The organism is Pseudomonas sp. NY15437 (assembly GCF_048068435.1).
Classification (GTDB): domain Bacteria; phylum Pseudomonadota; class Gammaproteobacteria; order Pseudomonadales; family Pseudomonadaceae; genus Pseudomonas; species Pseudomonas nitroreducens_B.
In genome coordinates this window covers 1-57,671 of record NZ_JBLUQC010000020.1, presented here as the reverse complement: position 1 = coordinate 57,671, position 57,671 = coordinate 1, and the positions used below count along the sequence as shown (strand labels likewise).

Below are 57,671 nucleotides of genomic sequence, written 5' to 3'. Positions count from 1 at the left end.
GCGCCTCGGCGCGCGCAACGTCCCCCGCTCCCGAGCCGAGGTAGCCGCCTACCTGCAGCGCATGCGCCCGCACCTGCGCTACGACGAGCGCACCCGCGAAGTCGTCAGCGTGCTGTTCAACGCGCCGGCTCCCAGCTTCCTCGCCAAGCCCTTCGGGCTGCTGATGATGCGCGCCGGCGTCGACCTGCTGCCGGACTGGGCCACGGACCTGCTCGGCCTGAACCTGGGCAGCCTGCAGCGGCAGCTGATCCGCTCCAGCGTCAAGCGCAGCGTGCCGCTGCTGCGCTGGGCAGTGCGCAATGGCTCACTGCATCGCGCCCGGCGGCGCATGGGGTTGCCACCGCTGCGCTAGAGCGTGACCACCCGGTTCGGGGTGTGGTGGGACCGCAGCGGCCTGTGCAACCATGGCCTTTCGCTGCGGCCGTCGCCGCTCCAGCCAGAGGATTCGCGTCATGCAAGAAGTCGTCATCGTCGCCGCCACCCGTACCGCCATCGGCAGCTTCCAGGGTTCGCTGTCCGCGCTGCCGGCCCATGAACTGGGCGCCGCGGTGATTCGCAGCCTGCTGCAACAGACCGGACTCGACCCGGCCCAGGTCAACGAAGTCATCCTGGGCCAGACCCTCACCGCCGGCGCCGGCCAGAACCCGGCGCGCCAGGCCTCCATCGCCGCCGGCCTGCCCAACACCGTGCCCGCCATGACGGTGAACAAGGTCTGCGGTTCCGGCCTCAAGGCGCTGCACCTGGCCACCCAGGCGATCCGCTGCGGCGATGCCGACATCGTCATCGCCGGCGGCCAGGAGAGCATGAGCCTGGCGCCCTACGTCATGCCCGGCGCCCGCACCGGCCTGCGCATGGGCCACGCCAAGCTGATCGACAGCATGATCCAGGACGGCCTGTGGGACGCCTTCAACGACTACCACATGGGCATCACCGCCGAGAACCTGGTGGACAAGTACGGCATCAGCCGCGAGGAACAGGACGCCTTCGCCGCCGAGTCCCAGCGCAAGGCGGCCGACGCCATCGCAGCGGGCCGTTTCAAGGCCGAAATCACCGCTATCGAGATTCCCCAGCGCAAGGGCGAGCCGCTGCGCTTCGACACCGACGAGCAGCCCCGCGCCGGCACCACCGCCGAGTCCCTGGCCAAACTCAAGCCGGCGTTCAAGAAAGACGGCAGTGTTACCGCCGGCAACGCCTCCACCCTCAACGACGGCGCCGCCGCCGTGCTGCTGATGAGCGCCGCCAAGGCTGCCGAACTGGGCCTGTCGGTGCTGGCACGGATTGCCGCCTACGCCAACGCCGGCGTCGACCCGGCGATCATGGGCATCGGCCCGGTATCGGCCACGCGGCGCTGCCTGGAGAAGGCCGGCTGGCAGCTCGCCGACCTGGACCTGATCGAAGCCAACGAAGCATTTGCCGCCCAGGCGCTGTCGGTGGGCAAGGAGCTGGGATGGGATGCGTCCAAGGTCAATGTGAACGGCGGCGCCATCGCCCTCGGTCATCCGATCGGCGCGTCGGGCTGCCGGGTGCTCGTTACCCTGCTGCACGAAATGATTCGCCGTGATGCCCGCAAAGGCCTCGCGACGCTCTGCATCGGGGGTGGGCAAGGCGTTGCCCTCGCCTTGCAGCGCTGACGAGCAGGGGGCTTGCTGCACAGAATGGGCCGTGCAGCAAGTCTCCGCGCGCGCTGGGAGGAGCTTTTCGCACTTAATTGACCTCACGCATGCTTTGCCTTCTCGTCCTAGGAATATTCCTAAGAGGCTTGAAACGCTGGTCTATCTTCAACATCAATGCGCGCTGTAATTCAGACTCTAGGGAGCTAACTATGAAAAAGCGTGTCGTGTTGATCGAGGACCACCCCGCGATGCGTTTGGCCATCCGCTCGCTGCTCGAGCAGGATCCGCAGTTCGAAGTGGCCCGCGAAGCAGCCGACGGCCATGGTGGCCTTGACGCTGTCCGCAAGGAACGTCCGGACCTCGTGATCCTGGACCTCAACCTGCCTGGCATGGATGGGCTCGATTTGCTCGCGCGCATCCATATCTTCGATGAGAACATTCGCCTGCTGGTGCTCAGCTCGCAGGATGAGCGTCTCTACTCGAGCAAGGTCGAGGCGGCGGGAGCGCATGGCTTCGTCAGCAAGAACAAGGACACCAGCGCCATTCTCAACGCAGCGCGCATGCTGGTTTCCGGCTATCGCTGCTTCCCGGAAAAGGCCCTGAGCGTCGACAAGAACGCCGACCCGGTGGCCAGCCTGACACCACGCGAACTGGTGGTGCTGCGCAGCCTGGTGAGGGGCATGAGCAACAAGGATATCGCCGAGGAGCTGTTCCTCAGCCAGAAGACCGTCAGCACCTACAAGACGCGGATTCTCGAGAAGCTCAACCTGGAAAGCCTGGTGGATCTCGTGGAATTTGCCCGCACTCATCGCCTGAATGACTGACAGACATCACTGAAAACCGCGTCCGAAGGCGACTTTCGATTCGAAGAATCCAAGCCGTGCCATACTGATCCAGCATGTCACGACGGAAACGAATCTCACCATGCCCAAAGGATTGAAGCGCGCCATCGGCGCGGTAGTGCTGCTGGTCTCCCTTTACTGCCTGTTGGGCTTCCTGATCCTTCCAGGCATTGGCTTGCGTGTCGCCAACCAACAACTGGCTCATTACTCGACCGTTCCGGCACGCCTGGAGCGCATCGAGTTCAACCCCTTCAGCCTGGAGCTCACCCTCTGGGGCCTGCACCTGGGTGACGACGGGCAGGAGCAGGTGCGCTTCCGCCGCCTCTACGCCAACCTGGAGCTCGACAGCCTGTGGAAACGCAGGCTGCACCTCGCCGACGTCGAGTTGGACGCGCCACACACCGAGCTGCTGTTCGCCGAGAACGGCACGCTGAACCTGTCCAGGCTGTTCAAGCTGCCCCCCAGCGAACCGACTCCCGCCGCGCAAGAGCCGAGCGATCCCTTCCCGCTGCGTATCGACCGCATCCGCCTGGCCGAGGGCAGCCTGCACTTCCTCGACCGTCGCCCCAGCGAGCCGGTGGAGTTCGTCTTCGACCCGATGGGCTTCGAGCTGCACAACCTCAGCACCCTGCCCGAAGACGGCGGCAACATGACCCTGGTCGCTACCGGCCCCCACGGCGGCAAGCTCGACTGGAAGGGCGACCTGAGCATCGTCCCGTTCACCTCCAAGGGCAGCTTCACGCTCGAGGGCGTGCCGCTCAAGGCGTGGTGGCCCTACGTGCGCGACAACGCACCGCTGAACCTGAACAACGGCGTCCTGAGCCTCGCGTCGGACTACCACCTCGACCTGTCGAAAGGCACCCAACTGCTGCTGGACAAGGCCGCCGTCACACTGCGCGACCTCGACCTCAGCTCCCCGGAAGGCAAGCCGCTGGCCAAGCTCGCCAGCCTGGACGTCGCCGACACCACCCTGGACCTGGTCAAGCAGGAAGTGGTGGTCGGCCAGATCCGCAGCCAGGGCCTGGAAGCCTGGGCAGCGCGCGAGAAAGACGGCCAGCTGGACTGGCAGAAACTCTTCGCCACCTTCAAACCCTACAAACGCCCGGAGGAGCCCACGCCACAGGCGCAGGCTGCGCCCGGGCAGACAGCCGGCGAGCCCCCGGCAGGGGTCGCGTCGGAGCCGGCCACGGCAGCGCAACCCGCCGGCAAACCAGACGCCACGCCCGCAGCCCCGACTGAAACGGCACAGGCCAAACCGGCAGCCCCGGCCCAGCCCGGGGCCAAGCCCGCCGACGCCGGCAAGGCCGCGCAGACCGCCGAGGCGGCACAACCCGCCGAGCCAGCGAAGCCGTGGCACGTCGTGCTGCGCGATACCCAGCTGCGCGGCTACAAGGCGCACCTGGCGGATCGCGCACCGGGCAAGCCGGTCAACCTCGAAGTCGGCCCGCTGGACCTGGACCTGCAGAACCTCGACAGCGGCCTGACCTCGCCCCTGCAGCTCAAGCTCAAGACCGGCCTCGGCCCCCGCGGGCAGATCGAAGCCAGCGGCCAGGTCATCCCCAACCCGGTCAGCGCGAAGTTGAAAGTCTCGACGCGGGATATCGACCTGCGTGTCGCCCAGGCCTACATCGACCCGTTCATTCGCCTGGAGCTGCGCAGCGGCCTGCTCGCCAGCGATCTCGACGTCGACCTCAAGGGCACCGACCCGCTGGCCTTCAGCGTCAAGGGCAGCGCCCAGGTGACCCAGTTGCATACCCTGGACACCCTCAAGAGCCGCGACTTCGTCAAGTGGACCAAGCTGACCCTCGACGGCCTGGCCTACCAGCACGGCGACAGCCTGGTGATCCAGACCGTGTCGCTGGAAGAGCCCTACGCGCGCTTCATCATCAACGAGGACCGCAGCACCAACGTCAGCGAGCTGATCATCAAGCAGCCGGAATCTTCGTCCGCCCCCGCCAGCAAGAACAGCGGCTCCGGCGGGGGCAAGGAACTGGGCATCCGCATCGGCGGGGTGAAGATCAACAATGGCTCGGCCAACTTCGCCGACCTCACCCTGCGCCCGGACTTCGCCACCGCCATCCAGCAACTGGGCGGCGAGATCGGCACCATCGACAACCGCAATCCGGCGCCCGCCTCGGTGGACGTCAAGGGCAAGGTCGACAAGTACGCCCCCGTGACCATCAAGGGCAGCCTCAACCCCTTCTCGCCGCTGGAGAAGCTGGATATCGCCACCAGCTTCAAACGCGTCGAGCTGACCACCCTGACACCCTACTCCGGCAAGTTCGCCGGTTACCGCATCCGCAAGGGCCGGCTGAACCTGGACCTGCATTACCAGATCACCCAGGGCAAGCTCAAAGCCGAGAACAAGGTGCTGGTGGAACACCTGCAACTGGGTGAGAAGGTCGACAGCCCGGATGCGGTGGACCTGCCGGTGAAGCTGGCGATCGCCCTGCTCAAGGACGCCAACGGCAACATCGACATCCAGCTGCCCGTCGAGGGCGATCTGAACAACCCGCAATTCAGCGTCATGCCCATCGTCTGGCAGACCTTGCGCAACCTGGTGGTGCGCGCCGTGCAGGCGCCGTTCAACTTCATCGCCGGCCTTGCCAGCGGTGGCGGCGGGCCGGACCTGAGCAACGTGACCTTCGCCGCTGGGGCCAGCGAACTGGACGCCAGCGCCCAGGCCAACCTGGACAAGCTCGCCGACGCGCTCAAGCAGCGCCCGGCGCTGAAGCTGGAAGTCGAAGGCGTCGCCGCGGCTGCCAGCGACGGCCCGTTGCTGGCCGACCGGCGCCTGAAGCAGGAATACCAGAAGAACTACTACAGCATGTTGCAGCGCCGCGGCGACAAGGTGCCCAGCGACGCCAGTCAACTGGAGGTCCCGGAGGACCTGCAGCCGATTCTGCTCGAAGGCGTCTACCGCGCCCGCCTGAAGAAACAGCCGCCGGCGGAGTGGCAGCAGCTCAGCAAGGACGAGCGTTCGGCGAAGATGCGCCAGGCCGTGCTCGACTCCTGGAGCGACAGCCAGTTGCTGCTGCGCAAGCTCGGCCAGGAGCGCGCCACCCAGATCAAGGATTACCTGGTCACCAAGGGCGGCCTGGGTGACGACCGTATCTACCTCATCGACGTCAGCTTCGGCGAAGCGGAGAATGGAGGCCGTGTGGCCACCCAGCTTCACCTTGATAGCGAATGAGGAGTCGTTCGATGAAAGCCCTGACCTGGACGTCCTGCGCCCTGCTGCTTTGCGCGGCGGGCGCCCAGGCGGAAAGCATGCGCTGCGGCAGTTCCCTGATCAACGCCGGCGACCGCGCCTGGGAAGTCGAGCAGAAGTGCGGCGCGCCGGATCACCGCGATGAGGTCGGTTATACCCTCAGCGGCTACGACCACCGCGAGTACCGGGTGGAGGAGTGGGTCTACGGCCCGCGCAATGGCACCAGCTACATCCTCACCTTCGAAGCCAACAAGCTCAAAAGCATCGAGTTCAAACGCAATTGAAGACGACGTCTCTCCTGCGCCTGGCCGCGCTCCTGTTGCCGCTCACCCTGTCCAGTCTCGATGCGCACGCCGCCAGCCTGCGCTGCAACAGCAAGCTGATCAGCACCGGCGATGTCACCAGCGACGTGCTCAGCCGCTGCGGCGAGCCGGTCAGCCGCTCCTTCCTGGGCTACAAGCAGGTGCCCGGCCCGCGCTATGGCGAATCCATGGAGGTGGCCGTGGAGGAATGGATCTACGGCCCCTGGAGCGGCATGCTGTATTTCGTCCGCTTCGAGGGCAACCGCCTGAGCGACATCCAGAGCAAGCGCAGCGGCAACTGACAGCCATGGTGGCGAGGTGCTAGTCTCGCCGCCATTCCCGCACTCACGCCATTAGGGCCAAGGATCGGTCGCCATGGTCATCGTCCCCGCCGAGCATCCGCTGGACTGGAAGAAGCCTCCGGTCATCACGCTGCTGCTGATCGTCCTCAACGTCCTCATCTACTTCGGCTACCAGGGCGGCGACAGTACCCGCCGCGAAGAGGCGGTGCGCGTCTACCTCGACCAGGACCTGCTCGGCCATGAGCGCCCGCTCTTCAGCGCCTCGCTGGAGCGCCGCGATCGGCTGGAGGCGAACCAGCAACGCGCGCTGGAAGCCCTGCCGCGTCAGCAACTGGCCTGGCTGGTGCTGTCGGACCTCGAGTTCGGCCATGAACTGCGCGCCCTGCCGGCCTTCCAGCAGGACGCTGCCTGGCAGGCCGCGCGCCTGAGGGCCGAGGCGGCCCGCGACATGACCAGCAGCCTGCGCTTCGGTTTCGTCCCCCAGCGCTTCACCGTGCAGGGCCTGTTCGGCTCGATGTTCCTCCACGGCAGCTTCTGGCACCTGGCCGGCAACATGGTGTTCCTGTTCATCTTCGGTTTCGCCCTGGAAGCGGCGCTGGGCCGCGCGATGTACCTGGGGCTGTACCTGTTCAGCGGCCTGTGCTCCGGGCTGCTGTGGTGGGCACTGGATCCCTCCTGGGTGCCGGGCATCGGCGCCTCGGGCGCCATCTCCGGCCTGATGGGCATGTACATCGGCGTCTACGGCCTGCGGCGCATCCGCTTCTTCTACTGGCTCGGGCCGCTGATGGGCTACCTCAAGGCGCCGGCGCTGTGGATCCTGCCGCTGTGGCTGGGCAAGGAACTCTTCGGTCTGATCCGCGCCGCCGACCATGTGAACTACTACGCGCACATCGGCGGACTGGTCTCCGGCTTCCTGGCCGTCTGGCTGCCGCGCAAGCTGGGGCGCATGCCGGTGGACGAGGCGTACCTCGCCAAGGAAGACCCGCAGGCCCCGTTCAAACGGGCCCTGGCGTCGCTGGACGAGCAGATCGGCCGCTTTGCCCTGGACCAGGCCGCCGCGCGCGGCGCGGAGTTGCTGCGGCAGTTCCCGGGGCAGCCGGTGCTGGTCGAGCGCCTCTACGGCGTTGCCAAGGGCCGCCAGGACCGCGCCCTGATGAGTGAAACCCTCAAGCAGTTGTTTGCCCTGCCGCCCTCCCCCGGCGCCGATGCCCTGTTGCGCCGCCTCGCCGAAGAGAGTGCCGCGAGCGATGCGGGACTGCTGAGCCACCCCGCCATTCAGCTGCACCTGGTGCGCGCCCTGCTGCAACGCAACGAAGCGCCCCTGGCGCTGAATTGCTGGCGGCGCCTGGCCCGCTCCAGCCAGCGCCCCGAGCCCCTACCCGGGCTGACCCTGCAACTGGCCAAGCAGATGGGCCAGAAAGGCGACCTGCAGGCGGTGCGCGAGCTGTCGCGCTTCCTCCGCCAGCATTACCCGGAAGCCGATCCCACCCGCCAGTTGACGATCTATCAGCAGCACCTCGCCCCCTGACGCCCATGAAAAAGCCCCGCCGGCTTACCGGCGGGGCTTCGCGCATCCCTGGACAGGACGTTACAGGCGGCTGCTGAAATCGCGGACTTCCTCTTCCGCTTTCTCCTTGGTCCAGCCGTAACGCTCCTGCAGTTTCCCGACCAGGTACTCGGCGTGTCCATCGGCCGCTTGTACATCGTCGTCGGTGAGCTTGCCCCACTTCTCTTTCATGGTGCCGGACAGCTGCTTCCACTTGCCTTTGATGACATCAGTGTTCATGGCGATCCTCCTCTACAGGATGGTGGGATAAGGCGTTGACCTTACTCGACCGACTTCAGGCCATCGGCGGACACGGCGGTCACGCCCTTGATGCCTTTGGCGGTCTTGATCGCGAGCTCTTTCTCGGCATCGGATTTGACGTTGCCGGACAGGGAGACCACGCCTTTGTTGGTCTCGACCTTGATGTTGGTGCCGCTGATGTCCTTGTCGGCGATCAGGCTGGATTTCACCTTGCTGGTGATCCAGGTGTCGGAAACCGCCTCTTCGGTCTTCTGGACTGTGTCGTTGGCGGCCAGAGTCGTCGGCTGGGCGAACACCGAATTGGCGAACGAGAAGCTCAGGGCGGTTGCAGTGGCAGCGGCGAGAGCCAGTTTGTTGAAACGTTTCATGGCGGTTACTCCTGAATGATTTGAAAAACTGCGGCCCGTGCCTGGCAGCAGTTGCACAAGGACTATCGCAAGCGCTGTGCCAGTTTTTCTCATCCAGAAATAATCAATAAAATCAGCAAGTTATAAAAACAAGCAGACCGGCCGCCACGTGCAGTTTGCAAAACTCGCCGCTGCGCTTCATGCAGGTTGCACGAATCAGCTGCCGGAGTTTTTACCCAGCTTGGCCAGCACCGCTTCGAGCTGCACCACCTCGCCCATCTGCTCGAAGGCCGGGTAGCGCTGGCGAATGAACGCGAGCAGTTGCTGGGCCGGCTCGACCTGGCCCAGCCCCTCGGAAAAGCCCCGTGCCGCCATCAGGTAGGCGCGGGGAATGCCGGGGTACTGCGGGAAACGCTTGTGCAGGTTGCGCAGCAGGCTCAAGCCCTCGCGGGCCTTGTGCCGCTCGATCAGCACTTCGGCGATGCGCTCGCAGACGGTCGGGTCTTCCGGCAGGTAATCCGCCTGCAGCTGACGGGCATTGAGGAAGGCGTTGGCGGCCAGCTGCGGGTTGAGCCGACTGGCCAGGCCAAGGTAGTGCGGCAAGTGATTGAGGCACTCCGCACGGTCATTCAGGGCGAACAGCAGCTGGTGATAGCGCTCGTTCAGCTTCAGGTCCTGGCGACCTTCGCGCAGGGCAGCCACCAGGATCTCCAGGGCGGCGCCAGTCTGCCCCTCCTTGACCCGCACCTCGGCTTCCGCCAGCGCCTTGCGGCGGTGCCACTCCGGCGCGGCGAAACCGGCCGGGGCATCCTCGCCCGCGGTGGCGTAGCCCAACTCGCCCTGATACTGGAAGACGGCATAGCCCATCATGGCGCACATGACCACGGCAAAATACCCGGTCAGCCCCGCCACCACCGGCACCATCACCACCCGCGGCAGGCCGTTGGAGAGCAACCAGGCGACATAATTGGGCGACTGCCAGAGGATGAACAGGAACACACACAGAATCAGGTAACGCCAGCCCATGGCCGCAATCACCTGCCCGACTTCGCCAGGGCTGAGCGCAGCGCCCAGGCTCTTGTCCAGGGACAGACGGATGATGCTCGCCGGCAGTACCAGCATGATGCCGATGTTGGCGGCCCAGTAGATCGCCTCACTGTGGAAGTCGGCCGCCAGCCAGAGCAGTACCAGGGCGATGAGGAACACCACCAGTTGCTGGAAGAAGGTGCGCAGGCTGTCGGCGCTGAACGCTTCCAGCAGGCCCGGGGCATCCTGGCCACCGAAGCTGGCCGCTTCGATCACGCTGTGCAGGTATTTGGTCGCCACGCTGAGCAATGCGATCCACAGCACGAAGGAGGCGGGCATGAACACACAGGCCAGGGCGAGCAGGGCACAGAACGCCAGCGGGCCGGCCTGGAAACCATAGGCGAAGAATCTTGGCAGGCGCTCCCAGAAGGGCTGCGCGGTATTGGCCGCGCCGAGGTAGCGCAGATGGCCGCGGCACAGCGGGCACGCCGGGGCGTACTCGGGGGCGTCGGCATTGAGCGGAATGCAGCAGTCGCCGTAATGACGCTCGCAGGGCTGGCAATGCCAGGTCGCGGGCTGAGCACTGTGGTAGTGACAGTAACGCTTATCCATCTCGGGGCATCCTTGGTGCGAGATCGGCGAATGGCGCATTCTCAAGGCAAAAAAAGAGGGCCCGCAAGGGCCCTCTTTCATTTCACCGTCAGCTTACACGCCAGAGGCTTCGGCAGCGGCGACGTCCTTGATGGACAGCTTGATGCGGCCGCGGTTGTCCACGTCGAGAACCAGGACTTTGACTTCCTGGCCTTCTTGCAGAACGTCGGTGACCTTGTCGATGCGCTTGTCGCTGATCTGCGAGATGTGCACCAGACCGTCCTTGCCCGGCAGGATGTTGACGAAGGCACCGAAGTCGACGATGCGCTCGACCTTGCCGACGTAGATCTTGCCGATCTCGGCTTCCGCAGTGATACCCAGGACGCGCTGCTTGGCGGCCTCGGCAGCTTCCTTGGTTTCGCCGTAGATCTTCACGCTGCCATCGTCCTCGATGTCGATCGAGGCCTTGGTCTCTTCGCAGATGCTGCGAATGGTGGCGCCGCCCTTGCCGATGACGTCGCGGATCTTGTCGGTGTCGATCTTCATCTGGATCATGGTCGGCGCGTTTTCCGACAGCTCGGCACGCGGAGCAGCAATGACCTGGTTCATCTGGCCGAGGATGTTCAGGCGAGCTTCCAGGGCCTGGCCCAGGGCGATCTCCATGATCTCTTCGGTGATGCCGTTGATCTTGATGTCCATCTGCAGGGCGGTAACGCCCTTGTCGGTACCGGCGACCTTGAAGTCCATGTCGCCCAGGTGGTCTTCGTCACCCAGGATGTCGGTCAGGATGGCGAACTTGTCACCTTCCTTCACCAGGCCCATGGCGATACCGGCAACCGGCGCCTTGACCGGAACACCGGCGTCCATCAGAGCCAGGGAAGCGCCGCAGACCGAAGCCATGGAGCTGGAACCGTTGGACTCGGTGATCTCGGAAACGACACGGATGGTGTAGGGGAACTCGTCCTGGGTTGGCAGCATCGCGGCGACGCTGCGACGGGCCAGACGGCCGTGGCCGATTTCACGACGACCAGCGCTGCCCATGCGACCACACTCGCCGACGGAGAACGGCGGGAAGTTGTAGTGCAGCATGAAGGGGTCTTTGCGCTCGCCTTCGAGGGTGTCCAGCAGCTGGGCATCGCGGGCGGTGCCGAGGGTGGCGACGACCAGGGCCTGGGTTTCGCCACGGGTGAACAGTGCCGAGCCGTGGGTCTTGCCCAGTACGCCGACTTCGATCTTCAGCGGGCGAACGGTGCGGGTGTCACGGCCGTCGATACGCGGTTTGCCGTTGACGATGTTTTCGCGAACGGTGCGGTATTCCAGCAGACCGAAGACTTCTTTGACTTCAGCGGCGGAGAACTGACCTTCGCCTTCACCGGCGAACTTGGCGACGATCTGCTCGCGCAGGGCGTCCAGGGCCGCGTAACGGTCCTGCTTGACGGTGATGGTGTAGGCCTCGGAGATGGCAGCACCGAACTCGGCCTTGATGGTGTTGACCAGGGCAGTGTTCTCGACCGGCGCGGTCCAGTTCCAGCTCGGCTTGCCCGCTTCGGTGGCCAGCTCGGCAACGGCGCGGATAACGGCCTGGAATTCTTCGTGGGCATACAGCACGGCGCCCAGCATCTGGTCTTCGGTCAGCTCGTCGGCTTCGGATTCAACCATGAGTACGGCGTCGGAAGTACCGGCCACGACCATGTCGAGGCTGGAGCTCTGCTGCTGCTCGTAGGTCGGGTTGAGGATGTAGCCGATTTCCGGGTGGAAACCAACGCGGGCAGCGCCGATCGGACCGGCGAACGGAATGCCGGAGATCGCCAGGGCGGCGGAGGTGCCGATCATGGCGGCGATGTCCGGATCGGACTTCTTGTTGGTGGAAACGACGGTGCAGACAACCTGCACTTCGTTCATGAAGCCTTCCGGGAACAGCGGACGGATCGGACGGTCGATCAGGCGCGAGGTCAGGGTTTCCTTCTCGGAAGGACGGCCTTCACGCTTGAAGAAGCCACCGGGGATGCGGCCGGCTGCGTAGGTCTTTTCCTGGTAGTGCACGGAAAGCGGGAAGAAGCCCTTGCCCGGGTCGGCCTGCTTGGCGCCGACGACGGTGCAGAGTACGGTGACATCGTCCATGGTGACCAGGACGGCGCCAGTGGCCTGGCGGGCAATGCGGCCAGTCTCGAGGGTGACGGTCGACTGACCGAATTGGAATTTCTTGATTACCGGGTTCACGGTTTCTCTACCTTTCTTTAGTTGCCTTGGGGGAAATCGTGGAAATGCCGGGAGTCGGACCCGAATTCATTCCCTATAAAAGCGAGAAAGCCGGGAGCCCAAGGCCGATGAACGGTTTGCACCGTTCATCAACCCCGGACTCCCAGCTTCCCACTTCAGGCTTGCCGTCTTAGCGACGCAGGCCCAGGCGACCGATCAGGGCGCTGTAACGAGAGGTGTCCTTGCTCTTCAGGTAGTCCAGCAGCTTACGACGCTGGTTAACCATACGGATCAGGCCACGACGGGAGTGGTGGTCTTTGCCGTTGGCCTTGAAGTGGTCCTGCAGCTTGTTGATGTTGGCGGACAGCAGTGCAACCTGCACTTCCGGGGAACCGGTGTCGCCTTCAACTTGCTTGTACTCGTTAACGATCTGGGCTTTTTCTTGGACGCTCAGTGCCATGATGGGGCTTCCTCTGAGGTAACAGGCCAGGGACTGCTCCCTGTGTTCATAGTAAGAGGAGTGACCGTGCCTGCTGACAGCCACCCTCGGTTTCGGACTTACGACCGAATCAGTCGACGCGGCGCCAGGCGCCCGTCATCGGTCACTTCACCGATACCGATGAAACGACCTTCGTGATCCTGCACCCGCAGCATGCCGAACTTCGGCACCTCGGGAGCGCGCACCGGCTGACCGTGCAGCCAGTAATAGGCGCTGTGCTCGGACAACTGCAGCAGCGGCCAGTGTTCCAGGCCGGCATCCACCGGCAGCAGGAAGCGGTCGAGGGCTTCGTTGCCACCCTCGGCATGGGCTTTCTCGAGTTCCTCCAGCGTCACCGACTGGTGCAGCTGGAAGGGACCGGCCTGGGTCCGGCGCAGGGCGGCGACGTGAGCGCCACATCCCAACTCGCGACCGAGGTCTTCGACCAGGGTGCGAATGTAGGTGCCCTTGCTGCAGGAAACGGCCAGCGTCGCACAGGGCGACTCGAACACGAGCAAATCCAGGCGCGCAATAGTAACAGAACGCGCCTCGCGCTCCACTACCTCTCCTGCACGGGCCAGCTTGTACAACGGCTGGCCATCCTTCTTCAGGGCCGAGTACATCGGCGGCACCTGCTCTATGTCGCCACGGAAACGCGGCAGCAGGGCTTCGATGGCCTCCCGACCAGCGGTCACTTCACATTGCTCGACCACCTCGCCCTCGGTATCGCCGGTGGTGGTGGTGACGCCGAGCTGGGCGACGGTCTCGTAGGCCTTGTCGGCATCGAGCAGGTACTGGGAGAACTTGGTCGCCTCGCCGAAGCACAGCGGCAGCACGCCGGTGGCCAGCGGGTCGAGGCTGCCAGTGTGGCCGGCCTTCTCGGCGTTGAGCAGCCAGCGCACCTTCTGCAGGGCCTGGTTGGAGCTCATGCCACGCGGCTTGTCGAGAATCAGCACACCGTTGACCGCACGGCGAATGCGTTTCACCTGGGCCACGCGTTACTCCTCGGAATCGCCGCCATGGCGGCGATCGGCAGCGACCGCACGCTCGATCAGCGCCGACAGCTCGGCACCACGGCGAATGCTGGCGTCGTAGCTGAAGTGCAGTTGCGGCACGGTGCGCAGCTTCATCGCCTTGCCCAGCTGCATGCGCAGGAAACCTGCGGCATCGTTGAGGATGTCGGTGTTCTGCTTCACCACCGCAGCGTTGTCGTCCTGGCCCATCACGGTGACGTACACCTTGGCATGGGACAGGTCACGGGCCACGTCGACGCCGGTGATGGTCACCAGGCCCAGACGGGGGTCCTTGATTTCAAGCTGGATCAGCAGCGCCAGTTCGCGCTGCATCTGGTCGCCGATACGCTGGGTACGGCTGTACTCTTTGGCCATTTTTCTAACCTGCTTACCCGAGCCTGAAGGCTGCGGGCCTGAAAGCGGCAAACGCCCGGGACGACTGGAAAGCCGGCCCGGGCGCTGCGTTCACGCTCGAATACCCTTACAGAGTACGAGCGACTTCGACCTTCTCGAACACTTCGATCTTGTCGCCGACGCGCACGTCGTTGTAGCTCTTCACGCCGATACCGCACTCCATGCCGGCACGCACTTCGGCGACGTCGTCCTTGAAGCGACGCAGGGATTCCAGCTCGCCTTCGAAGATCACCACGTCGTCGCGCAGTACACGGATCGGACGGTTGCGGTGCACCAGACCCTCGGTGACCATGCAGCCGGCGATCGCGCCGAACTTCGGCGAACGGAACACGTCACGCACTTCGGCGATACCCAGGATGTTCTCGCGAACATCGCTGCCGAGCATGCCGGTCAGGGCTTTCTTGACGTCTTCGATGATGTCGTAGATCACGTTGTAGTAACGCATGTCGAGGCCTTCGGTCTCGACGATCTTGCGCGCACCAGCGTCAGCACGGACGTTGAAGCCGAACAGCACCGCGTTGGAGGCCAGCGCCAGGTTGGCATCGGACTCGGTGATACCACCGACGCCGCCACCGACCACGCGAACCTGCACCTCGTCGTTGCCCAGGCCGCTGAGCGAGCCCTGCAGGGCTTCCAGCGAACCACGGACATCGGACTTGAGCACGATGTTGAGGGTCTTCTTCTCTTCCTGGCCCATGTTCTCGAAGATGTTTTCCAGCTTGCCGGCGTGGGCACGAGCCAGTTTCACTTCGCGGAACTTGCCTTGACGGAACAGAGCGACTTCGCGGGCCTTCTTCTCGTCGGCAACCACGGTCATCTCGTCACCGGCGTCCGGGGTGCCGTCCAGGCCGAGGATCTCGACCGGAATGGACGGACCGGCTTCCTTGATCGGCTTGCCGTTCTCGTCGAGCATCGCACGGACGCGGCCGTAGTTGACGCCGACCAGCACCATGTCGCCCTGACGCAGGGTGCCATCCTGGACCAGCACGGTAGCGACCGGGCCACGGCCCTTGTCCAGGCGGGACTCGACCACCACGCCACGGCCCGGGGCCGACGGAGTGGCTTTGAGTTCGAGTACTTCAGCCTGCAGCAGCACGGCTTCGAGCAGCTCGTCGACGCCGGTACCGACCTTGGCCGATACGTGGACGAAGGGAGCATCGCCGCCCCACTCTTCCGGGATCACGTCCAGAGCGGCCAGGCCGTTCTTGATGTTGTCCGGGTTGGCGTCCGGCTTGTCGATCTTGTTCACCGCGACCACGATCGGCACGCCAGCCGCTTTCGCGTGCTGCACGGCTTCCTGGGTCTGCGGCATCACGCCGTCGTCCGCTGCCACCACGAGGATGACGATGTCGGTCGCCTGGGCACCACGGGCACGCATCGCGGTGAACGCGGCGTGGCCGGGGGTGTCGAGGAAGGTGACCATGCCGCGGTCGGTTTCCACGTGGTAGGCGCCGATGTGCTGGGTGATGCCGCCGGCTTCGCCTGCTGCCACCTTGGCACGACGGATGTAGTCGAGCAGCGAGGTCTTGCCGTGGTCGACGTGGCCCATCACGGTCACGACCGGCGCGCGGGAAACCGCCTCACCTTCGAACTTCAGGGATTCAGCCAGTTGCTCTTCCAGAGCGTTCTCGCTGACCAGCTTGACCTTGTGGCCGAGTTCCTCGGCGATCAGCTGGGCGGTCTCCTGGTCGAGTACCTGGTTGATGGTCACCGGGGTGCCCATCTTGAACATGAACTTGACGACCTCGGCCCCTTTCACCGACATCTGGGCAGCCAGTTCGCCCACGGTGATGGTCTCGCCGATACTCACTTCACGCACAATCGGTCCTGTCGGGCTCTGGAACCCGTGCTGGTTACGCTTCTTCAGCTTGGCCTTGCCACGGCCGCCGCCACGACGGCCGAAGCTGTCGTCGTCGTCGACACCACTGCGCACAACGCGCGGTGCGGTGGTCTTTTCCTTTTCCTTGATCGACGGGCGATGCTGGGCATGCTTGCGATCGCGGCGCTCGTCCTCGTCGTCGCGCTTGGGCGCGCGGCGCACTTCTTCCTTCTTGCGGTCGTCCGCAGCAGGAGCGGCAGCAGCCGGGGCAGCGGGCGCTGCAGCCGCGGCACGCGGCGCTTCGGCAGCAGCCGGAGCGGCAGCGGCGGCAGGCGCAGCTTCAGCGGCCTGGCGAGCGGCGTCCGCCTGACGGCGAGCCTCTTCGGCGGCGGCGCGCTGACGAGCCTCTTCCTCGGCCTTCAGACGCGCAGCTTCTTCAGCGGCACGTTGCTCTTCCAGCTCGCGCTGGCGCTCGGCCTCGAGCTCCTCGGGATCGCGTTTGACGTAGGTCTTCTTCTTGCGGACCTCGACGCTGACGGTCTTGCTGCCAGCGACTTTCAAGGTCGACGTCGTCTTGCGTTGCAGGGTGATCTTGCGCGGCTCTTCCGCGCGATCACCGTGGCTGCCCTTGAGGTGGGCCAGCAGCGCTTGCTTCTCGCTGTCGGTCACTACCTGCTCGGCGTTGTTATGCGGCAGACCTGCTTCGCGCATCTGCTGCAGCAGGCGCTCTACCGGCGTATCGACCGTCTTGGCCAGTTCTTTCACCGTGACTTGCGTCATGCACTTCTCTCCTCAGGCCGCGAATGCTTACTCGAACCAATGGGCCCGGGCGGCCATGATCAACTTGCCGGCACGCTCTTCGTCCATGCCGTCGATGTCGAGCAGATCGTCAATGGATTGCTCGGCAAGATCTTCACGGGTGGTTACGCCACGCAGCGCCAGGTCCACGGCCAGCTCTTTGGTCATGCCATCGAGGCTGAGCAGGTCTTCGGCAGGTTGTGCGTCGGCGAGTTTCTCTTCAGTGGCGATGGCTTTGGTCAGCAGGCGGTCCTTGGCACGCGAGCGCAGCTCGTTGACGATTTCCTCGTCGAAGCCGTCGATGCTGAGCATCTCTTCCATCGGTACGTAGGCGATCTCTTCCAGGGTGGTGAAACCTTCTTCCACCAGAACCTGGGCGAGTTCTTCATCGACATCCAGCTCGTCGACGAAGCGCTGCAGGATGTCGCCAGTTTCAGCCTGCTGTTTGGCCTGGATATCGGCCTCGGTCATCACGTTCAGGGTCCAGCCGGTGAGCTGGCTGGCCAGACGGACGTTCTGGCCACTGCGGCCAATGGCCTGGGCCAGGTTGTCCTCGGCAACGGCGATATCCATGGTGTGGGTATCTTCGTCGACGATGATCGCCGCCACTTCGGCCGGAGCCATGGCGTTGATCACGAACTGCGCGGGGTTGTCGTCCCACAGGACGATATCCACACGCTCGCCGCCCAGTTCGCCGGAGACGGCCTGGACGCGGGAACCACGCATACCGATGCAGGCGCCCTGCGGGTCGATACGCTTGTCCTTGGAGCGAACGGCGATCTTGGCGCGCGAACCCGGGTCACGGGCAGCGGCCATCACGTCGATCAGTTGCTCGGCGATTTCCGGTACTTCGATGCGGAACAGCTCGATCAGCATTTCCGGCGCGGTGCGCGACAGGATCAGCTGAGGGCCACGGTTCTCGCTGCGGATTTCCTTCAGCAGGGCACGCACGCGGGTGCCGACGCGGAAGGTTTCACGCGGGATGATCTGGTCGCGGGCCAGCAGCGCTTCGGCGTTGTTGCCCAGGTCGACGATCACGTTGTCACGGGTGACCTTCTTGACGGTGCCGGAGATGATCTCGTTGACCTTCTCGCGGTAGGCGTCGACCACCTGAGCGCGCTCGGCTTCGCGGACTTTCTGCACGATGACCTGCTTGGCGGTCTGTGCGGCGATGCGGCCGAACTCGATGGACTCGATCTTCTCTTCGATGACCTCGCCGGCCTTCATGCCGGGGTGCTGTTCCTGCACGTCTTCGACGGTCAGTTCCGACGCCGGGTTGGAGTAGTCCTCGTCCTCGACGATGGTCCAGCGACGGAAAGTTTCGTAGTTGCCGTTGGCGCGGTTGATTTCCACGCGCAGGTCAACCTCGTCCTCGAAACGCTTTTTGGTCGCGGTCGCCAGGGCCAGCTCCAGCGCTTCGAAAATCACGCCAGGCGGTACACCCTTTTCGTTGGATACCGACTCAACAACCAGCAGTACTTCTTTGCTCATCGTACGCCTCGCCTTTCAATCCATTGGAATCCGCGCTCTGGCGGCTCACTCAAATCGGGGAATGATGTTGGCCTTGTCGATCGAGTCGACCGGCAGCAGGTATTCATGGTCGTCCACCAGGACCACCACATCCTGCTCCTCCACACCACGGAGAATGCCCTGGAAATTGCGACGCCGTTCGAAGGGCGTACGCAGCTTGATCTTCACCTGCTCGCCGACATAGCGGGCGAACTGCTCGAGCGTGAAGAGCGGCCGATCCATACCGGGCGACGACACCTCCAGGGTGTACTCGCCACTGATCGGGTCTTCCACGTCCAGGATGCCGCTGACCTGACGACTGACGACTTCGCAGTCATCGATCAGGATGCCTTCCGGACGATCGATATATACCCGGAGCAGGGAATGGCGACCTTGGGAAATGAACTCCAGGCCCCAGCACTCATAGCCGAGCGCTTCTACTACAGGGGCCAACAAGGCCTGCAACTGTTCTAGCTTGCTCGACACCTGATCGCCTCGCGTATGCTGTAGAAACAAAAAATGGGCGAAACGCCCATCCCTTAAGGACCGCCCTGACATGGCGGCGCGGACTGTCCAGCTAGCAAAAAGCCCCTGAAAAGGGGCTCTGCCAAACTGGTTGCGGGAGCAGGATTTGAACCTACGACCTTCGGGTTATGAGCCCGACGAGCTACCAGACTGCTCCATCCCGCGTCAAAGCTGGTGCGAAATTATACGGTTGAGCCCCTTCAAGGTCAACCGAAACTCCGAAACGACAAGGCCCGCACTGCGGGCCTTTTCGTATATGGTACCGAGGAGGGGACTCGAACCCCTACAGCCTATGGCCACTACCACCTCAAGGTAGCGTGTCTACCAATTCCACCACCTCGGCAAAAACTCTTGCCTGCTTACTTCTGTTCAGGAGCCGCCGGAACGTCGCCGTTACCGCCTGCTGGGGCTTGAGGTTGCCCTTGCGCGCCCGGCACGTCGCTAGCTGCCGGAGCCTGTTCCTGCTTCTGCTCCATCACTGCCGGATCAGGAAGCCCAGCGTGACGAATCATATCAGCTTTTTCTTTAGCAAAATACGCTAAACCCAAGCTGGTAATGAAAAAAACTGCAGCGAGTATAGCAGTAAAGCGGCTCAGGAAGGTAGCAGAACCTTGGCTACCGAAAACGGTGGCCGAAGCACCTGCACCGAACGACGCACCGGCGTCGGCACCCTTGCCTTGCTGAAGCAGGACCAGCACAACCAGACCCAGCGCCATCAGCAGGTGAATCACGATTACAACTGTTTCCAGCATCTTCAGTTTCCTGCGGCGCGACAGATCGCACCGAACTCATCTGCATTCAGGGAAGCTCCACCAATGAGCCCCCCATCGATATCCGGCATGCCGAAAAGTTCGACAGCGTTGGCGGCCTTGACACTGCCGCCATACAGGAGACGAAGACCGCGGGCCACCTCTGCGTTTTCCGCCGAGATCTGCGCGCGAATCGCCGCATGTACTTCCTGGGCCTGCTCGGGAGAAGCGGTCAGCCCCGTCCCAATCGCCCACACCGGCTCGTAAGCCACAACGGCGCGGGAGAAAGCCCCGACACCCAGATCTTCGATCACCGAGCCCAACTGGCGCCCGACGACTTCAAGCGTCTTGCCCGCCTCACGCTGTTCGCGAGTCTCACCCACGCACAGGATCGGAACCAGGCCACACGACTGAGCCGCTGCAAACTTGCGGCTGATCACTCCATCGTTTTCACCCAGGATCAGGCGACGCTCGGAGTGACCGACCAGCACCAGGGAACAGCTCGCATCTGCCAACTGGCTGGCTGCGACCTCGCCCGTGAGGGCTCCCTGCATCGGCTCAACCGCGCAATTCTGCGCACCGACGGCAACCGCCTTTCCATCCAGACCTTGTACGACCTGGTTGATGTACAGACAGGGCGGGAACACCGCCACATCGACACCCGTGGGAAGAGCCAGTTGACGCAGGCCTTTGATCAGCTCCGTTACGCTGGAGCGGGTACCGTGCATTTTCCAATTACCGGCCACCAAGGGTCGACGCATGCTGTACCTCGCTGAGCAAAGTGGGCGCAGATATTACTCGACGCTTTTGGAACTGACAAGAGAAATCAAGCACATACCTCGGTAACGACCTTTGCCAATTGTTCGGCATAGGCACGCACGCGGGCTTCCTCATCCCCTTCGACCATCACCCGTACCAGCGGCTCGGTACCGGACTTGCGCAGCAGGACGCGGCCGCGGCCGCCCATTTCCTCGGTCACCTTCGCGCAGGCGTCCTTCACCGCCGGGTGCTCCAGCGGATCGACCCCGCCGCCGGCAAAGCGCACGTTGATCAGCACCTGCGGGCACTTGCGAACGCCCATGCGAGCCTCGGCCAGGTTCTGGCCGCGGGTCTTGAGCGCCATCAGCACCTGCAGTGCGGCAATGATCGCATCACCGGTGGTGGTGTGCTGGCAGCAGACCACGTGGCCGGAGTTCTCACCACCCAGCTGCCAGTTACGCGACTGCAATTCGGACATCACGTAGCGGTCGCCTACCTTGGCGCGCACGAACGGGATGTTGAGCTCCTGCAGCGCCAGCTCCAGGCCCAGGTTGCTCATCAGCGTTCCGACCACACCGCCGTGCAGCTTGCCGCGATCCAGCATGTCGCGCGCGATGAGGTAGAGGATCTCGTCGCCATCGACGATGGTCCCGGTGTGATCGACCATCATCACCCGGTCGCCGTCACCGTCGAAAGCAATGCCGATGTCCGCGTGCTGGGCCAGCACGGCCTCCTGAAGCGCCCCCATGTGAGTGGAGCCGCACTTGTCGTTGATGTTCAGGCCATTGGGCTCGGCACCGATGACGAAAACCTCGGCGCCCAGCTCGCGGAAGACGTTGGGAGCGATCTTGTAGGTCGCGCCGTGGGCGCAATCCAGCGCAATGCGCAGGCCGGCGAAGCTGGTGTTGGACGGCACACTGCTCTTGCAGAACTCGATGTAGCGGCCGGCGGCGTCGTTGATGCGCGAGACCTTGCCCAGGCGAGCGGACTCGACCACGGTCATCGGCGCGTCGAGCAGTTCCTCGATGATCAACTCGACCTCGTCGGGCAGCTTGGTGCCCTGGCCGGAGAAGAACTTGATGCCGTTGTCGTCATGCGGGTTGTGCGACGCACTGATGACGATGCCCGCTTCGGCATGGAAGGTACGGGTGAGGTAGGCGATACCGGGAGTCGGCATGGGGCCGAGCAGCATCACGTCGGCGCCTGCGGCCGAGAGGCCCGCCTCCAGCGCGGATTCGAACATGTAGCCGGAAATCCGCGTGTCCTTGCCCACCAGGACGCGGCACTTGCCCTGCTGACGGAAGGCCATCCCCACCGCCCAGCCCAGCTTGAGCACGAAGTCGGGCGTGATCGGCGGCGTGCCGACACGACCGCGGATTCCATCGGTACCGAAATACTTCCTGCTCATGCGGGCATCCCCTCTTCCTTTGCACTTTCCACTGCGTAAATCATTCGAACCACATCCACGGTCTCGGCGACATCGTGGACGCGGATAATGCTGGCTCCCTTGGCAACCGCCAGGGCAGCCAGGGCCAGACTGCCATACAGACGCTCGCCCACTTCACGGCCGAGCGCCCGGCCAATCATGCTCTTGCGCGAGACGCCGACCAGTAACGGGCAGCCCATTTCCAGCAACCGATCCATCTGCCGGAACAGATTGAGGTTGTGGCTCTGGGTCTTGGCAAAACCGAAGCCAGGATCGATGACGATGCGTTCGCGGGCAATGCCCACGGCTTCGCACGCAGCGATGCGTTCCTCGAGGAAGCCACGGACCTCCTGAAGAATATCGGCATAGCGCGGGTCGTCCTGCATGTTCCCCGGCTCGCCACGCATGTGCATCAGGCATACGGGCAGACCGGTATCGACTGCCGCATCCAGGGCGCCATCGCGCTGCAGTGCGCGCACATCATTGATCAGTCCGGCGCCCAGACGCGCGGTTTCGCGCATGACGGCCGGGGTGGAGGTATCCACGGAGATCACCACATCCAGCTCGCGGGCAATTGCCTCGACGACCGGCGCCACCCGCTCGAGCTCCTCGGTGGGCGAAACCACACGCGCGCCGGGTCGGGTCGACTCGCCGCCGATATCGATCAGCGTGGCGCCTGCGGCGACCATCTGTGCCGCATGGCGCAACGCGGCATCGCGCTGATTGAAGCGCCCGCCGTCGGAGAAGGAATCAGGGGTGACATTGAGGATGCCCATGACATGCGGGCGGCTCAAATCAAGAACCCGGTTGCCGCAAGGCAACCGGGTCGGGTGGTACAACGAACTCATTCAGTGCTCTCAGTGTTCGCCGGCAGGTCCGCCAATCGGATTTTCCTGGCGGCCTTCGTCGCGCGGCGCGGCGGCATTGCCGGAAGAACCCGAGTTGCCGCCCTGCCAGTCGCGCGGCTCACGCGGCGTACGGCCGGCCATGATGTCGTCGATCTGATCGGCATCGATGGTTTCGTACTTCATCAGCGCGTCGGCCATCATGTCGAGCTTGTCGCGATTCTCTTCCAGCAGGCGCTTGGCGGTGCCGTAGCAGTCATCGATGATGCGGCGCACTTCCTGGTCGATCAGCTTCGCGGTCTCGCCCGACACATTGGCGTGCTGGCTGCCGGCGCTGCGACCGAGGAACACCTCACCCTCCTCCTCCGCATACATCAGCGGACCGAGCTTCTCCGACAGGCCCCACTTGGTCACCATGTTCCGCGCCAGCTGAGTGGCCCGCATGATGTCGTTGGAGGCACCGGTGGTCACGCCTTCGAAGCCCAAGGTCATCTCCTCGGCGATACGGCCACCGAACAGGGAGCAGATCTGGCTTTCCAGGGCGCGCTTGGACAGGCTGTAGCGATCCTCTTCCGGCAGGAACATGGTCACGCCCAGGGCGCGACCGCGCGGAATGATCGAAACCTTGTAGACCGGGTCGTGTTCCGGCACCAGACGGCCGACGATGGCGTGGCCGGCTTCGTGGAACGCGGTGTTCTTCTTCTCTTTCTCGGACATGACCATGGTCTTGCGCTCGGCGCCCATCATGATCTTGTCCTTGGCCAGCTCGAACTCACGCATGTCGACGATGCGCTTGTTGGCGCGGGCGGCGAACAGCGAGGCCTCGTTGACCAGGTTGGCCAGGTCGGCACCGGAGAAACCCGGAGTACCGCGCGCGATGACGGCCGGATCGACGTTGTCGCCCAGCGGCACCTTGCGCATGTGCACTTTCAGGATCTGCTCGCGGCCGCGGATATCCGGCAGGCCGACCACCACCTGGCGGTCGAAGCGCCCCGGACGCAGCAGCGCGGGGTCGAGCACGTCCGGACGGTTGGTCGCGGCGATGACGATGATGCCGTCATTCATCTCGAAGCCGTCCATCTCCACCAGCAACTGGTTAAGGGTCTGTTCACGCTCGTCGTGACCGCCACCGAGACCGGCGCCACGATGGCGGCCGACGGCGTCGATCTCGTCGATGAAGATGATGCACGGTGCGTGCTTCTTGGCCTGGTCGAACATGTCGCGAACGCGCGAGGCGCCCACGCCGACGAACATTTCCACGAAGTCCGAACCGGAAATGGTGAAGAACGGCACCTTGGCTTCGCCGGCGATCGCCTTGGCGAGCAGGGTCTTGCCGGTACCGGGGGGGCCGACCATCAGCACGCCGCGCGGAATACGGCCGCCCAGGCGCTGGAACTTGCCCGGATCGCGGAGGAATTCCACCAGCTCGCTGACTTCTTCCTTGGCCTCGTCGCAACCGGCGACGTCGGCGAAGGTGGTCTTCACCTGGTCTTCCGACAACAGGCGCGCCTTGCTCTTGCCGAAGCTCATCGGGCCGCCGCGGCCACCGCCGCCGCCCTGCATCTGGCGCATGAAGAACATGAACACCGCGATGATCACCAGGATCGGGAAGCTGGCGACCAGCAGCTGAGTCCAGATGCTCTGCTGCTCGGGCTGCTTGCCTTCGACGACCACGTTGTTGTTGACCAGGTCGCCGATCAGGCCGTTGTCCTGGATCGCCGGGCGGATGGTCTTGAAGGTGTCACCATCCTGGCGCTTGCCGGTGATGACATAGCCGTCGACGGTTACGCGCTCGACCTTGCCGTCTTTCACCTGTTGGATGAAGTCGGAATAGTTGAGCGTCTGCGGCTCGCTCGGGCTGGAGAAGTTGTTCATCACGGTGACGAGTACCGCCGCGATGATCAGCCACAGAATCAGGTTCTTTGCCATGTCGTTCAATTGACTACCCTCTGAAGCCGGCTCCGCCCTGGAAACCGCTTCTCACGACGGCCAGACTCCTTCCGGCCAAAATTACTACACAACGCCCGCCGCCCGGCAGGCGCCGTCTGTAACCCTTTATGAACCCCGGCCTTCACCGGTACAAGCAAAACCTGCAAGGCGTAGACCAACAGCCTGCCCATTCATTCCAGTCTAGGCGCCGCGAAACCCGCGTGCGAGCAGATACTGCTCGCGCGAACGGTCGCGGGAGGACAGCGGCTTGCGCATCTGTACCTTCTCGAAGTTCTCGCGAACCTGCTTGTGGTAAGCGTCGAAACCCTCACCCTGGAAAATCTTGATCAGGAAATCACCGCCCGGACGCAGCACACGGGTGCACAGGTCCAGGGCCAGCTCGCAGAGGAACATTGCGCGGGGCATGTCCACAGCGGGCAATCCACTCATATTGGGGGCCATATCGGAAATCACAAGGTCTACCGGATTTTCTCCGATGGCCGCGAGCAACTGCTCGAAGACCTCGTCCTCGGTGAAGTCGCCCTGGATGAAGGTGACGTCCGGGATGCTGTCCATCGGCAGGATGTCCGAGGCGATCAGCGTACCCTTGTCGCCAATCACCCGACTGGTGACCTGCGACCAGCCGCCTGGCGCTGCGCCGAGGTCGACCACGGTCATGCCGGGGCGCAGGATGCGATCCTTCTCCTGGATTTCCAGCAGCTTGTAGCTGGCGCGCGAGCGATAGCCGTCGCGCTGTGCCATCTTCACGTACGGATCGTCGAAATGTTCTTTCAGCCAGCGATGGCTAGTCTTGGAACGGGCCACGTATTACCTCGTCTGAGCGGCATCCCGGTATAACCGAAACTCGGGTAGAATATCCGCCTTTTTTCCCAGGGGTCAGATTATGGCGCTCTCTCAGGAGCAGAAAAAGCAGTTCAAATCTATCGGGCATCACCTGAAACCCGTATTGACCGTTGCTGAAAACGGTCTGTCGGAAGGCGTGATGGCCGAGCTTGAGCGTGCTCTGAACGATCACGAACTGATCAAGGTGCAGTTCCGCATCGCCGAACGCGACGACCGTCGCGCGCTGATCGACGAACTCTGCCAGAGCGGCAGCTGCGAACTGATCCAGGTCATCGGCAAGATGGCGCTGATCTATCGCCGCAATCCCAAGCCGAACAAGAACCTGTCGAACATCAGCCGCTACAGCGGCCTCTGACAGTCAAGCCCGGCAGCGCGGAGCCGGCAAGGCTCCGCCGCGTCAATTCCGCTCGCCCCGTCCCGGCGCCGGTTGCAGCACCAGCAGCAGACCGCACAGCGCCACCACCAGGTAGTTGAACAGCAGCCAGCGCTGAGCGTCCGGCGCGACCTGGCGCACCACAAAATAGGCCGCCGCCATCACCAGCACGGTGAGCAGCAACTGCCCTCGCGTTTCCCGGAGGAAGGCAGCGGCGCCGCGCGCCTGCCAGAGCACCAGGGCCTGGAGCAGCACGCAGAACGCCGCGAAAGCCAGCAGCAACGGCTTCAGCGCGTCGGCCACGGATTCCACCAGCAGCGGCGCCAGGCCGATCTTGTCCAGTGCCGGCAGAACCACGAACTGAAGCAGCCACAGGCCGCCGACCCAGAATGTCTGGGCCAGCAGCCAACTGACGGTGCCTGCGTTGAGGGATTGCCGATCAGGCGTGGCGGACTTCAACGATCTCGTACTCGACGTCGCCGCCCGGGGTCTTCACCAGCACGGCATCGCCTTCGGTCTTGCCGATCAGCGCGCGGGCGATCGGCGAGTTGACCGAGATCTTGCTGTTCTTGATGTCCGCCTCGTCGTCGCCGACGATCTGGTAGGTCACCGTCTCGTCGGTCTCGACGTTGGCGATATCCACGGTGGTGCCGAAGATCACCTTGCCGGTGTGCGGAATGGTGGTCACGTCGATGATCTGCGCGTTGGACAGCTTGGCCTCGATGTCGCGGATACGCGCCTCGGACATGCCCTGCTGTTCGCGGGCCGCATGGTACTCGGCGTTTTCCTTGAGGTCGCCCAGCTCACGCGCCTCCGCGATGGCCTGTGTGATCTGCGGGCGCAGAACGGTCTTCAGGTATTTCAGTTCTTCTTCCAGGGCGCGGGCGCCCTGGACGGTCATTGGGAATTTGCTCATGCGTTGATTCCTGCATGGAGATCCTGCAGACGGCGAACGGTCTTCTCGGGACCGAACTTGAGCGCCTCACAGATCGCCTGACCCGCCGCGATGGTGGTGGTGCAGTAGATCTTGTGCTGCAGGGCGTTACGACGGATGGAGTACGAGTCAGCGATGGACTGGCGGCCTTCGGTGGTGTTGATGATCAGGGTGACTTCGTCATTCTTAATCATGTCGACCACGTGAGGACGGCCCTCGGTCACCTTGTTCACGCGACGCACCGGCAGGCCGGCCGCTTCGATCACCTTGGCGGTACCGGCAGTGGCAACCACCTCGAAGCCCAGCGCGACCAGATCGCGAGCGACCTGGACGGCTTGCGGCTTGTCGTCCTCGCGGACGCTGATGAAGGCGCAACCGGCGTTCGGCAGGATTTCGCTGGCGCCCAGCTGGGCCTTGGCGAATGCCTCACCGAAGCTGTCGCCGACCCCCATTACCTCGCCGGTGGATTTCATCTCTGGGCCGAGGATCGGGTCGACGCCGGGGAACTTGGCGAACGGGAACACCGCTTCCTTGACGCTATAGTACGGCGGGATCACCTCCTGGGTGAAGCCGACTTCGGCCAGGGATTTGCCAGCCATGACGCGGGCCGCAACCTTGGCCAGGGATTCGCCGATGCACTTGGAAACGAAGGGCACGGTACGCGAGGCGCGCGGGTTGACCTCGATCACGTAGATGTCTTCGCCCTGCACGGCCATCTGCACGTTCATCAGGCCGACCACGCCGAGCTCCAGGGCCATCTTCTTGACCTGTTCGCGGATCTCGTCCTGGATGTGCTGCGGCAGCGAGTACGGCGGCAGCGAGCAGGCGGAGTCACCGGAGTGCACGCCGGCCTGTTCGATGTGCTGCATGATCGCGCCGATTACCACGGTCTCGCCGTCGCACACCGCATCGATGTCGACTTCGATGGCGCAGTTGAGGAAGCGGTCCAGCAGCACCGGGCTGTCGTTGGAAACCTTCACGGCCTCGCGCATGTAGCGCTTGAGCTCTTCTTCCTGGTAGACGATTTCCATCGCGCGACCGCCCAGTACGTAGGACGGGCGCACCACCATCGGGTAGCCGATGTTCTTCGACAGCTCCAGGGCCTGGTCTTCGCTGCGCGCGGTGGCGTTGGCCGGCTGGCGCAGGTTCAGGCGCTGGACCATCTGCTGGAAGCGCTCGCGGTCTTCGGCGCGGTCGATGGCGTCGGGGCTGGTGCCGATGATCGGCACGCCGGCCTCTTCCAGCGCGCGGCAGAGTTTCAGCGGGGTCTGGCCGCCGTACTGCACGATCACGCCCTTGGGCTGCTCGACGCGGACGATCTCCAGTACGTCTTCCAGAGTCACCGGCTCGAAGTACAGGCGATCGGAGGTGTCGTAGTCGGTGGAGACGGTTTCCGGGTTGCAGTTGACCATGATGGTCTCGTAACCGTCTTCACGCATGGCCAGTGCGGCGTGTACGCAGCAGTAGTCGAACTCGATGCCCTGGCCGATGCGGTTCGGACCGCCGCCCAGGATCATGATCTTGTCGCGGGTCGACGGGTTGGCCTCGCACTCTTCCTCGTAGGTCGAGTACATGTAGGCGGTGTCGGTGGCGAACTCGGCGGCGCAGGTGTCCACGCGCTTGTACACCGGCAGCACCTTGAGCTTCTGGCGATGGCTGCGCAGGTTCTTCTCGGTCACGCCGAGCAGCTTGGCCAGGCGGGCGTCGGAGAAGCCCTTGCGCTTGAGCTTGTACATCAGGTCGCGGTCGATGGCGGACAGACCCAGGGTCTTGACGCGCTCCTCGTCCTTGACCAGGTCTTCGATCTGCACCAGGAACCACTCGTCGATGCGGGTCAGGTCGAAGACTTCGGCGATGCTCTTGCCGGCACGGAAGGCGTCGGCGACGTACCAGATGCGGTCGGCATTGGGCACGGTCAGCTCGCGCTTGAGGATGCCGTCGGCTTCCGGATCGTTCAGGTCCAGCTTCGGATCGAAACCGGTGGCGCCCACTTCCAGGCCGCGCAGGGCTTTCTGCACGGACTCCTGGAAGGTGCGGCCGATGGCCATGACTTCACCCACGGACTTCATCTGGGTGGTCAGGCGGGCGTCGGCTTTCGGGAATTTCTCGAAGGCGAAACGCGGGATCTTGGTGACGACGTAGTCGATCGCCGGCTCGAAGGAGGCCGGGGTGCGACCGCCGGTGATGTCGTTCTGCAGCTCATCGAGGGTGTAGCCGACGGCCAGCTTGGCAGCGATCTTGGCGATCGGGAAGCCGGTGGCCTTGGAGGCCAGCGCCGAGGAACGCGACACGCGCGGGTTCATCTCGATCACGACCATGCGGCCGGTGTTCGGGCAGATGCCGAATTGCACGTTGGAACCGCCGGTTTCCACGCCGATCTCACGCAGCACCGCCAGCGAGGCGTTGCGCATGATCTGGTATTCCTTGTCGGTCAGGGTCTGTGCCGGAGCGACGGTGATCGAGTCACCGGTGTGCACACCCATCGGGTCGAAGTTCTCGATGGAGCAGACGATGATGCAGTTGTCCTTCTTGTCGCGGACCACCTCCATCTCGTATTCCTTCCAGCCGATCAGCGATTCGTCGATCAGCAGCTCGTTGGTCGGCGACAGGTCCAGGCCACGGGCGCAGATTTCTTCGAATTCTTCGCGGTTGTAGGCGATGCCGCCGCCGGTGCCGCCCATGGTGAAGGACGGACGGATGATGCACGGGAAGCCGACCTTCTCCAGCACGCCGTAGGCTTCTTCCATGGTGTGGGCGATACCCGAGCGCGGGCAGGCCAGGCCGATGTCGCGCATGGCCTTGTCGAAGCGCGAACGGTCTTCGGCCTTGTCGATGGTGTCGGCGTTGGCACCGATCATTTCCACGCCGAACTGCTCGAGCACGCCGTGGCGCTCCAGGTCAAGGGCGCAGTTCAGGGCAGTCTGGCCACCCATGGTCGGCAGCAGCGCGTCAGGGCGCTCCTTCTCGATGATCTTGGCGACGGTCTGCCACTTGATCGGCTCGATGTAGGTGGCGTCGGCCATGGCCGGGTCGGTCATGATGGTGGCCGGGTTGGAGTTCACCAGGATGACACGGAAGCCTTCTTCCTTCAGGGCCTTGCAGGCCTGTGCGCCGGAGTAGTCGAACTCGCAGGCCTGGCCGATGACGATCGGGCCGGCGCCGAGGATCAGGATGCTCTTGATGTCTGTACGCTTGGGCATGGGACTCTCGTTGCAATATTCAGGAAAGGGTTGCGCTGGCCAGCTTCACGCCAAAGCCGACGAACAGGGCGCCGACGCCACTCGAGGCGCCGGCAGCCAGCCGTTGCCGCCGACGGAACCAGGCCGCCAGACGCACACCGGAGAAAATCAGGAAACTCAGGTACAGGGCGCTGATGATCTCGAGGATCGCGCCCAGCACCAGGAACGACAGGCCGGGGTAGGCGTAACCCGGGTCGACGAATTGGATGAAGAAGGAAATGAAGAAGAGGATCGCCTTGGGGTTGGACAGGCTCAACAGCAGCGCCTTGCGGAACGGCTGATTGACGTCCACTTCCTTGGCCGGCGCGGCGGCCGCCTCCAGCGGGTGGCGCAGCTTCTGCCAACCACCGCGGAGCATGCCGATACCCAGGTAGAACAGGTACGCGGCGCCAACGTATTTCAGGCCCAGGAACAGCATGGGCTCGGCCTTGAGGACCGAGGCGATACCCAGCGCCGAGAGGAACATCAGGATCGCATCGCCCAGGAACACCGCGCTCGCCGCCCGATAGCCCGAGGCCACGCCGCGCTGGGCGGCGGTGGCGAGGACGAACAGCGAGTTCGGCCCCGGCAGCAGGACGATGAACAACGTACCCAGGACGTAGGTCCACAGGTCGGTGATTCCGAGGGTCGGCATCATCTTCTTCTACCTCTTGCGTCCAGTTCGCACCAGGCCGAACTCAGCGGCGCTCGGCCATCGCCGCGATGAAGCGGTCGAACAGCGGAGCCACGTCGTGCGGGCCGGGGCTGGCTTCCGGGTGACCCTGGAAGCTGAAGGCCACCTTGTCGGTGCGCTCGATGCCCTGCAGGGTGCCATCGAACAGCGACTTGTGGGTCGCGCGCAGGTTGGCCGGCATGCTCGCCTCGTCCACGGCGAAACCGTGGTTCTGGCTGGTGATCATCACCACGCCCGAATCCAGGTCCTGCACCGGGTGGTTGGCACCGTGGTGGCCGTGCCCCATCTTCAGGGTCTTGGCGCCGGACGCCAGGGCCAGCAGCTGGTGACCGAGGCAGATGCCGAAGACCGGGATCTCGGTATCGAGGAACTCCCGGATGGCCTGGATGGCGTAGTCGCACGGCTCGGGGTCGCCGGGGCCGTTGGAGAGGAAGATGCCGTCCGGGTTCAGGGCAAGCACTTCGCTGGCCGGGGTCTGTGCCGGCACCACGGTCAGGCGGCAGCCGCGTGCCACCAGCATGCGCAGAATGTTCAGCTTCACGCCGAAATCGTAGGCGACCACGTGGTACGGCAGGTCGGCGGCGGCGATTTCCGGGTGGCTGTCGGTTTCCAGGCTCCACACGCTGGAACGCCATTCGTAGCGCTCGGTGGAGGAAACGACTTTGGCCAGGTCCATGCCTTTCAAGCCCGGGAAGCCGCGCGCCAGTTCGAGGGCTTTTTCCTCGGTGGCATCATCGCCAGCGAGGATGCAGCCGTTCTGCGAACCCTTCTCGCGCAGGATGCGGGTCAGGCGGCGGGTGTCGATGCCGGCGATGGCAACGGTACCGTTGGCTTTCAGGTAGTCCGGCAGGGACTGCTTGTCGCGCCAGCTGCTGGAGAGCAGCGGCAGGTCACGAATGATCAGGCCGGCGGCCCAGACCTTGTTCGATTCGGCGTCCTCGGGCGTGGTGCCGGTGTTGCCGATGTGCGGGTAGGTCAGGGTGACGATCTGTTGGGCGTAGGAAGGATCGGTGAGGATTTCCTGGTAGCCGGTCATGGCGGTGTTGAACACCACCTCTCCGACGGTCTGCCCGTCGGCGCCGATGGCTTCACCGCGAAAAACGCTGCCGTCGGCAAGTGCAAGTATGGCTGGCTTAGTCAAGAAGACCTCCCGTAGTTCAAGCCTGGCTGGGCGTGCGCAGATTGTAAAAAAGCGGGATGACATCAGAAGAAGTCATCCCGCTTTTTATGTGATCATGCTGCGCTGCTTTTAGTGGACACACTAAAGCTGTAGTTTACAGAAAAGCGACATCATGGTCCACCTTTTGCACGACGTACGGCTATGCCTCTCAGCGAAGGCCGAGCACATCCTGCATGTCGTACAGGCCGTTGGCCTGCCCTTCCAGCCACTGCGCGGCACGCACGGCGCCACGAGCGAAGGTCATGCGGCTCGAGGCCTTGTGGGTGATTTCCACGCGCTCGCCGTCAGCGGCGAACAGCACGGTGTGGTCGCCCACCACGTCACCGGCCCGCACGGTGGCGAAGCCGATGGTCTCGCGCGGACGCGCACCGGTCTGGCCTTCACGACCGTAGACGGCCACCTTCTCCAGATCACGCCCCAGTGCATTGGCAACCACTTCACCCATGCGCAGCGCGGTGCCGGACGGCGCGTCGACCTTGTGGCGGTGGTGCGCTTCGAGGATCTCGATATCCACGTCGTCACCCAGCACGCGGGCGGCGGTGTCGAGCAGCTTCAGGCACAGGTTCACGCCGACACTGTAGTTGGCCGCGAAGACGATCGGGATGTCCTTCGCCGCTTCGCTCAGCAGTTCCTTCTCCGCACTGGAGAAACCGGTGGTGCCGATGACCATGGCCTTGCCCGCCTTGCGGCAGACCTCCAGGTTCTTCAGGGTCACGGTCGGATGGGTGAAATCGATCAGCACGTCGAACTCGTCGACCACCTTGGCCAGGTCGCCCGACAGCGGCACGCCGATACGCCCCAGGCCCGCCAGCTCGCCGGCATCGGCACCCACCAGGGTGCTGTCCGGACGGTCCACCGCTGCGGTCAGGCCGGCGCTGCCATTGGTCTGCTGCACCGCCTCGATCAGGGTCTTGCCCATGCGCCCGGCGGCGCCCATTACGGCTATACGTCGCATATAAAACAGCTCCAAAGCTAAAAAAGCCCCGGACGATTCGCACCGCCGGGGCCTTGCATCATAGATCGTCGAAGAAGCGCTTCATGCCTTCGAACCAGCCACTGGCCTTGGGCGAGTGGGAAGAGTTGCCCTGCAGGGTATTGCGGAACTCTTCGAGCAGCTCGCGCTGACGCTTGTCCAGGTTGACCGGGGTTTCCACGACGACACGGCACATCAGGTCGCCAGCACCGCCACCGCGCACCGGGGCCACGCCCTTGCCGCGCAGGCGGAACAGCTTGCCGGTCTGGGTGCCCTCGGGGATCTTCAGCTTCACGCGGCCATCCAGGGTCGGCACTTCCAGCTCGCCACCCAGGGCGGCGTCGGCGAAGCTGATCGGCACTTCGCAGTACAGGTGCTTGCCGTCGCGCTGGAAGATGTCGTGCTCGCGCACGTTCACCACCACGTACAGGTCGCCCGCCGGGCCGCCGTGGGCGCCCGCCTCGCCTTCGCCGGTCAGGCGGATGCGATCACCGGTATCGACGCCCGCCGGGACTTTCACCGACAGGGTCTTGTGCTCTTCCACACGACCCTGGCCGTGGCAGGAACCACAGGGGTCGGTGATCATCTTGCCGCTGCCGTGGCAACGCGGGCAGGTCTGCTGCACCGAGAAGAAGCCCTGCTGCATGCGCACCTGGCCGATACCACCGCAGGTGGTACAGGTGACCGGCGTGGTGCCGGCCTTGGCGCCGCTGCCGTTGCAGGTCTTGCAGCCCACCAGGGTGGGCACGCGGATGGTCACAGTGGTGCCGCGGACCGCGTCTTCCAAGTCCAGGTCCAGGGTGTAGCGCAGGTCGGCGCCGCGCGCCGGGCCGCCACGGGAGCCGCCGCGGCCGCCGCCACCACCGAAGAAGTCGCTGAAGACATCGCCGAAGATGTCCGAGAAGCTCGCGCCGCCGAAGCCCGCACCGCCGCCGCCCATCTGCGGGTCGACGCCGGCATGGCCGTACTGGTCGTAGGCCGCGCGCTTACTGGCGTCGGACAGGACCTCGTACGCTTCGTTGGCCTCCTTGAATTTGTCCTCGGCAGCCTTGTCGCCGGGGTTGCGGTCCGGGTGGAACTTCATGGCAAGCCGGCGATAGGCCTTCTTCAGGTCCGCTTCGCTGGCGCCGCGCTCGACACCCAGTACCTCGTAAAAATCACGTTTGGCCATAAATTCTTTGCACCTTGAAAACCTCTCCCCCAGACACGCCAACGCGGGAGCAAGCCCCCGCGTGACGTTTCACGCGCACCGACCCGCTGGTCGGTGCGCTGGAGCGCAAGCTTGCACGCGGCTTACTTGTTCTCCTTGACCTCTTCGAACTCGGCGTCGACGACATCGTCGCCCGCCTTGTCGTCAGCGGCCTCGCCCTGAGCGGCAGCGCCCGGCTGCGGCTGTTCGGCGTACATCTTCTGCGCCAGCGGAGTGGATGCCTGGGACAGCGCGTTCATCTTCGCCTCGATCTCGGCCTTGTCGTCGCCCTTCACGGCAACTTCCAGCTCGCCGAGCGCTTTCTCGATGGCGGCTTTCTCCTCGGCGGTGGCCTTGTCGCCAGCCTCGGTGACCATCTTGCGAGTCGCGTGGACCAGCGCGTCACCCTGGTTGCGGGCAGCGGCCAGTTCCTCGAACTTGCGGTCTTCCTCGGCATTCGCCTCGGCGTCGCGGACCATCTGCTGGATCTCGTCTTCGGACAGGCCGGAGGACGCCTTGATCACGATGGACTGCTGCTTGCCGGTGGCCTTGTCCTTCGCACCGACGTGCAGGATGCCGTTGGCGTCGATGTCGAAGGTCACTTCGATCTGCGGCACGCCGCGCGGAGCCGGCGGGATATCGGCCAGGTCGAACTTGCCCAGCGACTTGTTCTGCGCGGCCTGCTTGCGCTCGCCCTGCAGCACGTGGATGGTCACGGCGCCCTGGTTGTCATCGGCAGTGGAGAACACCTGGGACTTCTTGGTCGGGATGGTGGTGTTCTTGTCGATCAGCGCTGTCATCACGCCACCGAGGGTTTCGATACCCAGGGTCAGCGGGGTGACGTCGAGCAGCAGCACGTCCTTCACGTCGCCGGCCAGCACGGCGCCCTGGATGGCAGCACCCATGGCAACGGCTTCGTCCGGGTTGACATCCTTGCGCGCTTCCTTGCCGAAGAACTCGGCAACGGTCTTCTGCACGAGCGGCATGCGGGTCTGGCCGCCGACCAGGATCACTTCGTCGATCTTCGACACGTCCAGGCCTGCGTCTTTCAGCGCAACGCGGCACGGCTCGATGGTACGGCTGACCAGGTCTTCCACCAGGGATTCCAGCTTGGCGCGGGAAACCTTGACGTTCAGGTGTTTCGGGCCGCTGGCGTCAGCGGTGACGTACGGCAGGTTGACATCGGTCTGCTGGGTCGAGGACAGCTCGATCTTGGCCTTCTCGGCAGCTTCCTTCAGGCGCTGCATGGCCAGCGGGTCGCCCTTGAGGTCCATGCCGGATTCTTTCTTGAATTCCTCGACGAGGTAGTCGATCAGACGCAGGTCGAAGTCTTCACCACCCAGGAAGGTGTCACCGTTGGTGGCCAGTACTTCGAACTGGTGCTCGCCATCAACTTCGGCGATCTCGATCACGGAAACGTCGAAGGTGCCGCCGCCCAGGTCATAGACGATGATGGTGTGGTCGCCCTTGGCCTTGTCCAGGCCGTAGGCCAGCGCAGCCGCGGTCGGCTCGTTGATGATGCGCTTGACGTCCAGGCCGGCGATACGGCCGGCGTCCTTGGTGGCCTGGCGCTGGCTGTCGTTGAAGTAGGCCGGAACGGTGATGACCGCTTCGGTGACCGGCTCGCCCAGGTAGTCCTCGGCGGTCTTCTTCATCTTCTTCAGGACTTCGGCGGAGACCTGCGGCGGAGCCATCTTCTGGCCCTTGGCCTCGACCCACGCGTCGCCGTTGTCAGCCTTGACGATGTTGTACGGCACCATCTTGATGTCTTTCTGTACGACGTCTTCTTCGAAGCGACGACCGATCAGGCGCTTCACCGCGTACAGGGTGTTCTTCGGGTTGGTCACGGCCTGGCGCTTCGCCGGCTGGCCAACCAGGATTTCGCCGTCGTTGGCGTAGCCGATGATCGACGGGGTGGTACGAGCGCCTTCGGCGTTCTCGATGACCTTGACGTTACCGTTCTCCAGGATGGACACACAGGAGTTGGTGGTCCCCAGGTCGATACCAATGATTTTGCCCATATTTCACTCTCCAGAAATTAGATTCCGCGCTGACCCTGTTGCGGGTCTTTGGCTCGGTTGATTACCCAGATGGGGACCGGGTGGTGGATTTCAAGCCTTCTCGTCGATCGAAGGCGGAGTTTGTTCCGGCGCCTTGCTGACCACGACCATGGCCGGGCGCAGCAGACGACCGTTGAGCAGGTAGCCCTTCTGGAACACCTTGACCACGCTGCCCGGCTCGAGACGCACGCTCTCTTCCATGGCCATGGCCTGGTGGTGTTCGGGATTGAACGGCTCGCCGTGCGGGTCGACCGGCTCGAGGCTGTAGCGCTTGAGGGTGTCGTGGAACATCTTCAGCGTCAGCTCGATGCCTTCACGCATCGGCTTGATCGCCTCGTCTTCCGGGTTCGACATCTCCAGCGCGCGCTCGAGGGTATCGACGATCGGCAGCAGGTCGCCGGCGAACTTCTCCAGGGCGAACTTGTGTGCCTTTTCCACGTCCTGCTCGGCACGGCGGCGGACGTTCTGCAGCTCGGCGACAGCGCGCAGGCTCTGGTCCTTCGCCGCGGCTACCTGTTCTTCCAGTTCCAGCACGCGGGCGTTCAGGTCCCCGGTAGCGCCGGTGTCCGGCTGCTCGTTGAACTGGGAATCCTGAGTCTGTTGTTCGTCAGACATGCCACTCTCCTAAAAAGAAAATAAGCCTTTGAAAACAAGGCGAACCCAATGGTCCGCGGCTCTGCCGTGTATATGGGGCGCCTTTGCGCCACTTCAAGGGCTGTCACCTCAAGGCAGGCCGGCAGGCGACGAGGGAGAATTGCCAGCCGCAAAAAATACTGTATAAATAACCAGACATTTCTACGGAGCCGCCGCCCATGCTGGTTCACCTGTCTGTGCACAACTACGCCATCGTCGAGCACCTCGATCTCGAGCTCGCCGCCGGCATGACCGTGATCACCGGCGAAACCGGCGCCGGCAAGTCGATCATGCTCGACGCCCTCGGCCTCGCCCTGGGCGACCGCGCCGACAGCGGCGTGGTACGCCCCGGCGCCGACAAGGCCGACATTCTCGCCAGCTTCGATGTCAGCGCGATTGCCGAGGCCCGCGACTGGCTCGCCGAGCGTGACCTGGAGCACGACGGCCCATGCATCCTGCGCCGGGTGATCACCGCCGAGGGCCGCTCGCGCGCCTACATCAATGGCTCGCCCTGCCCGCTGGGCGACCTCAAGCACCTGGGCGAGCTGCTGATCGATATCCACAGCCAGCACGAGCACCAGTCGCTGCTCAAGGCCGACACCCACCGCCGCCTGCTGGACGAGTACGCCGGCAGCCAGGATCTGGCGCGCCAGGTTCACCTCGCCGCGCAGCGCTGGAAGCAGACCCGCCAGGAGCTGGACCGCCTGTCGCGCAACGGCGAAGAACAGCGAGCCCGCCACCAACTGCTCAGCTATCAGCTGGAGGAGCTGGAAAACCTCGGCCTGGGTGACAACGAACTGGAGTCGCTGGAAGCCGAACACAAGACCCAGAGCAACGCCGGCAGCCTGATCGCCGCCTGTCGCCAGGTGGTCGAGCTGTGCAGCGAAAGCGACGCCGGCAACGTGCTGTCCGCGCTGACGTCCAGCCTCAACCGCCTCACCGCCTTCCAGAGCCAGCCGGCCGCACTGGGTGAAGCGGTGAATCTGTTGTCCAGCGCACAAATCCAGGTCGAAGAGGCCATCGGCGAGCTGAACCGCTTCGTCGATCATTTCGACGCCGACCCGATGCGCCTGCAGCAACTGGAAGAGCGCATGGACGCCATCTACAGCCTGGCGCGCAAGCACCGGGTGCAGCCCCATGAACTGCAGGACCTGCAACAGCGCCTGCTGGACGAACTGGAGGCACTGAACGCCGACGACGAAGCCGTGGAGCGCCTGGGCGACGAATTGGCCGCCTACGCCCGCCACTACCAGGAAAAGGCCGCGGAACTCAGCCGTCTCCGCCAGGACGCCGCACCGAAGCTGGCCAAGGCCGTGGAAGTGGAAATGCAGCGGCTGGGCATGCCGGGCGGACGCTTCGCCATCGAGCTGCGCGAGTCCACGGCGGACGAGCCGCAGGTCAATGGCCTAGAGCAGTTGGAATTCCTGGTCAGCGCCAACCCCGGCCAACCGCTGAAGGGCCTGGCCAAGGTTGCCTCGGGGGGTGAGCTGTCGCGTATCAGCCTGGCGATCCAGGTAATCACCGCGCAGACCTCGCGCATCCCCACGCTGGTCTTCGACGAAGTGGACGTGGGCATCGGCGGCCCCACCGCCGAAGTGGTCGGCCAGCTGCTCCGCCGCCTCGGCGATCGCGGGCAGGTGCTGACCGTCACCCACCTGCCGCAAGTCGCGGCCCAGGGCCACCAGCACCTGTTCGTGCACAAGGACCGCGACACCAGCGAGACCCGCACCGCCGTGGCCAATCTGAAAAAGGCCGAACGCATCGAGGAAATTGCCCGCATGCTCGGCGGCGTCGATCTGACCAAGGAATCCCTGGCCCACGCCCGCAAGATGGTCGATTCGGCCGTCCAGAGCTGAGAAATAAACCTGTAGGAGCGAGCTTGCTCGCGAACCGTGCAACTCCGGCTCTGCCGGAAGCTCCGTTCGCGAGCAAGCTCGCTCCTATCTAAAAGCCGCACAAACGAAAACGGCGACCCGAGGGTCGCCGCTTTTGCATCTGCGTGCGCTTACTTCTTCTTGCGCACGTAGAGCACCAGGTTGTGATCGACGAGCTCGAAGCCGCGCTCCTTGACGATCTCCTTCTGGCGTTTCTCGATTTCCGAGTCCATGAACTCGATGACTTCGCCGGTATCGACGCAAACCATGTGGTCATGGTGACCGCTGTCGGCCAGTTCGAAGACGGCATGGCCGCCATCGAAGTTGTGGCGCACCACCAGGCCGGCGGCTTCGAACTGGGTCAGGACGCGGTAGACAGTCGCCAGACCGACGTCTTCACCTGCCTCCATCAGCGCTTTATATACATCCTCTGCGCTCATGTGGCGCTGCTCGGCGGAATCGAGCATCTGGAGGATCTTGACGCGCGGCAGCGTGACCTTGAGTCCGGCTTTGCGCAGTTCGCTATTTTCAACCATGTGTGCTTTCTCGGCGCGGAATGCTTCGCAGCATCTCTCAATACAGGTATGATCGGGATTTCGTCGCTCAGCCAAGATAGTGGAAGTCACCCCTTGATGCAAAACGCCAAGCTCATGCTGACCAGTCTCGCTTTCGGGCTGGGACTCGCCGCACTCGCCGGTTGCTCGTTCCCGGGGGTCTACAAGATCGACATCCAGCAGGGCAACGTTGTAACGCAGGACATGATAGACCAGTTGAAGCCCGGAATGACCCGGCGCCAAGTGCGGTTTATCATGGGCAACCCCCTGATGGTGGACACCTTCCACCCCAATCGCTGGGACTACCTCTACAGCATCCAGCCCGGCGGCGGTCAGCGTCAGCAGGAGCGCATGAGCCTGTACTTCGGCGAAAACGACCAGCTGATCGGCCTCAACGGCGACTTCATGCCCGGCGTCAGCCGCGACGAGTCGATCCTCGGCAAGGAAGGCGGTGCCACCACCACGCCGGCGCAACCGACCCAGCAGCAGCCCGAGCAGCCCAAGGAAGAACCGGCCAAGCCCGGCTCCGTGGAAGAGCAGATCCAGAAGGAAGTCGACCAGGTGGAAACCGTGCCGATCCCGACTCCGGAACCGCTGGACAAGAACCCGCAGTAACGGGTTCACGCCCACGAAAAAGCCCGGCCAATGCCGGGCTTTTTGTTGCCTGCGATTTCAGCGCAGGCGGACTAACCGCGCGCCGCCCTGGCTCGGGCCGCGCGCTGCTTGCGCACTTCCTTGGGATCGGCGACCAGCGGACGGTAGATTTCCACCCGCTCGCCCGCTTCCAGCACCCGCTCCTCGGGCCTGGCTACCACCTTGCCGAAGATGCCCAGCGGGCAGCCCTGCACATCCAGATCGGGAAACTGCCCGGCAATACCGGACAATAGCACCGCCTCGCGCACCCGCGTGCCGCGCGGAACGCTGAGGCGCAGCAGGACCTGCCGGTGCGGCAGGGCGTAGACAACCTCGATGGCGATGCTCGCGGATTCAGCCATGCAGCTGCTTGGCGCGTTGGCAGAAGGCGTCGACCATGGTGTTCGCCGCCTGGGTGAACAGCGGGCCCAAGGTGGCTTTCACCAGAGCGCCGGCGTAGTCGAAGGTCAGGTCGAGGGAAATCTTGCAGGCCTTGTCACCCAGGGCCTTGAAGGTCCAGACGCCGTGGAGCTGGGTGAACGGGCCTTCCTCGAGATTCATCTCGATGCTCTGCCCCGGCACCAGCACGTTGCGGGTGGTGAAGCGCTGGGTGAGGCTGCCCTTGGCCACGGTCAGCTCGGCGCGCATGGCGGTCTCGCTTTCCTCCAGCACGGTGGAGGCGGAACACCAGGGCAGGAACTCCGGATAGCGCGCCACATCGTTGACCAGGTCGTACAGCGCCTTCGCCGGATAGGGCAGCAGCGCCGAACGCTGGATATGCGTGCTCATAGATTTCTCGCTTTGTGTTGTGGGGCATCTGACCGCGATCGATGCCCGCCGATCAAAAAAACAGCGCGCATTGTCCGAGATTAGCCACACACCCTCAAGCTTGCATGCCGTCGCACGCTGTCCTGATAGCGGCGCGGCGAGCGACTCCCTATAATGCGCGGCCTATGGCTAAACAGAAAAAGCACCCTTCGGGGACCATCGCGCAGAACAAGAAGGCTCTGCACGACTACTTCATCGAGCAGCGCTTCGAGGCGGGCGTCGCCCTGGCCGGCTGGGAAGTGAAAAGCCTGCGCGCCGGCAAGGCGCAGCTGGTGGACAGCTACGTGCTGCTCAAGGATGGCGAAGCCTGGCTGCTGGGCAGCCATATCACGCCGCTGACCACTGCCAGCACCCACGTCATCGCCGACCCGGTGCGCACGCGCAAGCTGCTGCTGCACAAGCGCGAGCTGGGCAAGCTGTTCGGTGCCGTACAACAGAAAGGCTATGCCTGCGTCGCCCTGTCGATGTACTGGAAAAAGCACCTGATCAAGTGCGAGATCGCACTGGCCAAGGGCAAGAAAGAGTACGACAAGCGCGGCACCGAGAAGGAGCGTGACTCCGACCGGGAAATCCAGCGCGCCATTCGTCACGGCAAGGACGACTAAGCCCTTCTGCGCCTTCCCGCGCCCTCCTGCGAGGGCGTGGCCGATCAGGCGTCCGCCGCGCCCTGGCGTCGCTGTGCCCGTTGCAGGCGCAACTCCTTCGCCTGCACCTCGGCCAGCACTTCCTGCACGTAGTCGATGTGCCGCTGGGAAATTTCCCGCGCCGCTTCCGCGTGCCCGCCCACAATTGCCTCGTACAACTCGCGGTGCTGACGCATCAGCTGCTCGCGGGTTTCGTCGCGCTGCGCGTACATCCCGCCGATGTTGGTCACCACGTTGCGCTTGAGCAGGTCGAACAGGCCGCGGATGGTGTGCAGCAACACCGCATTGTGGCTGGCTTCGGCAATCGCCAGATGGAAGGCGGCATCGGCCGCGCCCTCCTCCGCCCGACTGACCTTGCCGTGGCGCTGGTAGCAGTCCTGCAGGGTGTCGAACGCCTGCGTCAGCCGCTGGTGATCCACCTCGGTGGCACGTTGCGCCGCATAGAAGGCGCAGGAACCTTCCAGGGTGTGGCGAAACTCCAGCAGGTCGCGCTGCGCTTCCGGATTGCTCTCCAGCAGGTGCAGCAGCGGGTCGCTGAACATCGAGCCCAACCCTTCGCTGACATAGTTGCCACCGCCCTGGCGGCTGACCAGGAGCCCCTTGGCGCCGAGCTTCTGGATTGCCTCGCGCAATGACGGTCGCGACACGCCGAACTGCTCGGCCAACACGCGCTCGGCGGGCAGCCGTTCCCCGGCCTTGAGGGTGCCTTCGAGGATCATCGCCTCCAGCCGCTCGACGATGTCGTCCGACAGACGGCGTTGCTTGACCTGACCAAAACTCATGCGGGTGAACTCCCCTGGCTATCGTGCTCCGAGCCGCATTCTAGAGCGCGGCGTATACGGTACGGAGCAGCCAGCCCCGTACCGCCGCCGCCCCCAGCTTCGCACCGTCCCACCTCACGCTCTCGACAAAAGTCGCAGGGCAGCAAATTGACATGCCGCCAGCAGGGCTTTTACCCTGAGCGCTCGGCTTTGTAAATTGGTCATACCAATTTACCGGAAACCGAATCGAACGACAACAGTTCACGAAAAATCAGCCGCGATCAGTCGACCGACCTGCCCAGGCGCCACAAGCGCATCGGAATCGCCCGACCGGCAACCAGGCCCTCCACCCAAAAACAATTAGGGAGCCAACCAGATGCAAACCTGGCAGCAGATCTACACCCCGCTCGGCAGCCTCGGCCTGTCCGCGCTGGTCGCCGTCATTCCGATCGTGTTCTTCTTCCTCGCCCTCGCCGTGTTCCGCCTCAAGGGCCACGTCGCCGGCAGCATTACCCTCGCCCTCTCCATCATCATCGCCATCGCCGCCTTCGGCATGCCCGCCGACATGGCCATCGCCGCCGCCGGCTATGGCTTTGCCTACGGCCTGTGGCCAATCGCCTGGATCATCGTCGCCGCGGTGTTCCTGTACAAACTCACGGTCAAGAGCGGCCAGTTCGAAGTGATCCGCAGCTCGGTGCTGTCGATCACCAGCGACCAGCGCCTGCAGGTGCTGCTGATCGGCTTCTCCTTCGGTGCCTTCCTCGAAGGGGCGGCGGGCTTCGGCGCGCCGGTGGCGATTACCGCCGCCCTGCTCGTCGGCCTGGGCTTCAACCCGCTGTACGCCGCGGGCCTGTGCCTGATCGCCAACACCGCGCCGGTGGCCTTCGGCGCCCTGGGCATCCCGATCATCGTGGCCGGCCAGGTCACCGGTATCGACGCCTTCAAGATCGGCGCCATGACCGGCCGCCAACTGCCGTTCCTGTCGATCCTCGTGCCGTTCTGGCTGGTGTTCATGATGGACGGCTTCAAGGGCGTGAAGGAAACCTGGCCGGCCGCGCTGGTCGCCGGTGGCAGCTTCGCCATTACCCAGTACTTCACCTCCAACTTCATCGGCCCGGAACTGCCGGACATCACCTCCGCGCTGGTCAGCCTGATTTCCCTGACCCTGTTCCTGAAAGTCTGGCAGCCGGCCGGCGAGCGTGAAGTGGTCGCCACCGCGGGCGGCGCCGCCGTGTTGGGCGGCAACGGCCCGCGCGGCGCCGAACCGACGCCCTACAGCTTTGGCGAAATCCTCAAGGCCTGGTCGCCTTTCCTGGTGCTGACCGTGCTGGTCACGATTTGGACCCTGAAGCCGTTCAAGGCGCTCTTCGCGCCGGGCGGCGCGCTGTACAGCCTGGTGTTCAACTTCGCCATCCCGCACCTGGACCAACTGGTGGTGAAGACCGCGCCCATCGTCGCCAACCCGACGCCGATCGCCGCCGTGTTCAAGCTCGACCCCGTCTCGGCCACCGGCACCGCGATCTTCCTCTCCGCCGTGGTCTCGATGTTCATCCTGCGCATCGGCGCGAAAACTGGTCTGACCACCTTCAAGGAGACCCTGATCGAGCTGAAATGGCCGATCCTCTCCATCGGCATGGTGCTGGCCTTCGCCTTCGTCACCAACTACTCGGGCATGTCCACCACCCTGGCGTTGGTCCTGGCCGGCACCGGCGCGGCGTTCCCGTTCTTCTCGCCGTTCCTCGGCTGGCTGGGCGTGTTCCTGACCGGTTCGGATACCTCGTCCAACGCCCTGTTCAGCTCGCTGCAATCCACCACCGCGCACCAGATCGGGGTCAACGACACCCTGCTGGTGGCCGCCAACACCAGCGGCGGCGTGACCGGCAAGATGATCTCGCCGCAATCCATCGCCGTGGCCTGCGCCGCCACCGGGATGGTCGGCAAGGAATCCGACCTGTTCCGCTTCACCCTCAAGCACAGCCTGATGTTCGCCGCCCTGGTGGGTCTGATCACTCTGGCCCAGGCCTATATCTTCACCGGCATGCTGGTTCACTGACCGAGCGCTGATCGGCTGCGCGTCGGCGATACTGCGTTGGAAATGGCCTCGGGGTGCTCACCTACAGTTGTAGGCTCCGCTCCCTCGGCCATTTCCGCCTTGTCTCGCTCTAGCTCGCTCGATCCAAAACTTTTCTCTCAAAACGGAAGAGCCCAATGATCATCTCTGCCTCTACCGACTACCGCGCCGCAGCCCAACGCAAGCTGCCGCCGTTCCTCTTCCACTACGCCGACGGCGGCGCCTACGCCGAGCGCACCCTGCGCAACAACGTCGACGACCTGGCCGGCATCGCCCTGCGCCAGCGCGTGCTGAAGAACATGTCCGAGCTGAGCCTTGAGACGAAGCTGTTCGACGAGACGTTGAGCATGCCCATCGCCCTGGCGCCGGTCGGCCTGACCGGCATGTACGCCCGGCGCGGCGAAGTACAGGCAGCCCGCGCGGCCGCCGCGAAGGGCATCCCCTTCACGATGTCGACGGTGTCGGTGTGCCCCATCGAGGAAGTCGCCCCGGCCATCGACCGGCCCATGTGGTTCCAGCTCTACGTGTTGAAAGACCGCGGCTTCATGCGCAACGCCCTGGAGCGCGCCAAGGCCGCGGGCGTGAAGACCCTGGTGTTCACCGTGGACATGCCCGTGCCCGGCGCCCGCTACCGTGACGCGCATTCGGGCATGAGCGGCCCGAACGCGCCGCTGCGCCGGGTGTGGCAGGCGATGACCCACCCCTCCTGGGCGCTGGATGTCGGCCTGCTGGGCAAGCCCCACGACCTGGGCAATATCTCCCGGTACCGCGGCAACCCCACGGGGCTGGCCGACTACATCGGCTGGCTGGGCGCCAACTTCGACCCGTCGATCTCCTGGAAGGACCTGGAGTGGATCCGTGAGTTCTGGGACGGCCCCATGATCATCAAGGGCATCCTCGACCCGGAAGACGCCCGGGACGCGGTGAAATTCGGCGCCGACGGCATCGTCGTGTCCAACCACGGCGGCCGCCAGCTCGACGGCGTGCTCTCCAGCGCCCGCGCGCTGCCGGCGATTGCCGACGCGGTGAAGGGCGACCTGAAGATCCTCGCCGACTCCGGCATCCGCAACGGCCTCGACGTGGTGCGCATGGTCGCCCTGGGCGCCGACACCGTGCTGATCGGCCGCGCCTTCCTCTACGCCCTGGCGACCCACGGCGAAGCGGGCGTGAAGAACCTGCTGGACCTGTTCGAGAAGGAAATGCGCGTGGCCATGGTGCTGACCGGCGCCAAGACCATCGGCGAGATCACCCGTGACTCGCTGGTGCGCGAACTCGGACAGTAAGAACGATGCGCTTGTAGGAGCGAGCTCGCTCGCGAACCTGCCCAGCTCGATGCCCACCGGGTTCGCGAGCAAACGCGCTCCTACGAAAAGACCGTTTCCACAACGCGTTCAAATCAAAAGAACACCGATGGGCCGCCCAGCGGTCCACGCTCACCGATGATGACTGGAGCCGCCATGAGCCTCCCTGCCGCTTTCCTCGACACGGTAGAACACCTGATCCCCCGCGAGCGCCGCTTCGACGATCCGCTCTCGACCCTGGCCTTCGGCACAGACGCCAGCTTCTACCGGCTCATCCCCAAGCTGGTGATCCGCGTCGAGAGCGAAGACGAAGTCGCCAGCCTGCTCAAGTCCGCCCACGCCCACCAGGTGGCGGTGACCTTCCGCGCCGCCGGCACCAGCCTCTCCGGCCAGGCCGTGAGCGACTCGGTGCTGCTGGTGCTGGGGGACAACTGGAACGGCCGCGACATTCGCGACGGCGGCACGCAGATCCGCCTGCAGCCCGGCGTCATCGGCGCCCAGGCCAACGCCTGGCTGGCACCCTTCGGCCGCAAGATCGGTCCCGACCCGGCCTCGATCAACGCCTGCAAGATCGGCGGCATCGTCGCCAACAACGCCAGCGGCATGTGCTGCGGCACGGCGCAGAACAGCTACCACACCCTGGCCGGCATGCGCCTGCTGCTGGCCGACGGCACGCTGCTGGACAGCGAGCTGCCCGACAGCATCGCCGCCTTCCGCGATAGCCACGGCGCCCTGCTCGACCAGCTCGCCGCACTGGGCCGGCAAACCCGAGCCAATACTGAACTGGCCGCGAAGATCCGCCACAAGTACCGGCTGAAGAACACCACCGGCCTATCGCTGAACGCCCTGGTCGATTACGACGAGCCGCTGGATATCCTCACCCACCTGATGGTCGGCTCCGAGGGCACCCTGGGCTTCATCAGCGCAGTGACCTACGACACCGTGCCGGACCACCCGCACAAGGCCAGCGCGCTAGTGGTCTTCCCCGACGTGGAGACCTGCTGCAAGGCGGTGCCCGTGCTCAAGCAACAGCCGGTGTCCGCCGTGGAATTGCTGGACCGCCGCAGCCTGCGCTCGGTGCAGGACATGCAGGGCATGCCGGTATGGGTGAAGAGCCTGTCCGACGGCGCCTGTGCGCTGCTCATCGAATCCCGCGCGGCGACCCAGTCGCTGCTGCACGAACAACTCGCGCAGATCAGCGCCTCCATCGCCGAGTTCCCGGTGGAGAAGCAGGTCGACTTCAGCGAAGACCCGGTGGTCTACAACCAGCTCTGGCGCATCCGCAAGGACACCTTCCCGGCCGTCGGCGCTGTGCGCGAGACCGGCACCACGGTGATCATCGAGGACGTCACCTTCCCCGTCGAACAACTGGCCGAAGGCGTCCACCGCCTGATCGCACTGTTCGACAAGCACGGCTATGACGAGGCCATCCTGTTCGGCCATGCGCTGGAAGGAAACCTGCACTTCGTCTTCACACAGGGCTTCGAATCGCCCGAGCAGATCGCGCGCTACTCGGCCTTCATGGACGACGTCGCGCACCTGGTCGCGGTGGAATACGGCGGCTCGCTCAAGGCCGAGCACGGCACCGGGCGCAACATGGCGCCCTTCGTCGAGCTGGAATGGGGCCACGACGCCTACCAGCTGATGTGGCAGTTGAAGCGCCTGCTCGACCCCACCGGCATCCTCAACCCCGGCGTGGTGCTGACCGACGATGCGCAACTGCACCTGAAGAACCTCAAGCCGCTGCCGGCCGCCGACGCCATCGTCGACAAGTGCATCGAGTGCGGCTTCTGCGAACCGGTGTGCCCATCCAGAGGGCTGACCTTGAGCCCACGCCAGCGCATCGTCATGTGGCGCGACATCCAGGCCAGGCGCCGCGCCGGCCTCGACACCACGGCACTGGAACGCGACTACCAGTACCAGGGCATCGACACCTGCGCCGCCACCGGCCTGTGCGCCCAGCGCTGCCCGGTGAACATCAACACCGGCGAGCTGATCCGCAAGCTGCGCGGCGAACAAGCGCACCACGCCGGCACCGCCACCTGGCTCGCACGCCACTTCGCCACGGCGCTCAAGGGCGCGAAGCTCATGCTGCATGCCGCCAATGGCGCGCGCATGCTGCTGGGCGCGCCGCGCCTGGCGCGTCTCAGTGCCTCGATCAGCTATGCCAGCAAGGGCCGCGTGCCGCAGTGGACGCCCGCCATGCCGCAGCCGGTGCGCCTGGCCGCCCCACCGCAGCCTGTGGATAACGGCAAGCCGCGCGTCGTCTACCTCACCGCCTGCGTGTCCCGCGCCATGGGCCCGGCGGCGGCGGACGAGGAGCAGATGCCGCTGATCGACAAGACCCGCCAACTGCTGGAAAAGGCCGGCTACCAGGTGGTCTTCCCGGACAACGCCGACAACCTCTGCTGCGGCCAGCCGTTCGCCTCCAAGGGCTACCGGCTGCAGGCCGACGCCAAGCGCGACGAACTGCTCGCCGAACTCCTGCGCGCCAGCCGTGGCGGCCTCGATCCGATCTACTGCGACACCAGCCCCTGCACCCTGCGCCTGGTGCAGGACCTGGCGGACGAGCGGCTGAAGATCTACGACCCGGTGAAGTTCATCCGCACCCACCTGGTCGAGCGCCTGGACTTCCAGCCGCAGGACAAACCGGTGGCCGTGCACGTCACCTGCAGCACCCAGCACCTGGGCGAGAGCCAGGCGCTGATCGACCTGGTCAAGCGCTGCACCCGCGAGGTGGTGATCCCCGAGGGCATCCACTGCTGTGGCTTCGCCGGCGACAAGGGCTTCACCACCCCCGAGCTGAACGCGCACTCGCTGCGCACGCTCAAGGACGCGGTGCAATACTGCGAGGAAGGCGTCTCCACCAGCCGCACCTGCGAGATCGGCCTGTCCGCCCACGGCGGCATCGACTATCGCGGCGTGGTCTACCTGGTGGATCGCGCCACCCGCGCCACGCAGCGCTCTTCGTAGGAGCGAGCTTGCTCGCGAACCGAGGCTCGCCCGATTGCACGAGACGAAGCGAAGCCGCGATGTTCGCGAGCAAGCTCGCTCCTACAGGTCCCGGCCCGCGTAGGAGCGGACTCCGTCCGCGATTGGCCGCAGGCGGCGCCAACCCGGCCACTTTTCTTAACCCCTCGTTAAGCGATCGCTGGCACCCTCTGCCCGAACCGGATGGCGCCAGCTATCCTGCTGCACAGGCCGGTGAGGGGACCACGATGAGAATTCTATTGGCAGAAGACGACCAGTTGCTGGGCGACGGCATTCGCGCCGGGCTCGGTCTGGAAGGCGACACCGTGGACTGGGTGAACGATGGCGTGGCCGCCGAACAGGCCCTGGCCACCGACGAGTTCGACCTTCTGGTGCTCGACCTCGGCCTGCCGCGCAAGGACGGCCTGGAAGTGCTGCGCAGCCTGCGCCGCCGCGGCGACCTGACCCCGGTGCTGATCCTCACCGCGCGCGACAAGGTGGCCGACCGCGTGGCCGGCCTCGACGCCGGCGCCGACGACTACCTGACCAAACCCTTCGACCTCGACGAACTGCTCGCCCGCGTCCGCGCCCTCACCCGCCGCCACACCGGCCGCGCCGCGCCGCTGCTGCAGCATGGCGAACTGGCGCTGGACCCGGCCACCCACCAGGTCAGCCTGGCCGGCGTACCGGTGGACCTGGCGCCCCGCGAATACGCGCTGCTGCGCCTGCTACTGGAGCAGCGCGGCAAGGTGCTGTCGCGCACCCGCCTGGTGGAAGCGCTGTACGGCTGGGACGGCGACCTGGAAAGCAACGCCATCGAAGTCCACATCCACCACCTGCGACGCAAGCTGGGCAACGGCCTGATCCGCACCGTACGCGGCATCGGCTACGGCATCGACCGCCCCGACGGCGCGCCCCAGTCTTGAGCGGCAGCGTGCGCCGCGCCGGTTCCATCAGCCGCCGCCTGCTGCTGACGCTGATCGGCGGCGTCACCGTGCTGTGGCTGGTGGCCGGCCTGTTCACCTATCACCTGACCCGAGAACAGGTGAACCGCCTCTACGACCAGGACATGATCGACTTCGGCCAGGCCGCGCTGAGCCTGGTCGACGTCGCCGACGCCATCGACCCGCAGTCCAGCGACGCCATGGAGATCCTCGCGCGCAGCCGCAAGGCGATCGAAGGGCTGCCGCTGATCCGCCGCGAAGCCACGCTCGGCTATGCCATCTGGTACCGCGGCCAGCCCCTGCTGGCCACCCACAAACCGCCCAAGGGCATCGAAGCACAGCCACCGGGCTTCTCCGACCTGCTTGCCGGCGGGGTCAACTGGCGTGTGCTGCAGATGGCCACGTCGGGGCCCGACGAAGTACGCATCTGGGTCTTCGAGGACCTGCACTTCCGCCACAAGACCCTGCACCTGCTGTTGTTCAGCGCGCTGTTCCCGCTGCTGCTGGCGTTGCCGCTGTTCGCCGTGCTGGTGTGGTTCGGCGTACGCCAGGGCCTCGCGCCGCTGCGCAGCCTGATCGAACAGGTGCACCAGCGCGGTGCCCACAGCCTGCACCCGCTGGCCCTGAGCCGCGCGCCGGTGGAGGTGCACAGCCTGGTCAACGAGCTGAACCTGCTGCTGGAGCGCCTGAACTCGGCCATGGAGGCCGAGCGCCGTTTGACCAGCGACGCCGCCCACGAAATCCGCACGCCACTGGCGAGCCTGCGCACCCACGCCCAGGTGGCGCTGCGCTCCTCGGACCCGGCCGCCCACGCCCACGGCCTGCAGCAGGTGAGCCGCAGCGTCGAACGCATCGGCGCGCTGATGGAGCAGATCCTCCTGCTGGCACGGCTGGACGCCGAAGAGCTGCACGAAATCTTCGCCCCGGTGAACCTGCGCCTGCTCGCCGAAGACGCCATCGCAGACCTCGCGCCGCACGCCATCGACAAACACATCGAACTCACCCTCGACAGCCAGGACGCCACCCTGCCCGGCGTCGCCGCCTGGCTCGGGCTGCTGCTCACCAACCTGGTCGGCAACGCCCTGCGCTACACCCCCGAAGGCGGCCGCGTGGCGGTCAGCCTGGAACAGGGCGTCGACCGCGTGACCCTCTGGGTGCGCGACAACGGCCCCGGCGTCGCCCCGGCCGAGCAGGCGGCCATCTTCACCCGCTTCTACCGCAGCCCCAGCGTGGCCAACAGCCACGGCAGCGGATTGGGCCTGCCGATCGTCAAGCGCATCGTGGAAATCCACCACGGGCGCATTTCCCTGCACGAAGGGCTGGAGGGCGCAGGCCTGGGCGTGTGTGTCGAACTCCCGGCTACCGCTGGGCACATACTCTGAACTCCCGCTAAAACCCCGCAGTCCACCCTGTACGGCCCGCTTGTTCGGCCCACGACAACGGTCAAGTTGACAGGAGTACTGCCATGAAACGTGCCGCCCTGATCATTACCGCCGCCCTGCTGGCGTCGCCGGCATTCGCCGCCGACCTGTGCAGTGACAATCTGCAGAAAGTCGATGACGCAGTGAAAACCGTCACCAACAACACCCAGGCCCAGGAACAGGCCATGCGTCTGCAGGAAAAAGCCGCCCAGGCCCAGGCCGCCGGCGACACCAAGGCCTGCATCGCGCAAACCGAAAAAGCCCTGCAGCTGCTGAAGAAGAACGCCGGTGACGGCGGAGCCAACGGGTGATCCCCTGCGCGGCGGCCGGTCGCCTGGTCGGTCGCCGCTCATAACGCCCGCGAAGCCTCTGCCATTCGCAAGACCGCAGTTCGTTCCCCCGCCCCGCCCGCTCCCTAAGATGCAGTGATGCCCGACCACAAGAACCACAACCGGAATCGCCATGCCCGTCACCCGCCTGCTCATCGCCAACCGTGGCGAGATCGCCATCCGCATTGCCCGCGCCGCTGCCGAGCTGGGTATCCCGACGCTGGCGATCTTCGCCGAGGACGACGCCACCTCGCTGCACACGCGCCAGGCCGATCAGGCGACAGCCCTCAGCGGGCGTGGCGCCAGCGCCTATCTGGACCAGCAACGGATCGTCGAGATCGCCCTTGCCCACGGCTGCGATGCGGTCCATCCCGGTTACGGCTTCCTGTCGGAGAACGCTGAATTCGCCCGCCGCTGCGAAGCGGCCGGCCTGACCTTCGTCGGCCCGTCACCGGAGGTGCTCGAGGTCTTCGGCGACAAGGCCCGTGCCCGCGACCTGGCCCGCGACCACGGCGTGGCGCTGGCCGCCGGCAGCAACCGCGCCACCTCCCAGGAGGAGGCCGAGCGTTTCTTCCGCGAACTGCCGTCCGGCGCCGGCATGATGATCAAGGCCCTCGCCGGTGGCGGCGGGCGCGGCATGCGCGCGGTACGCAGCGTCGAGGAAATCGCCGAGGCCTACGCCCGCTGCCAGGCCGAAGCCCGCGCCGCCTTTGGCGATGATCGCCTCTACGTGGAACGGCTGATCCAGCACGCCCGCCACATCGAAGTGCAGGTGATCGGCGACGGTCGCAGCGTCAGCCATGTGTGGGAGCGCGACTGCACCCTGCAGCGGCGCCACCAGAAGCTGCTCGAAATCGCCCCCAGCCCCACCCTGCACCCGCGCCTGCGCGGTGCGCTGCTCAGTGCCGCCGTGCGCCTGGCCGATGCGGTGAACTACCGCGGCCTGGGCACCTTCGAGTTCCTGCTGGACGAGGACAGCGGCGACTTCGTGTTCATGGAGGCCAACCCGCGCCTGCAGGTGGAGCACACCATCACCGAAGCGGTGACCGGCATCGACCTGGTGCAGGCACAACTGCGCATCGCCGCCGGCGCCAGCCTCGCCGAGCTGAACCTCACACAGGCCGAGATTCCCCCGCCGCGCGGCCACGCCCTGCAATTGCGCATCAACCTGGAAAGCCTCGCCAGCGACGGCACGCCGCACCTGGCCTGCGGCACCCTCAGCGCCTACGAACCGCCCAGCGGCCCCGGCCTGCGCGTGGACGGCTACGGCTATGCGGGCTACCGCAACAGCGCCGGCTACGACTCGCTGCTGGCCAAGCTGATCGTGCACGGCAACAGCGGTTATCCACAGCTGGTGCAGCGCGCCTACCGCGCCCTCTGCGAGTTCCGTCTCGAAGGCGTGGCAAGCAACATTCCGCTGCTGCTCAACCTGCTGCGCCAGCCGGCGGTCGCCGACAACCAGGTCACCACCCGCTACCTCGAAGAGCACCTGCCCACGCTGCTGGGCGCCCAGGACCACGCCCACCCGCACCGTTTCTTCAGCCATGCCAGCGCCACCGCGCAAGCCCCGCGTAACCGCGAAGCGCCGGCCGGCAGCATCCCGCTGGCAACGCCCAGCGCCGGCGTGCTGGTGAGCCTGAACGTCGCCACCGGCGATGCCGTCGCCCTCGGCCAGATCATCGCCATCGTCGAGGCGATGAAGATGGAGTTCGAGGTAAAGGCCAGCGCCAGCGGCATCGTCCACAGCCTCGCCGCCACGCCCGGCGACAGCCTCGGCGAGGGCGACGCGCTGCTGTTCGTCGAGCCGGCGCAGATCGAAGCCCGGAAGGCCGAGGGTGCCGCCGCCGTCGACCTCGACGCCATTCGTACCGACCTCGCGGAAGTCCTCGAACGCCACGCCATCGGCCTCGACGAACGCCGCCCGAACGCCGTCGCCAAGCGCCACCGGATCGGCAAGCGCACCACCCGCGAAAACCTTGCCGACCTGCTGGATGAGGGCAGCTTCATCGAGTACGGCGCCCTGGCCATCGCCGCCCAGCGTCGCCGCCGCAGCGTCGAGGAATTGATCGCCAGCAGCCCCGCCGACGGCCTGGTCAGCGGCCTGGGCAGCATCAACGCCGCGCAGTTCGGCGACGAGAAGGCCCGTTGCCTGGTGCTGGCCTACGACTACACGGTGTTTGCCGGCACCCAGGGCGTGATGAACCACAAGAAGACCGACCGCATGCTGCACCTCGCCGAGCAATGGCGCATCCCGCTGGTGCTCTACGCCGAAGGCGGCGGCGGGCGCCCCGGCGATACCGACTTCGTTGGCGTGGCCGGGCTGGACAACATGAGCTTCGTCGGCCTGGCGCGGCTCTCCGGGCTGGTGCCGCTGGTGGGCGTGGTCTCCGGCCGCTGCTTCGCCGGCAATGCCGCGCTGCTCGGCTGCTGCGACGTGATCATCGCCACCCGCGACACCAGCCTGGGGATGGCGGGGCCCGCGATGATCGAGGGCGGCGGCCTGGGCAGGTTCGCCCCTGAAGAAGTCGGCCCCAGCGACGTGCAGAGCGCCAACGGCGTGATCGACGTGCTGGTGGAGGACGAGGCCGAAGCCACCCGCATCGCCCGCCAGTACCTGGCCTATTTCCAGGGCGACAGCGCCGACTGGCAGTGCGCCGACCAGCGCCTGCTGCGCCATGCGGTGCCGGAGAACCGCCTGCGAGTCTACGACATTCGCCAGGTCATCGAGCAACTGGCCGACAGCGGCTCGGTGCTCGAACTGCGCCAGCACTTCGCCGCCGGGATGGTCACCGCGCTGGTGCGCATCGAAGGCAAACCCTTCGGCCTGATCGCCAACAACCCCATGCACCTGGGCGGCGCCATCGACGCCGAGGCCGGCGACAAGGCCGCGCGCTTCATGCAGCTGTGCGACGCCTTCGACCTGCCGATCATCTCGCTGTGCGACACCCCCGGCTTCATGGTCGGCCCGGAGGCGGAAAAGACCGCCACTGTGCGCCACGTCTCGCGCATGTTCGTCACCGCCGCCAGCCTGACGGTTCCCTTCTTCACCGTCGTCCTGCGCAAGGGCTACGGCCTGGGCGCACAGGCCATGGCCGCCGGCAGCTTCCACGCCGCGCTGTTCACCGTCGCCTGGCCCAGCGGCGAGTTCGGCGCCATGGGGCTGGAAGGCGCGATCCGCCTCGGCTACGCCAAGGAACTGGCCGCCATCGAAGACCCGCAGGAGCGACAGAAGCTGTTCGACAAGCTGGTCGCCGCCGCCTACCGCAACGGCAAGGGTCTGAACATGGCGAGCTACCTGGAGATCGATGACGTCATCGACCCCGCCGACACCCGCCGCTGGGTGCTGCGCGGGCTGGCTTCGACGCCCAGGCCTGTCCCGCGCCAGGGGAAAAAGCGCCCACTGATCGATACCTGGTGACACCCGGGTTGAGCTGCCCGGCCAATCCGCTAGAATGCGCGGCGTCATTGGGGAGTAGCCGACCGTTCCGTGAACGGGGGCGACGTCAACACACTTGGCCCAAATCCATTGGCGATCGTGCGAGCTAGAGCAGAACTAGGCGAGAGAGACTGAGAAAGCGGAGTTTACGAATGTAAATGAGCAGTTATCAGTCGCTCTCAACGACGTTCTGCCGACGCGCAGCAGATCGTAGAGGGATTTCTGGCCATGGCGTCGCCAGCAACTTAGCCTGGCAAGACCTTTGACCACGTGATCTCCGCAACGGCCGGGGAGATGCGTGGTCATGGGTATTACACCGGCCGGGAGCTTCACCGTGATGCACCACCCCACTCTTCGCTCCACCCGCCTGGAGCCGCGCGCATGCTGACCTTCCTCCTCGAACTGCTCGGCATGCTGCTGGTGATCCTGATCGCCGCCGAACTCTTCACCAACGCCCTGGAACACTTCGGCGAACGCCTGGGGATTTCCGAAGGCGTCACCGGCTCGCTGTTCGCCGCGGTCGGCACGGCCCTGCCGGAAACCCTGATCCCGCTGCTGGCGTTGTTCGCCGGCACCAACAACGTCAACCTCAACGAGGAAGTCGGCGTCGGCGCCATTCTCGGCGCGCCGCTGATGCTCTCCACCCTGTCCACCTGCCTGATGGCCTGCGTCGCCTGGCGCGCCCGCGGCCTGCTCGGGCGCATCCGCCCGGAGCGCACCGGCCTGCAGCGCGACCTGAACTTCTTCCTGGTCGCCTTCTGCTTCGCCACCATCGCCATGTTCGTGCCCGCCGAATTGCGCTCCGTGCGCATCGCCCTGAGCGTGCTGCTGGTGCTCACCTATGTCGGCTACATCACCCTGACCCTGCGTGCCTCGCAGAGCCTGGTGGAGGACGGCCACGGCACCGAGGCCGACCACCACATGTACCTGTCGCGCATCGGCCTGCCGACCAACCTCGCCACCATCGTACTGCAACTGCTGCTGGGCCTCGCGCTGCTGGTGCTGGGCGCCAAGGGCTTCATCCACGGTGTGGAAGGCCTCTCGCACATCCTGGGCATCTCCGCCCTGTTGCTGTCGCTGCTGATCATCCCCATCGCCACCGAACTGCCGGAGAAGATCAACAGCATCCTCTGGGTGCGCCGCGGCAAGGACACCCTGGCCTTCGGCAACATCAGCGGCGCCATGGTCTTCCAGGGCACCCTGCTGCCCGCCATCGGCATCCTCCTCACGCCCTGGCAGCCGCGCATCGAAGTGCTCACCGGCGTGCTGATCACCCTCGGCGCAGCGCTCTGGCTACGGATCAACGCCCAGCGCAGCGGCGGCCTGCCCGTCTGGGTACTGCTGTTCAACGGCCTGCTGTACGCCGCCTATCTGGGCGTCACCCTGTCACGCTGACGCAGACGGCTCATTGCCTACACTGACAGTCCGGGCTGCCGTTTCGGCGGCAGCCGCTCGACCCGCAATACGCCGAAGGAGTGAGCATGAAAATCCTGGTAGTCCTGACCTCCCACGACCAGCTCGGCAGCACCGGCAAGAAAACCGGCTTCTGGCTCGAGGAGTTCGCCGCGCCCTACTACGTCTTCAAGGATGCCGGTGCCAGCCTGACCCTCGCCTCGCCCAAGGGCGGCCAGCCGCCGCTGGACCCCAAGAGCGACGAGGAAGATGCGCAGACCCCGGCCACCCGGCGCTTCCGCCAGGACAGCGAAGCCCAGGCCGCGCTGGCCAACACCGTGAAGCTCAGCGAGGTGAAGGCCGACGACTACGACGCGGTGTTCTACCCCGGCGGCCACGGCCCGCTCTGGGACCTGGCCGAGGACCGCACCTCGGTGGCGCTGATCGAAGCCTTCCACTCCAGCGGCAAGACCGTCTCCGCCGTCTGCCACGCCCCGGCCGTGTTCCGCCATCCACGCGGGCAGGATGGCCAGCCGCTGGTGCAGGGCCGGCACGTCACCGGCTTCTCCAACAGCGAAGAGGACGCCGTCGGCCTCACCGACGTGGTGCCGTTCCTCGTCCAGGACATGCTCAAGGCCAACGGCGCCCGCTACAGCAAGGGCCCGGACTGGCAGAGCCACGTCGAGGTCGACCGCGGCCTGATCACCGGGCAGAACCCCGCGTCCTCCGAGGCCGTGGCCGAAGCCGTGCTGAAATTCCTCAGCTGACAATGGCTTGCGCCGCCCCGGGTGGCTATCGGGGCGGCTTTGCCGTACAATCGCCCACGACCTTTCAAGGTTTTGGGGCCGATTAGGATTCGACGCCGGTAACAAAACTCGAGGGGCATGCCGAGTAGGTGACAGTTCTCGTAAATCAGCTGCCACAACTTTATAGTTGCCAACGACGACAACTACGCCCTAGCAGCCTAAGTGCCGCTAGCAGACCCTAGGGGATGCCTGTAAACCCGACGATTAGGTCTGTCATATAGAACAGGATCGCCGCCAAGTTCGCTGTAGACGTAACGGCTAAAACTCATACAGCTCGCTCCAAGCGCCCTGCCACTCGGGCCGCAAGGAGTTAACCTAATAGAGATGGCTAAGCATGTAGAACCGACAGCGGAGAACTGGCGGACGGGGGTTCAAATCCCCCCGGCTCCACCAAACGCAAACGATAAGCCCCTGATTTTCCTAGCGAATTTCAGGGGCTTTTTCGTTTCTGCTGCAAACTGTCGAAGAAATGTCGAGATTAACCTCTCGCGTCTCGACCAGGTTCATCCTCCGCTACGCGCCAACGCCAGTACCGATCAGGCTTAACCCAAACAACAGTCTGCTCAGTCGCAACCTTGAAGGCGTCCAAGAGCCGCCGCCCAACTACCAGGTTACCATCCGCGTTCTCGCGAAGTAGGCCCTCCGCGCTTGCCTTAACCAGGTAATCAACGACATCGTCCTGATAGATGCAACCGTCTCTTTCGAGCTGCGCGAGCATCCATTGCACGACCGTTTTAGGCTCCAACGGGCGCACCTACCGGAGCTACTTCCAGCGACTCCGCGGGGAAACGGCCATTCTCGAGTTTCTTGCCAGCAAACCACTGGCACGTGAACAGCCGACCGCCCGCATCTGGAAGGGTCTGGACCGTCATATTCGGCCCCCCGGACTTCAGCCTAACAATGTCACCAACGTTGAACGCGTGCTGCTTAGCCATGAGCTTCTCCTTTGCAATGGCATTTTGCCTTGATGCTACTGTGGCGTTTCACAAATAACACTCATATTTTTCGGCCTAGCGCCTCGGCTGCCCGGCCGACGCTCGCCAAGATTTCATCGGCCTTTCGGTGCCAGCGAAAGGGTCGAGGGT

51 protein-coding genes, 2 tRNA genes and 1 other RNA gene (1 of these 54 running past the window's edge) are annotated in these 57,671 nt (G+C 64.8%); 21 read left to right on the top strand and 33 right to left on the bottom strand.

The features are described from left to right. From ACNFIA_RS29385 to ACNFIA_RS29355, 7 genes are all read left to right on the top strand, one after another. Positions 1-352: the end of an oxygenase MpaB family protein gene (locus tag ACNFIA_RS29385; protein WP_259757391.1), read on the top strand. It extends 527 nt beyond the left edge of the window; the window shows 352 of its 879 coding nt (coding positions 528-879); its start codon lies off the left edge, out of view; its stop codon occupies positions 350-352. A gap of 100 nt (positions 353-452) precedes the next feature. Continuing rightward, entirely contained in the window at positions 453-1,631 is a 1,179-nt protein-coding gene (locus ACNFIA_RS29380; RefSeq protein ID WP_416790596.1) for an acetyl-CoA C-acetyltransferase, read from the top strand. A gap of 191 nt (positions 1,632-1,822) precedes the next feature. Further along, a complete protein-coding gene (locus ACNFIA_RS29375) occupies positions 1,823-2,437 on the top strand; it encodes a response regulator transcription factor (RefSeq protein WP_259757393.1) in 615 nt (204 codons plus the stop codon). 100 nt (positions 2,438-2,537) lie between these two features. Beyond that, entirely contained in the window at positions 2,538-5,648 is a 3,111-nt protein-coding gene (locus ACNFIA_RS29370; protein WP_416790595.1) for a DUF748 domain-containing protein, read from the top strand. Positions 5,649-5,659: 11 nt separating this feature from the next. Beyond that, positions 5,660-5,950, top strand: coding sequence for a DUF2845 domain-containing protein (locus ACNFIA_RS29365; protein ID WP_259757395.1), 291 nt, complete (start codon positions 5,660-5,662; stop codon positions 5,948-5,950). Further along, positions 5,947-6,270 carry a DUF2845 domain-containing protein gene (locus tag ACNFIA_RS29360; protein WP_416790594.1) on the top strand — a complete coding sequence of 108 codons (324 nt, stop codon included), beginning with the start codon at positions 5,947-5,949 and terminating at the stop codon, positions 6,268-6,270. Before ACNFIA_RS29365 ends, ACNFIA_RS29360 begins: the two co-directional genes overlap by 4 nt. A gap of 73 nt (positions 6,271-6,343) precedes the next feature. After that, positions 6,344-7,798, top strand: a complete 1,455-nt coding sequence (locus tag ACNFIA_RS29355) for a rhomboid family intramembrane serine protease (protein WP_416790592.1) — start codon at positions 6,344-6,346, stop codon at positions 7,796-7,798. Positions 7,799-7,858: 60 nt separating this feature from the next. On the opposite strand, the gene ACNFIA_RS29350 is transcribed toward ACNFIA_RS29355, so the two are convergent. The 18 genes from ACNFIA_RS29350 to rlmE all read right to left on the bottom strand — a co-directional run bounded on the left by ACNFIA_RS29350 (position 7,859) and on the right by rlmE (position 25,329). Continuing rightward, positions 7,859-8,056: a CsbD family protein gene (locus ACNFIA_RS29350; protein ID WP_081520707.1), complete on the bottom strand. Its 198-nt coding sequence runs from the start codon at positions 8,054-8,056 to the stop codon at positions 7,859-7,861. Between the two features lie 41 nt (positions 8,057-8,097). Continuing rightward, on the bottom strand, positions 8,098-8,445 hold the full coding sequence (locus ACNFIA_RS29345) for a BON domain-containing protein (protein ID WP_017518936.1): 348 nt from the start codon (positions 8,443-8,445) through the stop codon (positions 8,098-8,100). A 195-nt stretch (positions 8,446-8,640) separates the two neighbouring features. Further along, the gene (locus ACNFIA_RS29340; protein WP_416790591.1) at positions 8,641-10,062 is read right to left on the bottom strand and encodes a hypothetical protein; all 1,422 of its coding nucleotides are present in this window, start codon (positions 10,060-10,062) and stop codon (positions 8,641-8,643) included. Between the two features lie 93 nt (positions 10,063-10,155). Continuing rightward, on the bottom strand, positions 10,156-12,261 hold the full coding sequence (gene pnp, locus ACNFIA_RS29335) for a polyribonucleotide nucleotidyltransferase (RefSeq protein ID WP_259757400.1): 2,106 nt from the start codon (positions 12,259-12,261) through the stop codon (positions 10,156-10,158). Positions 12,262-12,430: 169 nt separating this feature from the next. Continuing rightward, positions 12,431-12,700 carry a 30S ribosomal protein S15 gene (rpsO, locus tag ACNFIA_RS29330; RefSeq protein ID WP_416790589.1) on the bottom strand — a complete coding sequence of 90 codons (270 nt, stop codon included), beginning with the start codon at positions 12,698-12,700 and terminating at the stop codon, positions 12,431-12,433. Between the two features lie 98 nt (positions 12,701-12,798). Next, a complete protein-coding gene (gene truB, locus ACNFIA_RS29325) occupies positions 12,799-13,713 on the bottom strand; it encodes a tRNA pseudouridine(55) synthase TruB (protein WP_416790587.1) in 915 nt (304 codons plus the stop codon). A gap of 3 nt (positions 13,714-13,716) precedes the next feature. Beyond that, the gene (rbfA, locus tag ACNFIA_RS29320; RefSeq protein WP_416790584.1) at positions 13,717-14,106 is read right to left on the bottom strand and encodes a 30S ribosome-binding factor RbfA; all 390 of its coding nucleotides are present in this window, start codon (positions 14,104-14,106) and stop codon (positions 13,717-13,719) included. Positions 14,107-14,212: 106 nt separating this feature from the next. Next, positions 14,213-16,744 (bottom strand): translation initiation factor IF-2, encoded by a 2,532-nt coding sequence (infB, locus tag ACNFIA_RS29315; RefSeq protein ID WP_259757403.1) that lies wholly within the window; start codon positions 16,742-16,744, stop codon positions 14,213-14,215. Between the two features lie 27 nt (positions 16,745-16,771). Continuing rightward, complete coding sequence (gene nusA, locus ACNFIA_RS29310; protein WP_416790581.1) at positions 16,772-18,253, bottom strand: transcription termination factor NusA; 1,482 nt, start codon at positions 18,251-18,253, stop codon at positions 16,772-16,774. A 45-nt stretch (positions 18,254-18,298) separates the two neighbouring features. Beyond that, positions 18,299-18,757: a ribosome maturation factor RimP gene (gene rimP, locus ACNFIA_RS29305; protein ID WP_259757405.1), complete on the bottom strand. Its 459-nt coding sequence runs from the start codon at positions 18,755-18,757 to the stop codon at positions 18,299-18,301. A gap of 127 nt (positions 18,758-18,884) precedes the next feature. Then, a tRNA-Met gene (locus ACNFIA_RS29300) sits at positions 18,885-18,961 on the bottom strand. A gap of 92 nt (positions 18,962-19,053) precedes the next feature. Next, positions 19,054-19,139, bottom strand: a tRNA-Leu gene (locus tag ACNFIA_RS29295). Positions 19,140-19,155: 16 nt separating this feature from the next. Next, positions 19,156-19,548, bottom strand: coding sequence for a preprotein translocase subunit SecG (secG, locus tag ACNFIA_RS29290; RefSeq protein ID WP_024765320.1), 393 nt, complete (start codon positions 19,546-19,548; stop codon positions 19,156-19,158). A gap of 2 nt (positions 19,549-19,550) precedes the next feature. Beyond that, complete coding sequence (tpiA, locus tag ACNFIA_RS29285) at positions 19,551-20,306, bottom strand: triose-phosphate isomerase (RefSeq protein WP_416790578.1); 756 nt, start codon at positions 20,304-20,306, stop codon at positions 19,551-19,553. A gap of 65 nt (positions 20,307-20,371) precedes the next feature. Further along, positions 20,372-21,712, bottom strand: a complete 1,341-nt coding sequence (gene glmM, locus ACNFIA_RS29280; RefSeq protein ID WP_259757407.1) for a phosphoglucosamine mutase — start codon at positions 21,710-21,712, stop codon at positions 20,372-20,374. Further along, positions 21,709-22,578 (bottom strand): dihydropteroate synthase, encoded by an 870-nt coding sequence (gene folP, locus ACNFIA_RS29275; protein WP_416790576.1) that lies wholly within the window; start codon positions 22,576-22,578, stop codon positions 21,709-21,711. The genes glmM and folP overlap by 4 nt, the downstream gene beginning before the upstream one ends. Positions 22,579-22,587: 9 nt before the next feature. After that, positions 22,588-24,504 carry an ATP-dependent zinc metalloprotease FtsH gene (gene ftsH, locus ACNFIA_RS29270; RefSeq protein ID WP_259759471.1) on the bottom strand — a complete coding sequence of 639 codons (1,917 nt, stop codon included), beginning with the start codon at positions 24,502-24,504 and terminating at the stop codon, positions 22,588-22,590. Positions 24,505-24,705: 201 nt separating this feature from the next. Next, positions 24,706-25,329, bottom strand: coding sequence for a 23S rRNA (uridine(2552)-2'-O)-methyltransferase RlmE (gene rlmE, locus ACNFIA_RS29265; protein WP_259757409.1), 624 nt, complete (start codon positions 25,327-25,329; stop codon positions 24,706-24,708). 79 nt (positions 25,330-25,408) lie between these two features. Between rlmE and ACNFIA_RS29260 the strand changes: the two genes are divergently transcribed. Next, the gene (locus tag ACNFIA_RS29260) at positions 25,409-25,723 is read left to right on the top strand and encodes a YhbY family RNA-binding protein (protein ID WP_259757410.1); all 315 of its coding nucleotides are present in this window, start codon (positions 25,409-25,411) and stop codon (positions 25,721-25,723) included. 42 nt (positions 25,724-25,765) lie between these two features. On the opposite strand, the gene ACNFIA_RS29255 is transcribed toward ACNFIA_RS29260, so the two are convergent. From ACNFIA_RS29255 to grpE, 9 genes are all read right to left on the bottom strand, one after another. Continuing rightward, entirely contained in the window at positions 25,766-26,200 is a 435-nt protein-coding gene (locus tag ACNFIA_RS29255) for a DUF4149 domain-containing protein (RefSeq protein WP_416790572.1), read from the bottom strand. Further along, positions 26,181-26,657: a transcription elongation factor GreA gene (gene greA, locus ACNFIA_RS29250; protein WP_259757412.1), complete on the bottom strand. Its 477-nt coding sequence runs from the start codon at positions 26,655-26,657 to the stop codon at positions 26,181-26,183. Before greA ends, ACNFIA_RS29255 begins: the two co-directional genes overlap by 20 nt. Beyond that, positions 26,654-29,875 (bottom strand): carbamoyl-phosphate synthase large subunit, encoded by a 3,222-nt coding sequence (gene carB / locus ACNFIA_RS29245; protein ID WP_416790570.1) that lies wholly within the window; start codon positions 29,873-29,875, stop codon positions 26,654-26,656. The genes greA and carB overlap by 4 nt, the downstream gene beginning before the upstream one ends. Before the next feature lie 19 nt (positions 29,876-29,894). Then, positions 29,895-30,548 (bottom strand): leucine efflux protein LeuE, encoded by a 654-nt coding sequence (leuE, locus tag ACNFIA_RS29240; RefSeq protein WP_416790629.1) that lies wholly within the window; start codon positions 30,546-30,548, stop codon positions 29,895-29,897. A 43-nt stretch (positions 30,549-30,591) separates the two neighbouring features. Further along, the gene (carA, locus tag ACNFIA_RS29235) at positions 30,592-31,728 is read right to left on the bottom strand and encodes a glutamine-hydrolyzing carbamoyl-phosphate synthase small subunit (RefSeq protein WP_416790568.1); all 1,137 of its coding nucleotides are present in this window, start codon (positions 31,726-31,728) and stop codon (positions 30,592-30,594) included. Between the two features lie 187 nt (positions 31,729-31,915). Further along, entirely contained in the window at positions 31,916-32,722 is an 807-nt protein-coding gene (gene dapB, locus ACNFIA_RS29230) for a 4-hydroxy-tetrahydrodipicolinate reductase (RefSeq protein ID WP_416790566.1), read from the bottom strand. Positions 32,723-32,780: 58 nt separating this feature from the next. Then, complete coding sequence (gene dnaJ / locus ACNFIA_RS29225) at positions 32,781-33,911, bottom strand: molecular chaperone DnaJ (RefSeq protein ID WP_416790564.1); 1,131 nt, start codon at positions 33,909-33,911, stop codon at positions 32,781-32,783. A 122-nt stretch (positions 33,912-34,033) separates the two neighbouring features. Then, the gene (gene dnaK, locus ACNFIA_RS29220) at positions 34,034-35,950 is read right to left on the bottom strand and encodes a molecular chaperone DnaK (RefSeq protein ID WP_259757417.1); all 1,917 of its coding nucleotides are present in this window, start codon (positions 35,948-35,950) and stop codon (positions 34,034-34,036) included. A gap of 90 nt (positions 35,951-36,040) precedes the next feature. Continuing rightward, the gene (grpE, locus tag ACNFIA_RS29215; protein ID WP_259757418.1) at positions 36,041-36,604 is read right to left on the bottom strand and encodes a nucleotide exchange factor GrpE; all 564 of its coding nucleotides are present in this window, start codon (positions 36,602-36,604) and stop codon (positions 36,041-36,043) included. Positions 36,605-36,801: 197 nt separating this feature from the next. Between grpE and recN the strand changes: the two genes are divergently transcribed. Beyond that, the gene (gene recN, locus ACNFIA_RS29210) at positions 36,802-38,478 is read left to right on the top strand and encodes a DNA repair protein RecN (RefSeq protein WP_259757419.1); all 1,677 of its coding nucleotides are present in this window, start codon (positions 36,802-36,804) and stop codon (positions 38,476-38,478) included. A 149-nt stretch (positions 38,479-38,627) separates the two neighbouring features. Here recN and fur read toward each other — a convergent pair whose 3' ends face one another. Further along, positions 38,628-39,032: a ferric iron uptake transcriptional regulator gene (fur, locus tag ACNFIA_RS29205; protein ID WP_009613072.1), complete on the bottom strand. Its 405-nt coding sequence runs from the start codon at positions 39,030-39,032 to the stop codon at positions 38,628-38,630. A 96-nt stretch (positions 39,033-39,128) separates the two neighbouring features. Between fur and ACNFIA_RS29200 the strand changes: the two genes are divergently transcribed. Beyond that, positions 39,129-39,665 (top strand): outer membrane protein assembly factor BamE, encoded by a 537-nt coding sequence (locus ACNFIA_RS29200; protein WP_259757420.1) that lies wholly within the window; start codon positions 39,129-39,131, stop codon positions 39,663-39,665. Between the two features lie 71 nt (positions 39,666-39,736). On the opposite strand, the gene ACNFIA_RS29195 is transcribed toward ACNFIA_RS29200, so the two are convergent. Both ACNFIA_RS29195 and ACNFIA_RS29190 read right to left on the bottom strand, forming a co-directional pair. Continuing rightward, complete coding sequence (locus tag ACNFIA_RS29195) at positions 39,737-40,045, bottom strand: RnfH family protein (RefSeq protein WP_416790561.1); 309 nt, start codon at positions 40,043-40,045, stop codon at positions 39,737-39,739. After that, complete coding sequence (locus ACNFIA_RS29190) at positions 40,038-40,472, bottom strand: type II toxin-antitoxin system RatA family toxin (protein WP_259757423.1); 435 nt, start codon at positions 40,470-40,472, stop codon at positions 40,038-40,040. The genes ACNFIA_RS29195 and ACNFIA_RS29190 overlap by 8 nt, the downstream gene beginning before the upstream one ends. A 164-nt stretch (positions 40,473-40,636) precedes the next feature. On the opposite strand from ACNFIA_RS29190, the gene smpB reads away from it, so the two are divergent. Continuing rightward, positions 40,637-41,116: an SsrA-binding protein SmpB gene (gene smpB, locus ACNFIA_RS29185; RefSeq protein ID WP_017518965.1), complete on the top strand. Its 480-nt coding sequence runs from the start codon at positions 40,637-40,639 to the stop codon at positions 41,114-41,116. 44 nt (positions 41,117-41,160) lie between these two features. On the opposite strand, the gene ACNFIA_RS29180 is transcribed toward smpB, so the two are convergent. After that, positions 41,161-41,937: an FCD domain-containing protein gene (locus tag ACNFIA_RS29180; protein WP_259757424.1), complete on the bottom strand. Its 777-nt coding sequence runs from the start codon at positions 41,935-41,937 to the stop codon at positions 41,161-41,163. A gap of 355 nt (positions 41,938-42,292) precedes the next feature. On the opposite strand from ACNFIA_RS29180, the gene ACNFIA_RS29175 reads away from it, so the two are divergent. The 10 genes from ACNFIA_RS29175 (at position 42,293) to ssrA (ending at position 56,979) form a co-directional block, all read left to right on the top strand. Beyond that, positions 42,293-43,969 carry a lactate permease LctP family transporter gene (locus ACNFIA_RS29175; protein WP_416790559.1) on the top strand — a complete coding sequence of 559 codons (1,677 nt, stop codon included), beginning with the start codon at positions 42,293-42,295 and terminating at the stop codon, positions 43,967-43,969. Between the two features lie 155 nt (positions 43,970-44,124). Then, positions 44,125-45,270, top strand: a complete 1,146-nt coding sequence (gene lldD, locus ACNFIA_RS29170; RefSeq protein ID WP_416790558.1) for an FMN-dependent L-lactate dehydrogenase LldD — start codon at positions 44,125-44,127, stop codon at positions 45,268-45,270. A 174-nt stretch (positions 45,271-45,444) separates the two neighbouring features. Then, positions 45,445-48,261, top strand: coding sequence for an FAD-binding and (Fe-S)-binding domain-containing protein (locus ACNFIA_RS29165; protein WP_416790555.1), 2,817 nt, complete (start codon positions 45,445-45,447; stop codon positions 48,259-48,261). Between the two features lie 245 nt (positions 48,262-48,506). Continuing rightward, the gene (locus tag ACNFIA_RS29160) at positions 48,507-49,184 is read left to right on the top strand and encodes a response regulator (protein ID WP_416790553.1); all 678 of its coding nucleotides are present in this window, start codon (positions 48,507-48,509) and stop codon (positions 49,182-49,184) included. Positions 49,185-49,192: 8 nt separating this feature from the next. After that, on the top strand, positions 49,193-50,584 hold the full coding sequence (locus tag ACNFIA_RS29155) for a sensor histidine kinase (RefSeq protein WP_416790550.1): 1,392 nt from the start codon (positions 49,193-49,195) through the stop codon (positions 50,582-50,584). A gap of 83 nt (positions 50,585-50,667) precedes the next feature. After that, positions 50,668-50,934 carry a hypothetical protein gene (locus tag ACNFIA_RS29150; RefSeq protein ID WP_259757433.1) on the top strand — a complete coding sequence of 89 codons (267 nt, stop codon included), beginning with the start codon at positions 50,668-50,670 and terminating at the stop codon, positions 50,932-50,934. Positions 50,935-51,085: 151 nt separating this feature from the next. Beyond that, positions 51,086-54,370: a carboxyl transferase domain-containing protein gene (locus tag ACNFIA_RS29145; protein WP_416790547.1), complete on the top strand. Its 3,285-nt coding sequence runs from the start codon at positions 51,086-51,088 to the stop codon at positions 54,368-54,370. A gap of 399 nt (positions 54,371-54,769) precedes the next feature. Next, positions 54,770-55,783: a sodium:calcium antiporter gene (locus tag ACNFIA_RS29140; RefSeq protein WP_416790544.1), complete on the top strand. Its 1,014-nt coding sequence runs from the start codon at positions 54,770-54,772 to the stop codon at positions 55,781-55,783. An 86-nt stretch (positions 55,784-55,869) separates the two neighbouring features. After that, positions 55,870-56,547 (top strand): type 1 glutamine amidotransferase domain-containing protein, encoded by a 678-nt coding sequence (locus tag ACNFIA_RS29135; protein WP_259757436.1) that lies wholly within the window; start codon positions 55,870-55,872, stop codon positions 56,545-56,547. Between the two features lie 74 nt (positions 56,548-56,621). Further along, positions 56,622-56,979: a transfer-messenger RNA gene (ssrA, locus tag ACNFIA_RS29130) on the top strand. A gap of 85 nt (positions 56,980-57,064) precedes the next feature. Here ssrA and ACNFIA_RS29125 read toward each other — a convergent pair. Continuing rightward, positions 57,065-57,313, bottom strand: a complete 249-nt coding sequence (locus ACNFIA_RS29125) for a DUF6953 family protein (protein WP_416790542.1) — start codon at positions 57,311-57,313, stop codon at positions 57,065-57,067. 7 nt (positions 57,314-57,320) lie between these two features. Further along, on the bottom strand, positions 57,321-57,521 hold the full coding sequence (locus tag ACNFIA_RS29120; RefSeq protein WP_416790540.1) for a YodC family protein: 201 nt from the start codon (positions 57,519-57,521) through the stop codon (positions 57,321-57,323). Between the last annotated feature and the right edge of the window lie 150 nt (positions 57,522-57,671).

Coding starts and splice junctions, on each gene's coding strand:
- ACNFIA_RS29380 (WP_416790596.1), top strand. CDS start 453: ATGCAAGAAGTCGTCATCGTCGCCGCCACCCGTACCGCCATCGGCAGC.
- ACNFIA_RS29375 (WP_259757393.1), top strand. CDS start 1,823: ATGAAAAAGCGTGTCGTGTTGATCGAGGACCACCCCGCGATGCGTTTG.
- ACNFIA_RS29370 (WP_416790595.1), top strand. CDS start 2,538: ATGCCCAAAGGATTGAAGCGCGCCATCGGCGCGGTAGTGCTGCTGGTC.
- ACNFIA_RS29365 (WP_259757395.1), top strand. CDS start 5,660: ATGAAAGCCCTGACCTGGACGTCCTGCGCCCTGCTGCTTTGCGCGGCG.
- ACNFIA_RS29355 (WP_416790592.1), top strand. CDS start 6,344: ATGGTCATCGTCCCCGCCGAGCATCCGCTGGACTGGAAGAAGCCTCCG.
- ACNFIA_RS29350 (WP_081520707.1), bottom strand. CDS start 8,056: ATGAACACTGATGTCATCAAAGGCAAGTGGAAGCAGCTGTCCGGCACC.
- ACNFIA_RS29345 (WP_017518936.1), bottom strand. CDS start 8,445: ATGAAACGTTTCAACAAACTGGCTCTCGCCGCTGCCACTGCAACCGCC.
- ACNFIA_RS29340 (WP_416790591.1), bottom strand. CDS start 10,062: ATGGATAAGCGTTACTGTCACTACCACAGTGCTCAGCCCGCGACCTGG.
- rpsO (WP_416790589.1), bottom strand. CDS start 12,700: ATGGCACTGAGCGTCCAAGAAAAAGCCCAGATCGTTAACGAGTACAAG.
- rbfA (WP_416790584.1), bottom strand. CDS start 14,106: ATGGCCAAAGAGTACAGCCGTACCCAGCGTATCGGCGACCAGATGCAG.
- infB (WP_259757403.1), bottom strand. CDS start 16,744: ATGACGCAAGTCACGGTGAAAGAACTGGCCAAGACGGTCGATACGCCG.
- nusA (WP_416790581.1), bottom strand. CDS start 18,253: ATGAGCAAAGAAGTACTGCTGGTTGTTGAGTCGGTATCCAACGAAAAG.
- secG (WP_024765320.1), bottom strand. CDS start 19,548: ATGCTGGAAACAGTTGTAATCGTGATTCACCTGCTGATGGCGCTGGGT.
- tpiA (WP_416790578.1), bottom strand. CDS start 20,306: ATGCGTCGACCCTTGGTGGCCGGTAATTGGAAAATGCACGGTACCCGC.
- glmM (WP_259757407.1), bottom strand. CDS start 21,712: ATGAGCAGGAAGTATTTCGGTACCGATGGAATCCGCGGTCGTGTCGGC.
- folP (WP_416790576.1), bottom strand. CDS start 22,578: ATGAGTTCGTTGTACCACCCGACCCGGTTGCCTTGCGGCAACCGGGTT.
- ftsH (WP_259759471.1), bottom strand. CDS start 24,504: ATGGCAAAGAACCTGATTCTGTGGCTGATCATCGCGGCGGTACTCGTC.
- ACNFIA_RS29260 (WP_259757410.1), top strand. CDS start 25,409: ATGGCGCTCTCTCAGGAGCAGAAAAAGCAGTTCAAATCTATCGGGCAT.
- greA (WP_259757412.1), bottom strand. CDS start 26,657: ATGAGCAAATTCCCAATGACCGTCCAGGGCGCCCGCGCCCTGGAAGAA.
- carB (WP_416790570.1), bottom strand. CDS start 29,875: ATGCCCAAGCGTACAGACATCAAGAGCATCCTGATCCTCGGCGCCGGC.
- leuE (WP_416790629.1), bottom strand. CDS start 30,548: ATGCCGACCCTCGGAATCACCGACCTGTGGACCTACGTCCTGGGTACG.
- dapB (WP_416790566.1), bottom strand. CDS start 32,722: ATGCGACGTATAGCCGTAATGGGCGCCGCCGGGCGCATGGGCAAGACC.
- dnaJ (WP_416790564.1), bottom strand. CDS start 33,911: ATGGCCAAACGTGATTTTTACGAGGTACTGGGTGTCGAGCGCGGCGCC.
- dnaK (WP_259757417.1), bottom strand. CDS start 35,950: ATGGGCAAAATCATTGGTATCGACCTGGGGACCACCAACTCCTGTGTG.
- grpE (WP_259757418.1), bottom strand. CDS start 36,604: ATGTCTGACGAACAACAGACTCAGGATTCCCAGTTCAACGAGCAGCCG.
- recN (WP_259757419.1), top strand. CDS start 36,802: ATGCTGGTTCACCTGTCTGTGCACAACTACGCCATCGTCGAGCACCTC.
- fur (WP_009613072.1), bottom strand. CDS start 39,032: ATGGTTGAAAATAGCGAACTGCGCAAAGCCGGACTCAAGGTCACGCTG.
- ACNFIA_RS29200 (WP_259757420.1), top strand. CDS start 39,129: ATGCAAAACGCCAAGCTCATGCTGACCAGTCTCGCTTTCGGGCTGGGA.
- ACNFIA_RS29195 (WP_416790561.1), bottom strand. CDS start 40,045: ATGGCTGAATCCGCGAGCATCGCCATCGAGGTTGTCTACGCCCTGCCG.
- ACNFIA_RS29190 (WP_259757423.1), bottom strand. CDS start 40,472: ATGAGCACGCATATCCAGCGTTCGGCGCTGCTGCCCTATCCGGCGAAG.
- smpB (WP_017518965.1), top strand. CDS start 40,637: ATGGCTAAACAGAAAAAGCACCCTTCGGGGACCATCGCGCAGAACAAG.
- ACNFIA_RS29180 (WP_259757424.1), bottom strand. CDS start 41,937: ATGAGTTTTGGTCAGGTCAAGCAACGCCGTCTGTCGGACGACATCGTC.
- ACNFIA_RS29175 (WP_416790559.1), top strand. CDS start 42,293: ATGCAAACCTGGCAGCAGATCTACACCCCGCTCGGCAGCCTCGGCCTG.
- lldD (WP_416790558.1), top strand. CDS start 44,125: ATGATCATCTCTGCCTCTACCGACTACCGCGCCGCAGCCCAACGCAAG.
- ACNFIA_RS29165 (WP_416790555.1), top strand. CDS start 45,445: ATGAGCCTCCCTGCCGCTTTCCTCGACACGGTAGAACACCTGATCCCC.
- ACNFIA_RS29160 (WP_416790553.1), top strand. CDS start 48,507: ATGAGAATTCTATTGGCAGAAGACGACCAGTTGCTGGGCGACGGCATT.
- ACNFIA_RS29150 (WP_259757433.1), top strand. CDS start 50,668: ATGAAACGTGCCGCCCTGATCATTACCGCCGCCCTGCTGGCGTCGCCG.
- ACNFIA_RS29145 (WP_416790547.1), top strand. CDS start 51,086: ATGCCCGTCACCCGCCTGCTCATCGCCAACCGTGGCGAGATCGCCATC.
- ACNFIA_RS29140 (WP_416790544.1), top strand. CDS start 54,770: ATGCTGACCTTCCTCCTCGAACTGCTCGGCATGCTGCTGGTGATCCTG.
- ACNFIA_RS29135 (WP_259757436.1), top strand. CDS start 55,870: ATGAAAATCCTGGTAGTCCTGACCTCCCACGACCAGCTCGGCAGCACC.
- ACNFIA_RS29120 (WP_416790540.1), bottom strand. CDS start 57,521: ATGGCTAAGCAGCACGCGTTCAACGTTGGTGACATTGTTAGGCTGAAG.